Source organism: Streptomyces flavotricini (assembly GCF_020639365.1).
GTDB lineage: Bacteria > Actinomycetota > Actinomycetes > Streptomycetales > Streptomycetaceae > Streptomyces > Streptomyces flavotricini.
In genome coordinates, this window is sequence record NZ_JAINUL010000001.1 from 6,468,048 (window position 1) to 6,525,572 (window position 57,525).

A 57,525-nucleotide genomic window follows, 5' to 3' on the forward strand; every position below is an offset into this window, starting at 1 on the left:
GGCCGCGCGACACCCGGCCCGGGCCGCCTCCGCCGGGGCCGCGCCCGCGAGCCGCGCGGCCAGGAACCCACCGGTGAACGCGTCCCCGGCACCCGTCGAGTCCACCGCCTCGGCCGACTCCGCCGACACCTCGGCGGTCACCCGGCCCCCCTCCGCCACCAGCGCCCCGGCCACACCACGGGTGACGACCACGAGCGGTACCCGCCGGCTCAGCTCCGCCGCCGCCCGGGCCGCCCCGGCCGCCCCGGCCGGCTCCGGCAGCCCGGCCAGCAGCCGCGCCTCGTCCTCGTTGGGCAGCAGTACGCCGATGCCCGCCACGGCGTCGAGGAAGCGCTCGGGACCCAGCCCGGCCAGGAACCCGGCCGAGGCCGGGTCCACGCTCACCGGCACCCCCCGGGCCCGGGCCGCCCGCAGCGCGACCAGGGCCAGCTCGCGGCTGCTGTCGGCGAAGAAGAGGTAGCCGGACAGGTGCAGATGGGCGGCCCCGTCCAGCAGGGACGGAGCCCAGTCCGCCGGGCTCAGCCGCAGCGCGGCGCCGCTGTCGGTCAGGAAGGTGCGCTCCGCGTCCTTGCCGACCAGGGCGACCACCGTCCCGGTGGGCTCGGCCGGATCGATCACCAGCCGCGGCCGCACCCCCGAGTCCCGCAGCGACTGCTCGTGCCACCGGGCCGATTCGGTGCCCACCCGCGCGAGGAGGCGTACCTCCGACACCCCCGCGTAGGCCGCCCAGCAGGCCGCGTTGGCCCCGGCGCCGCCCGGCAGGGTCCGGATCCGCGCGGCCGTGTCGGTGGCCGGGGCCAGCGGCTCCGGATGCACCGCCACGACGTCCGTCACCACGTCCCCGACGACCAGCAGCGCCCCCGGCGCGCCCCCGGGCTCCGCCCCGGACCCGGCCCCGGACTCCGCCGCGGGCGCCGTCACGGACGCGCCGCCCAGGCCCCCGCGATCCTGGCCCCGAGCGTCACGTTGCCCCGTACCGCCGCCAGGTTGGCCTCCAGAGAGGCCCCGCCCGTCGCCCGTACCAGGAACCCCAGCAGGAACGGGGTCACCGCCTGCCCCGTGATCCCGCGCGCGCGGCACTCCTCCAGGGCCTCGGCCAGGACCCGGTCGTGCAGTTCCGGATCCAACTGCTCCGCCTCCGCGACCGGATTGGCCACGAGCAGCGCCGATCCCGGCCCGCCGAGCGCGTCCTGAGCGGCCATCACCGCGGCCACCTCCTCCGGACGGTGGACGGTCCAGTCCACCGGCTCGCCGGAACTGGCCAGGTAGAAGCCGGGGAAACGTTCCGTCCCGTACCCGACCACCCCCACCCCGAGCGTCTCCAGCCGCTGCAGCGTGGCCGGCACGTCCAGGATCGACTTCACCCCCGCGCACACCACCGTGATCCGCGTCCGCGCCAGCAGGGCCAGGTCCGCCGACTCGTCCTGCGTCTGCGCGTACTCCCGGTGTACGCCGCCCAGCCCGCCCGTGGCGAACACGCGCAGCCCCGCCCGCGCGGCCAGGAAGGCCGTCGCCGACACCGTCGTCGCTCCGGTCGCGCCCGTCGCGAGCGCGGGCGCCAGATCCCGGTGCCCGAGCTTGCGCACGCCTTCACCGCCCGCGATCCGCTCCAGCTGCGCCTTGTCGAGGCCGGCGTGCGCCACCCCGTCGACGACGGCGATCGTGGCCGGAACCGCGCCTTCGGCACGCACCAGCGCCTCGAGCTCCGCGCCCACGGCGAGATTGCGGGGACGGGGCAGCCCGTGCGCGATGATCGTCGACTCCAGGGCCACGACCGGACGGCGCCGCTCCAGCGCCTCGCGGACCTCTTCGGACAGGACGGGGACCTCGGGTGATGTGTGCATGTCCCATCCATGGCACGGGATCCCCGCCCCCAAACGCGCTCCCGCCCACCGCTGCCGAACCTGTCCGAGCAGCGCGCCCCCGTGAACTCCCCGGGCACCCCCGACGACTTGCGGCTTCCGGCCACCGGGTCACCGGGCCGACCTGAGCCCTCCCTCGGCCGCCCGGGCCCGCCGCGCGGCGGCCGCGCGCGGTCTCACCCCGTCCACCGCAGCTGCTGACATGCGGGCCCCGCCCTTCCGGAACGGCTCGTTCGACGCGGTCATCTGCGCGGACAACGGCCTGCCGCACCTCCTCACGGCCGGCGCGGTCCGCGCCGCCCCGGCCGAAACCCCGCGGGTGCTGCGACCGGGCCGATCCACAGGACACCCCGAGGGCCGGGCCCGGCTGGACAGGTTGACCTGTGCGGCGGGCGGAGCATGGACGTTGTGGTCACCGCGGAGTGCCGGACGGGCGGATTAGGGTGACTCGGCATGAGCACCAGTGAGCACGGTCCCGCCTCGTTCGCCGTATCCGTACCGGACGTCGAACTGGAGGTCGAGGACCTCGATCCCGGCCAGATCCTCTCCGGCGAGCCCGTCGTGACGGGCAAGGTGCTGTGGGAGTCACCCGACGGCACCCAGGTGCGCGGCATCTGGCAGATCACCCCGGGGGTGGTCACCGACACCGAGGCGAACGAGCTGTTCGTGGTGGTCAGCGGCCGCGCCACCATCGAGGTCGAGGGCGGCGGGACCCTGGAGGTGGGCCCCGGCTCCGCCTGCGTGCTCCGGGAGGGCGACAGGACCACCTGGACCGTCCACGAGACGCTGCGCAAGGCCTACCACATCAGCTACTAGCGGCCGGGGCGGCGGCGGGGTGACGGCGCGCGGTGAACAGGGCCAGCGCCGCCATCGGCAGCAGCAGGGCCGCGCCGATCGCGTTCAGCCAGCCGTAGCCCGCGTGTGACATGACCAGGCCGGCGGCCGCGCCGCCCACACCCGCGCACGTGTTCATCGTGAGGTCGCTCAGGCCCTGTACGGCGGCCCGCGCGGCCTGCGGCACCGAGTCGGTGAGCAGGGCCGAGCCGGAGACCATGCCGGCGGACCAGCCGAGGCCCAGCAGGAACAGGCCGATCGCGCTCTGTGCGTGGCTCGGTCCGGCGGTTCCGGCGAGCAGGGCGGCCACCGACAGCAGGCCGGCCGCCAGGCCGATCACCGCCAGACGGCCGACCCGGTCCGCGAGCCAGCCCATGACCGGCGAGAAGGCGAACATGCCCGCGATGTGACCGCTGATCACCAGGCCGACGAGCTCCAGCGTGGCGCCGTGGTGGCCCAGGTCCACCGGGGTCATCACCATGATCGAGACCATGGCGGTGTGGGACACCGCGACGGTGACCAGGGCCAGCCGCGCCCGCGGGGAGGCCTTGACCGCCGCGAACCCCGCGCGCAGCGAACGGCCGCCCGCGGCCTGCTCGGCGGGCGAGGCCAGCGCCCGGGCGGTCAGCAGCGGGTCCGGCCGCAGGAACAGGCCGATCATGGTGCCGGTGAGGACGAAGACGGCGCCGGCCCACACGAAGGGGCCTGCCGTCTCGGGTATGGAGGTGCCGGCGAAGCTGCGGCCGGCCGGGGCGGAGAGGTTCGGGCCGAGCACCGCGCCCAGGGTCGAGGCCCAGACGACGAGGGAGACGGCGCGGGCCCGGCGGTCCGGGGCCGCGAGGTCGGCGGCCGCGAACCGGGCCTGGAGGTTGGCCGAGGAGGCGGCGCCGAAGGCGGCCATGCCGAGCATCAGGAGCGGGAAGTTCCCGATCGCGGCGGCGAGGACCACCAGGCCCGCGCCGACGGCGCCGATCCCGTACCCGAGGACCAGCCCCGGCCGACGGCCGCGCGCGGTCATGAGGGCGGCGAGCGGGAGCGAGACCGCCGCGGTGCCGATCACGGCGGCGGTGGAGGCGAAGCCGGACAGCGCTTCGGTGCCGCTGACCTCCGTCGCGAGGACCGGGGCCAGGGCGATGCTGATCGGCACGCCGACGCCGCCCAGCATCTGGCTCGCGATCAGCACCCCCGAGACGCGGCGCTGGAGCCGGGGCAGGTCCGCCGTGCTCACGGGCGGGGCGGGCCGGTCGGTGCCGGGTATCGCGGTCATGCCGTCCACCCCCGGCGCGGCACGGGGCGGTGTACGGGCGCGGTGCGGCCGGATGCGGTGGCAGTAGTCACCGCGGCAGTTTCCCACCCCTTACGGCCGGACGGAACGGGGGATGCGCCCCCAGGGCCCGTCCGACCCTGATCCGCCGGACACGCCGTGCGTGTGCACCCCCGCGCGCCCCGGCCGGAGCCCCGCCGCTCCCCTCAGAACAGCGGCTGCGGCAGGACGCCCTCCAGGGCCAGCAGGCTGCGCTTGGTCTCCACCCCGCCGCCGAAGCCGCCGATCCCGCCGTCGTTCTCCACGACCCGGTGGCAGGCCACCACCAGCGGCAGCGGGTTCGACCCCATCGCGTTGCCGACGGCCTGGGCCGCGCCCGGCTGGCCGACGCGGGCCGCGAGCTCCCCGTACCCGACGACCGCCCCGTACGGCACGGAGCGGTCCAGCTCCTGGAGCACCTGCCGGTTGAAGCCGGAGCTGAGCCGCCAGTCCAGCGGCAGCTCGAAGCGCTTGAGCGCGCCCCCGAAGTACGCCTTCAGCTGGCGTATCGGCTCGGCCAGCAGCACCTCCTGCCCCCGTGCCGGACGCCAGGCGTCGGCGCCGAGCCGGGAGACGAGGGAGCCGATCATCGTGTCGACCCGGTCCGGCCCGGCGTGGAACTCGACCCGGACCAGACCCTCCGGGGTCGCGGCCAGGAGCAGGGGGCCGATGTCGCTGGGGACGACGGTCCATTCGAGGTGCGGCCCGCGGGGCCGCTCGGTGCTGTCCACCCCTCCACCGTACGGGCAGGGTCCGACAGCCCGGGGGAGCCTCCCCCGGAAGACGGACACCCCTAGAACGCGAAGGCCCCGAGCACCGCCCGGTACACGACGTCCGGGGCGTTGGTGATGATCCCGTCCACACCCATCCCCTGCACCTTGCGGGCCGTCGCCGCGTCGTCGACGATCCAGGTGTCCACCTCCATCGCCTTGCCGTGGGCGCCCCTCAGGTCGTGCACCGCCGCCACCCAGTCGGCCGAGATGGTGGTGTGCCACGGGTTGATCCGGTCCGTGAACTGGGCGTACTTCGGCAGCTCGGCGAGGGTCGGGGTGCCCAGGAAGGCCGTCACGAGGTCCGGGCGCAGGCCGTGCACGAGGCGTACGGAGTCGGCGCTGAAGCTCTGGACGACCAGGCGGCGCTGCGCGTGGTCCGCGTCGAGCCAGCCGGCCTCGCCCAGCACCTGGAGGGTCTGCTTCTCGATGCCGGGGTAGAGCTCGGGCTTCTTGACCTCCAGCAGCAGCCGCTGCCGGTTGCGCTCCACCCGGTCGAGGTACTCCCGCAGGGTCGGGACGCGCTCGCCCGCGAACTCCTCGCCGAACCAGCTGCCCGCGTCCAGCGTGGCGATCTCCGCCGCCGTGAAGTCCTTGACCCGCCAGGGCGCCCGGTCGGGGAACGCCTGCTCGGCGTCGGTGGTGCGGGCCAGGGTGTCGTCGTGGATCACGACGAGCTCGCCGTCCTTGGTGCGCTGGACGTCGTTCTCGACCCAGTCGAAGCCCAGCCGCATCGCCAGGTCGATCGCGGCGAGCGTGTTCTCGGGGGCGTACGCCGAAGCCCCCCGGTGGGCGTATACGACGGGGCCCAGCAGCCCCGGGGCGCCCGCGGGACCAGCGGGACCAGCGGGACCCGCGGGGCCCGCGGGGCCGGTGGAGCCGGTGGAGCCGGGTCGGGAGGAGGGGACGGTGGGGCCGGAGGCGGCGGATGCGGCCGTCCCGCCCAGCAGGGTCAGGGTGAAGCCCAGGAATGCGGCGGCGGCCGCGGCGGCGGGTCGGACGTACATGTGCGTTCTCCTCGTTTCGGGAGCCCTGTTCCTGCGTCAGACGCGTGCGGACTGGCAGACGTTGCGGCGTTGCACTACACGGGGGACCTCTACGGCGATCATGCGGTTGAAGATCACCGGGCCGCCACCGAACTACGACAAACGGACCAGAAAGGAGGACTTCCGTCCCGCCCGCCGGACGCGCCCGGCCGCTCGTGCCGACGCGCCGGGCCGCTCCGCCGCGGCGCCCCGGACCTGCGCGGCTGCGTGAGTGTCAGTGGGGGGTCGTACGGTGGACTCATGCGGCCCGTATCGAAGATCGAACGCACGGTGGCGCCTTTCGAGGTCGTCAGCCCCTACCAGCCCAGCGGCGACCAGCCGGCGGCCATCGCCGAGCTGGAGAAGCGCATCCGTGCAGGTGAGAAGGACGTCGTCCTGCTGGGCGCGACCGGCACCGGCAAGTCGGCCACCACGGCCTGGATGATCGAGAAGCTCCAGCGGCCGACCCTCGTGATGGCGCCGAACAAGACGCTCGCCGCCCAGCTGGCGAACGAGTTCCGCGAGCTCCTGCCGAACAACGCCGTCGAGTACTTCGTCTCGTACTACGACTACTACCAGCCCGAGGCGTACGTACCGCAGTCGGACACCTATATCGAGAAGGACTCCTCGATCAACGAGGAGGTGGAGCGGCTGCGCCACTCCGCGACGAACTCGCTCCTCACCCGGCGCGATGTGATCGTCGTCGCCTCCGTGTCCTGCATCTACGGCCTCGGCACCCCGCAGGAGTACGTCGACCGGATGGTCCCCCTCAAGGTCGGCGAGGAAATCGACCGGGACCAGCTGCTGCGCCGCTTCGTCGACATCCAGTACACGCGCAACGACGTGGCCTTCACCCGCGGCACCTTCCGCGTGCGCGGCGACACCATCGAGATCTTCCCGGTCTACGAGGAACTGGCCGTCCGCATCGAGATGTTCGGCGACGAGATCGAGGCCCTCTCCACCCTGCACCCGCTGACGGGCGAGGTCATTAGCGAGGACCGCGAGCTGTACGTCTTCCCCGCCAGCCACTACGTCGCCGGCCCCGAGCGCATGGAGAAGGCGGTCCGCGGCATCGAGGCGGAGCTGGCCGAGCGCCTCGCCGAGCTGGAGAAGCAGGGCAAGATGCTGGAGGCCCAGCGACTGCGCATGCGCACCACCTACGACCTGGAGATGATGCGCCAGATCGGGTCCTGCTCCGGCATCGAGAACTACTCGCTGCACATGGACGACCGCGTGCGCGGCTCCGCGCCCAACACCCTCATCGACTACTTCCCCGAGGACTTCCTCCTCGTCATCGACGAGTCGCACGTCACCGTGCCGCAGATCGGCGCCATGTACGAGGGCGACGCCTCCCGCAAGCGGACCCTCGTCGACCACGGCTTCCGGCTGCCCTCCGCCCTCGACAACCGGCCGCTGAAGTGGGAGGAGTTCCAGGAGCGCATCGGCCAGACGGTCTACCTGTCGGCGACCCCGGGCAAGTACGAGCTCTCCCGCGGCGACGGCTTCGTCGAGCAGATCATCCGCCCCACCGGGCTCATCGACCCCGAGGTCGTGGTCAAGCCCACCGAGGGACAGATCGACGACCTGGTCCACGAGATCCGGCAGCGGGTGGAGAAGGACGAGCGCGTCCTGGTCACCACCCTCACCAAGAAGATGGCCGAGGACCTCACGGACTATTTCCTGGAGCTCGGCATCCAGGTGCGCTACCTGCACAGCGACGTCGACACGCTGCGCCGCATCGAGCTGCTGCGCGAGCTGCGCGCCGGCGAGTACGACGTCCTGGTCGGCATCAACCTGCTGCGCGAGGGCCTCGACCTGCCCGAGGTCTCGCTGGTGGCGATCCTCGACGCGGACAAGGAGGGTTTCCTGCGCTCCGGTACGTCCCTGATCCAGACCATCGGCCGCGCGGCGCGCAACGTCTCCGGCCAGGTCCACATGTACGCGGACAAGATGACCCCGGCGATGGAGAAGGCCATCGAGGAGACCAACCGGCGCCGGGAGAAGCAGATCGCGTACAACACCGCGAACGGGATCGACCCGCAGCCGCTGCGCAAGAAGATCAACGACATCGTCGCCACCATCGCCCGCGAGGAGCTGGACACCGAACAGCTGCTCGGCACCGGATACCGCCAGGGCAAGGACGGCAAGGGCGCCAAGGCTCCCGTGCCCGCGCTCGGCGTGGTCAAGGCGGGCCAGGTCACCGTGGCCGGCAAGGCGGTCAAGGGCGCCAAGGCCGCGAAGGCGGCCAGGGACGCCGCCGTGCTGACGGACCGTCCGGCCGAGGAACTGGCCGCGCTCATCGAGCAGATGACCGAGCGGATGCGCGGAGCGGCGGCCGAGCTCCAGTTCGAGGTCGCGGCCCGGATCCGCGACGAGGTGGGCGAGCTGAAGAAGGAGCTGCGACAGATGAGGGAAGCGGGCCTCGCCTGACCCGGAGCCGGTCAGTAGGGTTGGCGGCAGCCGCAGGTACACATGCGCACCCACATCGGGGGCGGGCTAGGGAGAGGGGACAGCGCGTGACGGTCAACATGACCAAGGGTCAGGCCATCAGTCTGCAGAAGCAGGACGGGGGCACGCTGACCGCGGTCCGGATGGGCCTCGGCTGGCAGGCCGCCAAGCGCCGCGGCCTGTTCGGCTCGCGGACCCGCGAGATCGACCTGGACGCGTCGGCGGTGCTCTTCGCCGACAAGCAGCCGGTGGACGTGGTGTTCTTCCGCCACCTGCAGAGCGACGACGGCTCGGTCCGGCACACCGGTGACAACCTCGTCGGCGGCGCCGGCCAGGGCGGGGACGACGAGTCGATCCTCGTCGACCTCCAGCGCGTGCCGGTGCACATCGACCAGATCGTCTTCACGGTGAACTCGTTCACCGGCCAGACGTTCCAGGAGGTGCAGAACGCCTTCTGCCGCATCGTCGACGAGACCAACGGCCAGGAGCTGGCGCGCTACACGCTGGACGGCGGCGGCCAGTACACGGCGCAGATCATGGCGAAGGTGTCGCGCGTCGGCGGCGGCTGGCAGATGACGGCCCTCGGCAACCCGGCCAACGGCCGGACCTTCCAGGACCTGATGCCGTCGATCCTGCCGCACCTGTAAGCGGCGCCGGAACAGCGGCACAGAACAGAACAGAGCAGAAGAGCAAGGCACGGGGGAGGGCTGCAGGATGACGGCCGAACTGGTCCGGGGGCAGAACCACCCCCTGTCCCAGACGCGGGTGGAGATCAGGGTCTCGGCGGGCACGCCCGTGCTGGCCCTGGCCTCGGCCTGCGACGACGCCGGCCGGCTGGCCGGCCCCGAGTCGGTGGCCCACCCCGGCGCCCGCGGTCTGCCCGGACTGGAGGTGCCGGGGACGGTGGCGGGCGAGCACCGCTTCGCCGTCGACCTCGACGCCGTCGCCCCCGCCGTGCACCGGCTCGGGGTGGTCCTCGTCCTGCCGCCCGGCGGGCCGGTGCGCTTCGGTGCGGTCCCCGCGTCGTACGTGGCCGTGGCCGACCCGGAGGGCGCCGAGCTCGCCGGGTACACGCTGACCGGGCTGGACGCCGAGACCGCCGTCGTGGCCCTGGAGCTCTACCGGCGCCAGGGCGCCTGGAAGGTCCGCGCCGTGGGCCAGGGGTACGCCGGCGGGCTCGGCGCGCTCCTGGCGGACGCCGGGCTGGGCGGCCCGGCCGCCACCGCCCTGGCCGACGTGGCCACCGGACTGGTGCCGTCCGGCGACATCACCCTGGCCTCCCTGCCGACGGCGGCCCCGCCCACCATCGCGCACGGCGTGCGGGCCCCGCAGGACGCCGCCGCCGGGACGGCCCCGGCGCCGCCCCCGCCACCCCCGGAGCCGCTCCCCGGCGCCGACGTCCCGTACCCGGGCACCCCCGGAGCCGCGCCCGGTCCCGCGTCCGCCGACACCATCGGCGGGCCGCCCACCATCGACTACGCCCACCCGCGGCGCCGCCGCACGACATCGGAGCCCCCCGAGCCCGGCCCGCGCGCCGTCCCCTCCCCGGAGGCGGACCGCCCGCCCGCGCCGGTCGCGGGCGACGCGAGCGGCTGGTCCCTGGACGAGCGGCTCTACAACCAGGTCTGGGGCATGTTCGAGGACCTGGCCCGCTCCGTGGCCGCCTACCGCAGTGCCTGCGACTTCGCCGAGTCCCGGATGGACCGCGAGCTCGACGAGGCGCTGTCCGACCCCCGCCACCGCCTCGGGGGCTCCGGCAACGCCGCCCGCGACGCGGCCCGCGCCCGCCACGACGAGCTCGTCGCCCAGGCCAGGGCCGTGCTCGACCGGGACCTCGCCCAGCTGGTCGCCGAGTCCGAAGTGGTCGAGCCCGCGCTGCCGGCCTCGTACGCCCGCTGGGCCAACCCCGTCTGGCACGGCCACGCCGTTCCCGAGGAGGCCCCACTGGCCCTGCGCCTCGGTGACCTGCACCTGCCCGAGCGGCCCGACCTGCGCATCCCCATGCTGGTGCGGGCCCCGCTGGAGCGCGGGCTCTGGATCGACAACGGCCGCACCGGCTCCGAGGCCGCGATGACCATGGACACCGACCGGCTGCGCCGGGCTGCCATGGACATGGCCGTCGCGCACGCGGTCCGGCTGCTCGCGGTCCACCCCGGCGACCGGTTCTCCGTGCACGTCATCGACGCCGCCGGGGCGGGGGCCGCCTCCCTGGCGCCGCTCGTCGCGGCCGGGGTGCTGGCCGGGCCGCCCGCCGCCGGGGCCGCCGGGGTCACCCGGACCCTGGAGGCGCTGACCCGCCGGGTGGACCTCGTACAGATGGCGGTGCGGGCCGGGGCCCCCGAGGACCTGCCGCCCGATGTGGACCTCGCCGACCAGCTGCTGATCGTGCACGACTTCCCGCACGGGTTCGACGACCGGTCCGTCACCCGGCTGCGCTACCTCGCCGACGAGGGTCCGGCGGTCGGCGTCCACCTGCTGATGGTGGCGGACCGGGACGAGGCCTCGGCGTACGGACCGCTGCTGGATCCGCTGTGGCGCTCGCTGATGCGGCTGTCGCCGGTGCCCGACAACCACCTCGCCGATCCGTGGGTCGGCCACGCCTGGACCTTCGAGCCGGACCTGCCGCCGCCGGGCAGCCGGGTCCTGGAACAGACCCTGGAACGGATCGCCGCCCACCGCCGCGATGCCCGCCCATGACCGTTCCTTGGTATTCCCTTTACCTTTGGGCGCTCTGACGGGTACCCTGGGCACGCGGAGGGGAGTATTCCTGCTTTCCTGCTACGGCGTTCCCGTCAATACGGACCACTTCGGCTGTGAACGCAGCCGGTCCCGGGGCGCCGGCCCACGGCCTCCAGGCCGCCCGGGTGGAAGAGACCTCCGGCAGCGATGACGCTGACGTGTGTGCTGAGCCATCTGCCGGAGGCGAATTAGCAGTGGACGTTTCGTGGACCCTCTGGGTGCTGACCATTCTCGGTCTGTGCATCCTCATCGGCGCCGATTTCTTCATCGGCCGCAAACCGCACGACGTATCGATCAAGGAAGCGGGCACCTGGACGATCGTCTGGATCGTGCTCGCCGCGCTCTTCGGCCTCGGCCTGTGGTTCTTCGGGAACCCGCAGGCCTCGCAGGAGTTCTTCGCCGGCTTCATCACCGAGAAGTCCCTGAGCGTCGACAACCTCTTCGTCTTCGTCCTGATCATGGCGAAGTTCGCGGTGCCCTCCCACCTCCAGCAGCGCGTCCTGCTGGTGGGCGTGCTGATCGCCCTGGTGCTGCGCGCGATCTTCATCGCCGCCGGCGCGGCGATCATCGCAAGCTTCTCGTGGGTCTTCTACATCTTCGGCGCGTTCCTGATCTACACCGCCTGGAAGCTGATCCAGGAGGCGCGCAAGGACGAGGACGAGGACGAGTTCGAGGAGAACCGTCTCCTCAAGTCCGTCGAGAAGAAGTTCGGCGTCGCCGACAAGTACCACGGCACCAAGCTGTTCATCGAGAGCAACGGCAAGCGCGTCCTGACCCCGCTGATGGTCGTGATGCTCGCCATCGGCACCACCGACGTGCTGTTCGCCCTGGACTCGATCCCCGCGATCTTCGGCCTCACCCAGGACCCGTACATCGTCTTCACGGCCAACGCCTTCGCCCTGATGGGTCTGCGCCAGCTGTACTTCCTCATCGGCGGCCTGCTCAAGAAGCTGGTCCACCTCAGCTACGGCCTGTCGATCATCCTCGGCTTCATCGGCGTCAAGCTGGTGCTGCACGCCCTGCACGAGAGCGGGCTGCACGTCCCCGTCGTCTCGATCCCGGTCTCCCTCGGCGTGATCTGCGGCGTCCTGGTGATCACTACGATCACCAGCCTGATCGCCTCGAAGAGGCAGGCGGCGGCCGAGGCCGCCGCCCGCCCGGAGAGCGTCGACGCGTAGGGCCCTGTCGCCCTCGGGGCTACGCGGGGGCGGCCGCTTCGGCCGCCCCCTTTCCCGTTTCGGCGCCCGTCCGCGCCCGCACGAGCGCCGGATTCGTCTCCGGCAGCAGCGCGAAGCAGATCAGGCTGAGCAGGGCGATCCCGCTCAGGTACACGGCCACGCCCCACGGCGGACCGGAGCCCCCCGCCAGCGCCGTGGCCACGATGGGGGTCAGCGCCCCGCCCAGCACACCGCCCAGGTTGTAGCCCACGGCCGCGCCCGTGCAGCGGATCCGCGGGGCGTACAGCTCCGGCACGTACGCGCCCACCACGGCGAACATCGTCACCATGCCCAGCAGCCCGCCCAGGCAGCCCAGCGTCATCAGCACCGGTTCCGCCGTCCGCAGCAGCGCGACGAACGGGAACATCCACACCAGGCACATCGCGCTGCCGATCAGGCAGAGCGGCCGCCGGCCGTAGCGGTCGCCGAGCACCGCCACCAGCGGGGTCAGCAGGGCCTTCAGTGCGACCGCCGCCATGATGCAGCCCAGCATCACCGTGCGGTCGACCCTGAGGTGCTCCGTGGCGTACGCGAGGGACCAGGTGGTGACCGCGTAGAAGACCGCGTACCCGACGGACAGGGCCCCGCCGGTCAGCAGGACCAGCCGCCAGTGCCCGCGTACGACCTCCGACAGCGGGGCGTCGGACCGCCGGCCGGTCTCCGCGAGGGCGCGGAACTGCGGGGTCTCCTCCACCGAGCGGCGCAGCCACAGCCCGGCGAGGGCCAGTACGCCGGCCGCCCAGAACGGCACGCGCCAGCCCCAGGACGTGAACTGCGCGTCGGTCAGCGTCGCCGAGAGGGTGAGGATCATGCCGTTGGCCAGCAGGAACCCCACCGGCGGGCCGACCTGCGGAAAGCTCGCCCACAGTCCGCGCCGCTGCTCGGGGGCGTGCTCGGCGGTCAGCAGGACGGCGCCGCCCCACTCGCCGCCGAGGCCGAGGCCCTGGAGGAAGCGCAGCACGAGCAGCAGCAGGGGCGCCGCCATGCCGATCGTCGCGTACGTGGGCACGCAGCCGACGGCGACCGTGGCGAGGCCGGTGAGCAGCAGGGAGCCGAGCAGGACCGGTCGCCGGCCGTAGCGGTCGCCGATGTGGCCGAAGACCACGGAGCCCAGCGGACGGGCGAGGAAGCCGATGCCGAAGGTGCCGAAGGCGGCGAGGGTCCCGGCGAGCGGGGAGAAGGACGGGAAGAACAGCGGGCCGAGCACGAGGGCCGCGGCCGTGCCGTAGACGAAGAAGTCGTAGAACTCGATGGCGGTGCCGGCGAGCGAGGCCGTCGCCAGCCGCAGCATCGAGGGCGGGCGGGGCGCCGCTCGGAGAGGGAGGGAGGGGGAGGGGTCTTGTTGCATGGTGCAGCAACTACCCCGCCCCACACCCCCAGGACGTGCGTTCGGTCATCTTCGACCGGAAGGAGTGCTTCCTGTCGCGGTGTTGACCGGGACCGGTCCGGGTGACCCGGCCCGCCCGAGCGGGTGGGCCCGCCCGGCCGCGGGCCGTACGCCTGCTACCGGCCGCCTGCTACCAGCCGCGCTCGCGCCACTCGGCCAGGTGCGGCCGCTCGGCGCCGAGCGTGGTGTCGTTGCCGTGCCCCGGGTAGACCCAGGTCTCGTCCGACAGCTGCTCGAAGAGCTTGTGCTGGACGTCGTCGATCAGCCGCTCGAAGGCCTTCGGGTCGCCCCAGGTGTTGCCGACGCCGCCGGGGAAGAGGCAGTCGCCGGTGAAGACGTGCGCGTGCCCGTGCGGGTCGTCGTAGATCAGGGCGATCGAACCGGGGGTGTGGCCGACCAGGTGGCGGGCGGTCAGCGTGATCCGCCCGACCGTGACCGTGTCCCCGTCCGCGACCGGCACGTCGGTCGCCACCGGGATGCCCTCGGCGTCGTGGGCGCCCGCGTAGGTACGCGCGCCGGTCGCCTCGACGACCTCCGCGAGGGCGCCCCAGTGGTCGCCGTGCCGGTGGGTGGTGACGACGGAGGCGATGCCGTCGTCACCGATCAGGTTCAGCAGGGTCTCCGGCTCGGCGGCCGCGTCGATCAGCAGCTGCTCGTCGGTGGCCCGGCAGCGCAGCAGGTACGCGTTGTTGTTCATGGGGCCCACCGCGACCTTGGAAATCATCAGGTCCGGGAGTTCGTGCACGTCGGCCGGACCGCCGACCTTGACTGCTCCGCTGTACGTCATGTCCTGATCCTAGAGCGGGGGAAGGGTCGGGAGGGGCCCGCCGACGACAGTGAGGTGTGCGCCCCCGTCGCCGCGGCCCGCCAGCCAGGCGAGGAGCTCGGCACCGCTGCCGAGCACGGTGACAGGGCCGCCCTCGGTGCCGCCCGTGTGCCAGGTGGATCCGTCGCCGTCGCCTTCGATCTGCAGGGTCACCGGGGGCACCTCGGGGCGTCCGGACCAGCGGTCGGCGAGGAAGGCGATCTCGCGGGCGGTGAACTCCCGCGGGAGGTCGGAGAGCTCGTAGCCGATGTTCAGGTCGACGTGGTGCAGCTCGACCTCGACGAGGCGGCGGAAGGGCACGTTCGAGGCCAGGTCGGTGACGCCGTTGCGCAGCTCGACCGTGCGCGACCAGTCCTGGTCCTGCTCCGTCTGCGCCAGGAACGCGGCGTGGGTGGTGCGTACGTCGGCGAGCTGGACCTCCAGCGGGCGCGGGGCGTCGCGCGCGATGTCGCCGTCGCGCGCCTCGGCGCTCTCGTACATCGGGCGGCCGGCGAAGACGTTGACGAGGGCGTCCGCGTTGCGTGCCAGGTGGGCCACCACGTGGCCGCGGGTCCAGCCCGGCAGATGTGACTCTTCGGCCAGGGCCGCGTTGTCCAGTTTCGCGAGAGCGGTCAGCATTCGGTCCGTGGCTTCACGTACAGATTGCAGGTCGTGCACATGATCAGTCATGGGTCCGAGCCTAGTGCCGCCGGCCCCCGGCCACACGAACGGGTGAACCCGTCTGCCGAGTGCCGTAAATCGAATGCGCGTGCTATACGCTCGAAGTCCAAGCTCTTCTCCATCGCAGAGGCGCCCACCCAGCCAGCCGTACGCTGGACAGTCGGGGGCCCCGTGCCCCCGCTCTCTCAAGAAAGGTGCGGACCGGCGTGACCGACCGTCTCATCGTTCGTGGCGCTCGCGAGCACAACCTCAAGAACGTCTCGCTCGACCTGCCCCGCGACTCACTCATCGTCTTCACCGGACTCTCCGGTTCGGGTAAGTCCTCCCTGGCCTTCGACACGATCTTCGCCGAGGGCCAGCGCCGCTACGTCGAGTCGCTCTCGTCGTACGCCCGCCAGTTCCTGGGGCAGATGGACAAGCCCGACGTGGACTTCATCGAGGGGCTCTCGCCGGCCGTCTCGATCGACCAGAAGTCGACCTCGCGCAACCCGCGCTCGACGGTCGGCACCATCACCGAGGTCTACGACTACCTCCGCCTGCTCTTCGCGCGCATCGGCAAGCCCCACTGCCCCGAGTGCCGCCGCCCCATCTCCCGCCAGTCGCCGCAGGCGATCGTCGACAAGGTGCTCGCCCTCCCCGAGGGCAGCCGCTTCCAGGTGCTCTCGCCGCTGGTGCGCGAGCGCAAGGGCGAGTTCGTCGACCTCTTCTCCGACCTCCAGACCAAGGGCTACAGCCGGGCGCGGGTGGACGGGGAGACCATCCAGCTGTCCGAGCCGCCCACGCTGAAGAAGCAGGAGAAGCACACGATCGAGGTGGTCATCGACCGCCTCACCGTCAAGGAGAGCGCCAAGCGCCGGCTCACCGACTCGGTGGAGACCGCCCTCGGCCTCTCCGGCGGCATGGTGATCCTGGACTTCGTCGACCTCGCCGAGGACGACCCCGAGCGTGAGCGGATGTACTCCGAGCACCTCTACTGCCCGTACGACGACCTGTCGTTCGAGGAGCTGGAGCCGCGTTCCTTCTCCTTCAACTCCCCCTTCGGCGCCTGCCCCGAGTGCACCGGCATCGGCACGCGCATGGAGGTGGACCCGGAGCTGATCGTCCCCGACGAGGACAAATCCCTCGACGAGGGGGCGGTCTCGCCGTGGTCGCTGGGCCACACCAAGGACTACTTCCAGCGGCTGGTCGGCGCGCTCGCCGGCGAGCTGGGCTTCCGTACGGACATCCCGTGGGCCGGGCTGCCGCAGCGGGCGAAGAAGGCCCTGCTCTACGGGCACAAGACGCAGATCGAGGTCCGCTACCGCAACCGGTACGGGCGGGAGCGGGCGTACACGACGGCCTTCGAGGGCGCCGTGCCGTTCGTCAAGCGCCGGCACGCGGAGTCCGAGAGCGACGCAAGCCGCGAGCGCTTCGAGGGCTACATGCGCGAGGTGCCCTGCCCGACCTGTGAGGGCACCCGGCTCAAGCCGATCGTGCTCGCGGTGACGGTGATGGACAAGTCCATCGCCGAGGTCGCCGCGATGTCGATCAGCGAGTGCGCGGACTTCCTGGGGCGGATGCGGCTCGACGCCCGCGACAAGAAGATCGCCGAACGGGTCCTGAAGGAGGTCAACGAGCGGCTGCGCTTCCTCGTCGACGTCGGCCTGGACTACCTCTCGCTGAACCGGGCCGCCGGCACCCTGTCGGGCGGTGAGGCCCAGCGCATCCGGCTGGCCACGCAGATCGGCTCCGGTCTCGTGGGCGTGCTGTACGTACTGGACGAGCCGTCCATCGGCCTGCACCAGCGGGACAACCACCGGCTGATCGAGACGCTGGTGCGGCTGCGGGACATGGGCAACACGCTCATCGTCGTCGAGCACGACGAGGACACCATCAAGGTGGCCGACTGGGTCGTGGACATCGGTCCGGGCGCCGGCGAGCACGGCGGCAAGGTCGTGCACAGCGGCTCGCTGAAGGAGCTGCTGAAGAACTCCGAGTCGATGACCGGGCAGTACCTGTCCGGGAAGCGGTCCATCCCGGTGCCGGACATCCGCCGCCCCGTGAACGGGGAGCGGAAGCTGACCGTGCACGGCGCCAAGGAGAACAACCTGCGGGACATCGACGTGTCCTTCCCGCTGGGCGTGCTCACGGCGGTCACGGGCGTATCGGGATCGGGCAAGTCGACGCTGGTCAACGACATCCTGTACACGCACCTGGCGCGCGAGCTGAACGGCGCCCGGTCGGTGCCGGGGCGGCACACGCGGGTGGACGGGGACGACCTCGTCGACAAGGTCGTGCATGTCGACCAGTCGCCGATCGGCCGGACCCCGCGGTCCAACCCGGCGACGTACACGGGCGTCTTCGACCACGTGCGCAAGCTCTTCGCCGAGACGATGGAGGCGAAGGTGCGCGGCTACCTGCCGGGCCGTTTCTCCTTCAACGTGAAGGGCGGCCGGTGCGAGAACTGCTCCGGCGACGGCACGATCAAGATCGAGATGAACTTCCTGCCGGACGTGTACGTCCCGTGCGAGGTCTGCCACGGCGACCGGTACAACCGGGAGACGCTGGAGGTCCACTACAAGGGCAAGTCCATCGCGGAAGTCCTGAACATGCCGATCGAGGAGGCGCTGGGCTTCTTCGAGGCGGTGCCGACGATCGCGCGCCACCTGAAGACCCTGAACGAGGTGGGGCTCGGGTACGTCCGGCTCGGCCAGTCCGCGCCCACGCTGTCGGGCGGTGAGGCGCAGCGCGTGAAGCTGGCGTCGGAGCTGCAGAAGCGGTCGACGGGCCGGACGGTGTACGTGCTGGACGAGCCGACGACGGGTCTGCACTTCGAGGACATCTCGAAGCTGATCAAGGTGCTGTCGGGGCTGGTGGACAAGGGGAACTCGGTGATCGTCATCGAGCACAACCTGGACGTCGTCAAGACCGCGGACTGGGTCATCGACATGGGCCCCGAGGGTGGCTACGGGGGCGGCCTCGTGGTGGCCGAGGGCACGCCGGAGCAGGTCGCGTCGGTGGGCGCGAGCCACACCGGCAAGTTCCTGAGGGACATCCTGGGGGCGGAGCGGGTTTCGGACGCGGCCTCGCTCGTGGCCCCGCCGAAGAAGGCCCCTGCGAAGCGGGCGGCCGCCAAGAAGACGGCGGCCCCGGCCAAGAAGGCCGCCGCGAAGAAGGCGACGCCCCGGTCCCGCAAGGCCTGACCTCGTGCGGAGCGGGCCCCGGCCACCTCGGCCGGGGCCCGTCCCCCCGGGCCGCTATCCGCCGAGCTCCGCCGCGTACGGCGGCTCCGCGCCCGCCCTCGTACAGGTCAGCGCCGCCGCGTGGGCCGCGTAGGCGAGGACCCCCGGCCAGTCCACCGGATCACCGGCCGGCAGAGCCGACAGGCGGTGCAGCAGGGCCGCGTTGACCGTGTCGCCCGCCCCGATCGTGTCCGCCACCGCGACCCGGCGGGCCGGCACCTCGTACTCCGCACCCTCCCGGGTCCGGACCGACAGCCCCTGCGCACCCCGGGTGAGCACGACCGCCGAGGGCCCGGCCGCCAGCCAGTCCGAGACCCGCCCGCCCAGCCACCCGGCATCCTCCTCCGACAGCTTGAGGACGGAGACGTACGGCAGCCAGCCCAGGAACCGGGCCCGGTACGCCGTCGGATCCCCGATCAGCGCCGGGCGGATGTTGGGGTCCAGCAGGGTCAGGAGTCCGCGCCCGGACTCCCGGCGCAGCAGGGCCTCGTACGCGCTCGCGCCCGGCTCCAGCGCGAGGGAGCAGGTGCCGAGCGCCAGGGCCCGGGTACCCGCGGGCAGCGCCCGGGGCAGGGTGAACAGCCGGTCGGCCGTGCCCTCCACGTAGAAGCGGTACGCCGCCGAGCCGTCCGGGGCCAGCGAGGGCACGGCGAGGGTGGTGGGCTCCGGCCCGCGCTGCACCAGCGAGAGGTCCACCCCGGCCGCGCGCAGCCCGTCGAGCAGGCTCTCGCCGAAGCCGTCCGCCGAGACCCGGGAGCAGAAGGCGGTCTCCGCACCGAGCCGGCCCAGCGCCAGCGCGGTGTTGTACGGCCCCCCGCCCGGGCGCGGCACGAGCGCACCCGGCGGCTGCGCCACGGGCACGAGGTCGATCAGGGCTTCTCCACCGACGACGATCACGCGGGGGAAGGTATCCCATCGGGCGGCGGGAACGGGCAGCGGTATCGTCGGGGGGCCCACCAGAGGCACCGAAAACACCAGAAGCACCGGCACCAGAACCACCGGCACCAGCCCCCAGGCCAGGAGAACCGCATGTCCGCGTCGCAGCCCGCCGCCCGCCGTACCGTCCTCAAGGGCGCCGCCGCGATCGTCGGGGCCGTCGGCGGCGGGGCCGCGCTCGCGGCCTGCTCCACCGAGGGCAACAGCGGCTCCGGCTCCCCGGCGGTCCCGGCCGCCCCGGTGGAGCTCGGCGCCGTCTCCGAGGTCCCGGTCGGCGGGTCGAAGCTGTTCCGGGAGAAGAAGCTGGTCGTCAGCTGCCCGGCGGAGGGCCAGTACAAGGCGTTCAGCGCCCAGTGCACGCACGCCGGCTGCGTTCTGGACAAGATCGACGACGGCGAGGGCAACTGCCCCTGCCACGGCAGCCGCTTCGACGTGACGACCGGCAAGGTGCTGCGCGGTCCGGCAACCGACCCGCTGCCCGCCGTCCCGGTCAAGGCCGAGGGCGGCAAGCTCATCGCGGGCTGACGCGGCGCGCCGACGGGCGTCACGCCCAGTCCCAGGCGATGCCCAGCAGCCCGCGCCGCACCTCCGGCTCGACCAGGTGCACGGCGCGGTGGCGCCCGCTCGGCGTCAGGTCCGCCAGGGCGCCGCGCGGCGCCCCCGGCCCGGACCGGCTGAACCGCCGGCAGCGCACCGGCAGCGCCGCCTCGTCGAAGCGGACCTGGAGCACGTACTGTCCGCCGCTGTAGCTGAACCCGCGCACGTACTCGGTGCAGCGGCCGCCGGTCCCGTCCTCGAAGCCGTAGCCGAAGACGTACGTGTCCCCGGTGCGCAGCCGGGCGTCGAAGAGCAGCTCGGCGACCAGCACCTCGGCCTCGGGGTGCCAGCGGACGCGTCCGGTCCGGCAGTTCTCGTCCGCCCGTACGCGGACCCCGGCCGGGTCACAGCCGGGGTCGCCGTGGTGGACGGCGAGATAGCGGTCGACCCCGTCGCGGTGGGCCCGTACGACGTGCTGCGACTCGCGGCCGAGCAGTTCGCCGCCCGCCCCGATCCGTACCCGCTCGTGGTGGCCGACGGTGTGCAGGCCGCCGTCGGCGGGCAGTTCCATCCCGGCCAGCAGCTCTTCCACGGCCGCGCCGACGCTGACCAGGGCCCGGTACGAGCGGGCCTGCGGGCGGACGGCCCGCGACCCGGCGCCCTCCGGGGCGGCCAGCAGCCGCAGCAGGGCCCCCTCGGACAGTTCCAGGATCTGCTCCAGTGCCCGTACGGCCTTCAGGGACTCGGGGCGGCTCGGCCGGCGGGCGCCCTGCTGCCAGTAGCTGAGGCTGGTCACGCCGAGCTTGATGCCACGGGCCGCGAGCCGGTGCTGTACGCGGTGCAGGGGGAGGCCGCGGGCGGTGAGCGCGGCACGCAGGGCGAGGTGGAAGGGGCCGGCGCGCAGCAGCTGCCCCAGCTCCTGCGCGCCCGCTTGCGTGCTCGCCCGCGTGCTCTCCCCGGTCGACCGCATGACGGCACCTCCTGTGAACATTCACGCGCGGTGGGGCGGGAGGGCTCGCCGGTGGCGCCCGGGGTCCAGGTGAAAGGACGGCAGTCGTTCACACTGCGGTCCCGCCGTTCACACAGCAATGTCACGGCGTATTGAAGCCTGTTGACCTGATCGCGACAACACCCTGATGCTCCTCAGCAGCGTCCGGACGCGCTCCTCCAACCCCCACCCTCCCCGGCCCCACCGGGGAGATCCCCACACGGGAGGAACGCGATGCGCAACCGATTCCGGCGGCGGCTTTCCCTGGCCGCCGTCCTCACCGCCGTCCTCTTCACCCTGCCCACCGCCACCGCCACAGCCGCCACCGCCACGACCACCGCCACCGTCGCCGCAGGTTCCGCCACCGCCGCCCCCACGAGCGGTGCCGCCGCCGATTCCGCCCTCGCCGCCAAGCGCCTGAACATCACCATGCAGGCGCAGGCGAAGACCAACTGGTGCTGGGCCGCGAGCGGCAACACCATCGCGACCTGGTTCGGCCGGAACTACACGCAGAACCAGTTCTGCAACGCCGCCTTCAACCGTCAGCAGGGCTACGACTGCCCCAACAACCAGGCCACGCTCGGCAACGTCCAGACCGCCCTGAACTGGGCCGGCATCAACTCCGGTTCTTACGTCAACGGCTGGCTGCGCTACCCCACCGTGCAGAGCGAGATCGACGCCGGCCGGCCGGTCGAGACCCGGATCCAGTGGTCCAACGGCGGCGGCCACATGCACGTCGTCTACGGCTACGACACCGCCAACAGCTGGGTCTACTGGGGCGATCCGTGGCCTTCCAGCGACCGCTACAACTGGGCCTCGCACGCCTGGTACGTGGACAACAGCACCTTCTCCTGGACCCACTCGCTCTACCGGATCGGGGCGTGAGCGCCATGACCGCCGTGTCCACGCGCGTTTCCGTCGCGGTCCTCGCGGCCTGCGCCGTCTCCGTCGTCATCGCGGCGGGCCCGCAGGCTTCGGCGGCGCCCGTGCCGCAGCCCGCGTCCGTCACCGCCGAGACGAAGGCCGCGGCGGCGCGGGCGGCCGCCGCCCCCGACACCCTGGCCACGCTCTCCCGCTTCTTCGCCCGCGAGGGCAGAGTGGCGCCGGACGCGGCGCGGCCGCGGATCGAGGGCGAGACGATACCGGTCAGCTACCTGTCCCCGGACTTCGTGGCGGGCAAGGCGGGGGCGCCGGTGGCCCGGCTGGAGTTCCTCGCCAGCAAGGCGGTCTCCTCCGACGGACAGCAGGCCGCGCTGTGGACCGCCCGGACCGAGGCGGGGTGGCAGGTCGTGAACATCGCCACCGGCGACGACGAGTTCCGCTACGCACAGCTCGGCGCCGCCAAGCTGCCGGGCGGCACGGTGTTCCGGGAACCGCAGATCGACGCGTGGTACGTGGCCGCGGAAGGCCGGGTGCTGCCGTTGGACCAGGACGCGGAGCGGGCCGTGGGCGCGGGCGGCACCAGCCTCGCCGCGTACCGGGCGCGGGTGACCCGGGCCTACGGGGACAAGCTGCCGGGGTCGGAGTACGCGAAGCAGGGCAAGGCCGGAGGCTACTCGGTGACCGCCGACGCCGATGAGGGCGTGCCCGCGGCGGCCGGGGCCGTGGCCGGGGGGCTCGCGCTGGCCACGGCCGGCGCGCTCGCCGTGCGGCGGTCACGGCGGGGCCGCGCTCCGGCCTGACCTGCCCGCCCCGAGGGGCGCGACGGCCGGGGGTCCGGGCGGTCACCGCCGCCCGGGCCCTGCGCGGCCGCCCGGGCCCTGCGCGGGCCCTGCGCGGGCCCTGCGCGGGCCCTGCGCGGGCCCTGCGCGGGCCCGGTGTACCGGGGTTGTCGGTGGGCGGAAGTAGGGTGGTTGGCATGGCCGACCCTTCCAGCTACCGTCCCGCGCCGGGGCAGATTCCCGACTCCCCGGGGGTCTACCGATTCCGCGACGAGCACCGCCGGGTGATCTACGTCGGGAAGGCCAAGAGCCTGCGACAGCGGCTGGCCAGCTACTTCCAGGACCTCGCCGGGCTGCATCCGCGTACCGCCACGATGGTGACCACCGCCGCCTCCGTCGAATGGACCGTCGTCTCCACCGAGGTCGAGGCGCTCCAGCTCGAGTATTCCTGGATCAAGGAGTACGACCCCCGGTTCAACGTCAAGTACCGGGACGACAAGAGCTACCCCGCCCTCGCCGTGACGATGAACGAGGAGTATCCGAGGGTCCAGGTCATGCGGGGGCCCAAGAAGAAGGGCGTGCGGTACTTCGGGCCCTACGGGCACGCCTGGGCGATCCGCGAGACCGTCGACCTCATGCTGCGGGTGTTCCCGGTGCGGACCTGCTCCGCCGGGGTGTTCAAGCGGTCCGCCCAGATCGGACGGCCCTGCCTGCTCGGCTACATCGGCAAGTGCTCCGCGCCGTGCGTCGGCCGGGTCACCCCCGACGAACACCGCGAACTCGCCGAGGACTTCTGCGACTTCATGGCCGGGCGGACCGGTACGTACCTGTCCCGCCTGGAGCGACAGATGCACGAGGCCGCCGAGGAGATGGAGTACGAGAAGGCGGCCCGGCTGCGCGACGACATAGGGGCGCTGCGCCGGGCCATGGAGAAGAACGCCGTCGTCCTCGCCGACGCCACGGACGCCGATCTCGTCGCCGTCGCCGAGGACGAGCTCGAAGCGGCCGTGCAGATCTTCCACGTCCGCGGCGGGCGCGTGCGCGGGCAGCGCGGCTGGGTCACCGACAAGGTCGAGGCCGTGGACACCGCCGGCCTCGTCGAGCACGCGCTCCAGCAGCTCTACGGGGAGGAGAGCGGCGAAGCGGTCCCCAAGGAGGTGCTGGTTCCGGCCCTGCCCGAGGACGCGCACGCGCTGGGCGAGTGGCTCGCCGAGCGGCGCGGCTCCCTGGTCAGCCTGCGCATCCCGCAGCGCGGGGACAAGAAGGCCCTGATGGAGACCGTCCACCGCAACGCGCTGCAGTCCCTGGCCCTGCACAAGACCAAGCGCGCCAGCGACCTCACCACCCGTTCCCGGGCCCTGGAGGAGATCGCGGAGGCCCTCGACCTGGACAGTGCGCCGCTGCGCATCGAGTGCTTCGACATCTCGCACCTCCAGGGCGACGACGTGGTGGCCTCGATGGTCGTCTTCGAGGACGGACTGGCCAGGAAGAGCGAGTACAGGCGCTTCGCGATCAAATCGTTCGAGGGGCAGGACGACGTCCGGTCCATGCACGAGGTGGTCTCGCGGCGCTTCCGCCGCTACCTCCAGGAGAAGCTCAAGACCGGCGAGTGGTCCCCGGAGGACGGGGAGGAGGGGGAGAACCCCCTCGCCGAGGACGACGGGCGGCCGAAGCGTTTCGCCTACCCGCCGCAGCTCGTCGTGGTCGACGGCGGGCAGCCGCAGGTGGCCGCCGCCAAGCGCGCCCTGGAGGAGCTCGGCATCGACGACGTGGCCGTCTGCGGGCTGGCGAAGCGGCTGGAGGAGGTCTGGCTGCCCGGCGAGGACGACCCGGTCGTGCTGCCCCGTACCAGCGAGGGGCTCTACCTGCTCCAGCGGGTGCGTGACGAAGCCCACCGCTTCGCGATCCAGTACCAGCGGAACAAGCGCGGGAAGCGACTCAAGGCGGGCCCGCTCGACGAGGTGCCCGGACTCGGCGAAAGCCGCAGGCAGGCGCTGGTCAAGCACTTCGGTTCGGTGAAGAAGCTGAGACAGGCGACAATCGACCAGATCTGCGAGGTCCCTGGCATAGGCCGCAAGACGGCCGAGACCGTGGCCGCGGCGCTCGCCCGGTCGGTTCCCGCCGGTCCTGCCGTCAACACGGCGACAGGAGAGATCATTGAGGATGAGACCCCGCCCCCGCGGGTGGGGGCACCTCCCGGCGGCAGCCGGGGGACATCGTCCGAACGGGGGACCGAGCAATGACCGAGCGCGAGACCGACCAGACGAGCGGCGAGACGGCCGAGCAGATGACCGACCACACGACCGAGCACGACCGAGACGGAGCACAGGTGAGTACGGGCACGACAGTGGAGCCCGGAGATACCGCCGAGGCGGCCATCCCCGAGCTGGTGATCATCTCCGGCATGTCCGGGGCCGGGCGCAGTACGGCGGCCAAGTGTCTCGAAGACCTCGGCTGGTTCGTCGTCGACAACCTCCCGCCCGCGCTGATCCCCACCATGGTGGAGCTCGGCGCCCGCTCGCAGGGCAACGTGGCGCGCATCGCCGTCGTCGTCGACGTCCGCGGCCGCCAGTTCTTCGACGCCCTGCGCGAGTCCCTCTCCGACCTCGACAGCAAGGGCGTCACCCGGCGCATCGTCTTCCTGGAGTCCTCCGACGACGCCCTGGTCCGCCGCTTCGAGTCGGTCCGCCGCCCGCACCCCCTCCAGGGCGACGGCCGCATCACCGACGGCATCGCCGCCGAGCGCGACCTGCTGCGCGAGCTGCGCGGCGACGCCGACCTGGTCATCGACACCTCCAGCCTGAACGTGCACGAGCTGCGCGCGAAGATGGACGCCCAGTTCGCGGGCGACGAGGAGCCCGAGCTCCGGGCGACCGTCATGTCCTTCGGCTACAAGTACGGCCTGCCCGTCGACGCCGACCTCGTCGTCGACTGCCGCTTCATCCCGAACCCGCACTGGGTCCCCGAGCTGCGGCCCTTCACCGGCCTCAATCCGGAGGTGTCGGGCTACGTCTTCAGCCAGCCGGGCGCCAAGGAGTTCCTCGACCGCTACACCGAGCTGCTCCAGCTCATCGCCACCGGCTACCGCCGCGAGGGCAAGCGGTACGTGACCATCGCGGTCGGCTGCACCGGCGGCAAGCACCGCAGCGTGGCCATGTCCGAGAAGCTCGCTGCCCGCCTCGCCTCCGAGGGAGTCGAGACCGTCGTAGTCCACCGGGACATGGGGCGCGAGTGACCGGACGGACCCTGCGGCTGCGCCGCCTGCGCCGCCTCACCTCGGGGCGGGACGAGGACGGCGCGGGCCGCACCGGGCTGCGCCGCGGCGCGGCCCCCAAGGTGGTCGCACCCAAGGTCGTCGCCCTCGGCGGCGGCATGGGCCTGTCGGCCTCCCTGGCGGCCCTGCGCCGGATCACCGGCGAGCTCACCGCCGTCGTCACCGTCGCCGACGACGGCGGCTCCAGCGGCCGGCTCCGGGAGGAGCTCGGCGTGCTGCCCCCCGGCGACCTGCGCAAGGCGCTGGCCGCGCTGTGCGGCGACGACGACTGGGGCCAGACCTGGGCCCGGGTCATCCAGCACCGCTTCCAGTCCGAGGGCGACCTGCACGGGCACGCGGTCGGCAACCTGCTGATCGTCGCCCTGTGGGAACAGCTCGGCGACCCGGTCCAGGCGCTGGACCTGGTCGGGAAGCTGCTGGGCGCGCAGGGCCGGGTGCTGCCGATGTCGGCGGTGCCGCTGGAGCTGCAGGCCCTGGTCCGCGGCCACGACCCCGCCCGCCCGGGCGAGGTCGACACCGTCCGGGGGCAGGCCACGGTGGCCACCACCCCCGGCGAGGTGCTCTCCGTACAGGTCGTGCCCGGGGACCCGCCGGCCGTGCCGGAGGCCGTCGCGGCGGTCCTGGACGCGGACTGGGTGGTCCTCGGTCCCGGGTCGTGGTTCTCTTCCGTGATCCCGCACCTGCTGGTGCCGGAACTGCTCGACGCGCTGATCGAGACCAAGGCCCGCAGGGTCCTCTCGCTGAACCTCGCGCCGCAGCCCGGCGAAACAGAGGGCTTCTCTCCGCAGCGTCATTTGGAGGTTTTGGCCCGACACGCCCCTAAACTCGCCCTGGACGTGGTGCTGGCCGACGAGGCCGCCGTGCCCGACCGCGAGTCCCTCGCCGATGCCGCAAAACGGTTCGGTGCCGCGGTCGAGCTGGCGCCGGTGGCCAGGGAAGACGGCTCTCCGAAGCATGACCCGGAGCTGCTCGCCGCCGCGTACGACCGTATTTTTCGGATGCATGGAAGGATCGGCCCATGGCGATGACGCCAGCGGTGAAGGATGAGATCTCCCGGCTCCCCGTCACCCGGACCTGCTGCAGGAAGGCGGAGGTCTCGGCGATTCTTCGGTTCGCGGGCGGGCTGCACCTGGTGAGCGGGCGGATCGTCATCGAGGCGGAGCTGGACACCGGGATCGCTGCCCGGCGCCTGCGCAAGGACATCCTGGAGATCTTCGGCCATTCCTCGGACCTCGTCGTCATGGCTCCCGGCGGACTGCGCCGCGGCAGCCGGTACGTCGTCCGGGTCGTGGCCGGCGGTGACCAGCTGGCACGCCAGACGGGCCTCGTGGACGGCCGCGGCCGTCCCATCCGGGGTCTTCCCCCGCAGGTGGTCTCCGGGGCCACCTGTGACGCGGAGGCGGCCTGGCGCGGCGCCTTCCTGGCCCACGGCTCGCTCACCGAGCCGGGCCGGTCCTCCTCCCTGGAGGTGACCTGCCCCGGTCCGGAGGCCGCCCTGGCCCTGGTGGGCGCCGCCCGCCGGCTCTCCATCGCCGCCAAGGCGCGCGAGGTCCGCGGCGTGGACCGGGTCGTGGTCCGCGACGGCGACGCGATCGGCGCCCTGCTGACCCGGCTCGGCGCCCACGAGTCGGTGCTGGCCTGGGAGGAGCGGCGGATGCGGCGCGAGGTCCGCGCCACCGCCAACCGCCTCGCCAACTTCGACGACGCCAACCTGCGCCGCTCGGCGCGGGCCGCGGTGGCCGCCGGCGCCCGGGTCCAGCGCGCGCTGGAGATCCTCGGCGAGGAGGTCCCCGAGCACCTCGCGGCGGCCGGCCGGCTGCGCATGGAGCACAAGCAGGCCTCCCTGGAGGAGCTGGGCGCGCTCGCCGACCCGCCGCTGACGAAGGACGCGGTCGCGGGCCGGATCCGCCGCCTGCTGGCGATGGCCGACAAGCGGGCGCAGGACCTGGGCATCCCGGGCACCGAGTCCAACCTGAGCGAGGACCTGGCCGACAACATGGCGGGCTGAGGCCCCGGCCGCGCCGAGATCCCCCGTACGCCTCACGCCGTACGTCTCAAAGGGGCCCGCACGTCACACGTGCGGGCCCCTTTGAGACACGCCCCATTGACATGAGCATCCCTTGATCGTGAGCCTGTCGTCCGAAGGCTTTCGTGGCAGACGACGCCCAGGGGGGCACATGAGGCACCGCGCGAGATCGATCCTCGCCGCAAGCGCACTCGTCATCGGAACCACACTGGCCGCCCTCCCGGCGGCCCACGCCCAGCCCGCCGCAGACGCCTCACCCGGCGCCGACGAGGTCCGGGTCTACGACGCGGACGTCACGAAGGAGCAGGTACCGCTGCTCCTCGCCGCGGGCCAGGACGCCCACGAGCTCAGCGAGCGGGCCCCGGAGACCGGGACCGCCAAGGTCGAGCTGTTCCTCACCGGCGCCCAGGCCAAGGAGCTCGCCGGCCAGGGCGTCAAGCTCGCCGAGCACCGGGTCCCGGCGAACGCGGCCCGTTCCCAGGCCGTCGGCGACGGGGTCTTCCGCCCGTACAGCGGCAAGGGCGGGCTCCAGGAGGAGATCCTCAAGGCGGCCCAGGCCAACCCCGGCCTCGCCAAGGTGGTCTCCATCGGCAAGACCGTCCAGGGCAAGGACATCCTGGCCCTGAAGGTCACCAAGAACGCCCGCACCACCGGGGACGGCGCCAAGCCGTCCGTGCTCTACATGTCCAACCAGCACGCCCGTGAGTGGATCACCCCCGAGATGACCCGGCGGCTGATGCACCACACCCTCGACAGCTACGGCAAGGACCAGCGGATCACCAAACTGGTGGACTCCACCGAGCTGTGGTTCCTGCTGTCCGCCAACCCGGACGGGTACGACTACACGCACTCCCCGGACGGCGACCGGTTGTGGCGCAAGAACCTGCGCGACAACAACGGCGACGGCAAGATCACCACCGGTGACGGCGTGGACCTCAACCGGAACTTCGCCTACAAGTGGGGCTACGACAACGAGGGTTCCTCGCCGAACCAGTCGAGCGAGACCTACCGCGGCACCAAGCCCTCCTCCGAGCCGGAGACCGTCGCCCTCGACAGGTTCGAGAAGCGCATCGGCTTCAAGTACGCCATCAACTACCACTCCGCCTCCGAGCTGCTGCTCTACGGCGTGGGCTGGCAGGTGGCCACCCCCACCCCGGACGACGTCGCCTACAAGGCGCTCGCCGGCACTCCGGAGAACTCCGCGATCCCGGGTTACTACCCGCAGATCTCCTCCGAGCTCTACACCACCAACGGCGAGGCCGACGGCCACGCCGCGAACGTCAACGGCGTCATGATGTTCACGCCGGAGATGACCACCTGCCAGACGGCGTCGGCGAGCGACCCCAACGACCGGTGGAAGCCCGAGGACTGCCAGTCCGGCTTCAACTTCCCGGACGACGAGAAGCTCATCCAGGCGGAGTTCGCGAAGAACGTCCCCTTCGCCCTCGCGGTCGGCGAGAGCGCCGCCCACCCGGACCAGCCGAAGTCCTCCGTGGGCCTGAGCGCCGCCGACTTCACCCCGGACCCCTTCACCACCTCCTACGTGGCCAAGGGCGAGGACCAGACGGTCTCCGTCACCGCCCGCAAGGCGCTGAAGGACAAGCAGCTCAAGTTCCGGATCAACGGCGGCCGCACGCACGACGACGGGCTCAAGGCCTGGAAGGGCGGCGACGTCTACGGCGGCGAAGACAACAACTGGTTCGACGAGTACCGGGCCGAGGTTGACGGCGCCAAGCCCGGTGACAAGGTCGAGGTCTGGTTCACCGGCCGTGACGGCTCCGGCAGGCAGGTCTCCAGCGGGCACTTCACGTACACGGTGGCCGAGCGGCCGCGCGCCGACGTCCTGGTGATCGCGGAGGAGGGCGCCAGGGCCCAGCACGCACAGGAGTACGTCGACGCCCTGCGCGCCAACGGCAAGTCGGCGGCGGTGTGGGACGTGGCCACGCAGGGCGCCCCGCACCACCTCGGTGTGCTCTCCCACTTCCGCACGGCCGTCCACTACACCGGTGCCAAGACCCCCGGCGGCGACACCCAGCTCGCCGTGAGGGACTTCCTCAACGAGGGCGGCAAGCTGATCGAGGCGGGCGAGCTCGCGGGCGGCAACGCCCAGGTCGGCCGCGCCGTGACGAACGACTTCAGCCAGTACTACCTCGGCGCCTACAGCCGTACGAGTGCCGGCGGCGCGAAGGGCTTCACCGGTACGGGTGCCCTCACCGGCGCCAAGGGCGGCCTGGCCGACGCGGCGGGCAACCCGTTCAACGCCCCCGGCTCGTACGCGGTCACCTCCGACTCCCTGCCGGCGGCGCAGTTCCCGCAGTTCAAGAGCGCGCAGGCGGGCCAGTACGCCGGGGTCGTGAACCCGTACGCCCCCTACTCCGGCACGGGGATGGCCGCGGCCACCCACGAGGACGACGAGTGGAAGCGGCTGACCCGCACCATCGACCTGACCAAGGTCACCGCCGCCGACAACCCGCAGCTCAAGATGGCCCTCAACTGGAACACCGAGGAGGGCTACGACCACGCGATCCTGGAGGCCCACACCACCGGCGCCGAGGACTGGACCACGCTGCCCGAGGCGGGCGGTCTGAGCGGCAACGCCGTCCCGACCGAGTGCGAGGCCGGGTTCTACGTCAACGGCCACCCCTTCCTGAAGCACTACCTGACCCTCGACAGCGCCGGCTGCACGGCCAGTGGCACGAGCGGCCGGTGGAACAGCTTCACCGGGTCCTCCGACGGCTGGAAGCAGGTCGCCTTCGACCTGAGCGCGTACGCGGGCAAGACCGTCGAGGTCTCCCTCTCCTACGTCTCGGACGGCGGCTCCGGCGGCCGCGGCCTCTTCGCGGACGACGCGCGCGTCTCCGTCGGGGGAGCCGACCAGGCCGTGGAGGGGTTCGAGACCTCCCTGGGTGCCTGGACCGCCCAGGGCGCACCTGCCGGAAGTCCCGCGGTTCCGGGCGATTGGGCCCGGTCCGGCGAGCTGTTCAAGTCGTACGCCTCGGTGACTACGCGTAACACGGTGCTCCTCGGCTTCGGCCTCGAACACCTGCCGGCGGCGGCCGACCGAGCCGTACTCGTCGGTAAGGCGCTCAGGTCGCTGCACCGCTGATCATACGAGCCCCTTTCGCTCACTCTGAGTGATGGGGGCGGAAGTCCCCGGGTCCCGTTCCGAGCGCAGCGTACGGGCCCCGGGGGCGGTCTCCCGTGTGGCGAGGGGAGTGTCAGGTCCCGGCCGATGTCACTCAAAAGCTCACGGAGAGGTAGGGTCGTAAGCGGTCGGGGACATCCCATACAGCTCGCCGGCGGGACAGGCCGGCGCACCAACGAGGAGATCGGTTCGTGACGATCCGCGTAGGCATCAACGGTTTTGGCCGCATTGGCCGCAACTACTTCCGGGCGCTCCTTGAGCAGGGAGCGGACATCGAGATCGTCGGTGTCAACGACCTGACTGACAACGCGACCCTGGTGCACCTGCTCAAGTACGACACCATCCTGGGCCGCCTCAAGGCCGAGGTCTCCCACACCGACGACACCATCACCGTCGGCGGCAACACCTTCAAGACGTTCGCCGAGCGTGACCCCGCGAACCTGCCCTGGGGCGAGCTCGGCGCGGACATCGTCATCGAGTCGACCGGCATCTTCACGAAGAAGGCCGACGCCGCCAAGCACATCGCCGCGGGCGCGAAGAAGGTCCTCATCTCGGCTCCGGCCAAGGACGAGGACATCACGATCGTGATGGGCGTCAACCAGGACAAGTACGACGCGGCCAACCACCACGTCATCTCCAACGCCTCCTGCACCACCAACTGCGTGGCGCCGATGGCCAAGGTTCTCGACGAGAACTTCGGCATCGTCAAGGGCATGATGACCACGGTCCACGCGTACACGAACGACCAGCGCATCCTGGACTTCCCGCACTCGGACCTGCGCCGCGCCCGCGCCGCCGCCGAGAACATCATCCCGACCTCGACGGGTGCCGCCAAGGCCACCGCTCTGGTCCTCCCGCAGCTCAAGGGCAAGCTGGACGGCATCGCCATGCGCGTCCCGGTCCCGACCGGCTCGGTCACCGACCTCGTCCTGGAGCTCTCTCGCGAGACCACCAAGGAAGAGATCAACGCCGCCTTCCAGAAGGCCGCCGAGGGCCAGCTCAAGGGCATCCTCGACTACACCGAGGACGCGATCGTCTCCTCCGACATCGTGAACTGGCCGGCTTCCTGCACCTTCGACTCCTCCCTGACCATGGTTCAGGACGGTACGCAGGTCAAGGTCGTCGGCTGGTACGACAACGAGTGGGGCTACTCCAACCGCCTCGTCGACCTGACCGTCTTCGTCGGCGGTCAGCTCTAAGTCTCAGGTAGCAGGGCCAGGCACCAAGATGTGAGGACAGGGTCCGGTCAGCGCGATGGAGCGCTGCACGGGCCCTGTCGTCTGCCTCCACCGATCGGCCCCGCACCGGCAGAACCCGTGTATGGGGATAAGGAGTAGAAACACATGAAGACGATCGACGAACTGCTCGCCGACGGCGTGACCGGCAAGCGGGTCTTCGTCCGCGCCGACCTCAACGTGCCGCTCGCGGGCGACACGATCACCGACGACGGCCGCATCCGTGCCGTGCAGCCGACCATCGCGAAGCTCGCCGAAGCCGGCGCCCGCGTGATCGTCGCCTCGCACCTGGGTCGCCCCAAGGGCGCCCCGGACCCGGCCTTCTCACTCGCTCCGGCCGCCAAGCGACTCGGTGAACTGCTCGGTGCGGACGTCGCGTTCGCCACCGACACCGTCGGTTCCTCCGCCAAGGAGACCGTGGCCGCCCTCGCCGACGGCCAGGTCGCCGTCATCGAGAACCTGCGTTTCAACGCCGGTGAGACCTCGAAGGACGACGCCGAGCGCGGCGCCTTCGCGGACCAGCTCGCCGAGCTCGCCGACGTCTACGTCGGCGACGGCTTCGGCGCCGTCCACCGCAAGCACGCCTCGGTCTTCGACCTGCCCGCGCGCCTCCCGCACGTGGCCGGCTACCTGATCGCCACCGAGGTCGGCGTCCTGAAGAAGCTGACCGCCGAGGTCAAGCGCCCCTACGTGGTCGTCCTCGGCGGCGCCAAGGTCTCCGACAAGCTGGCCGTCATCGACCAGCTGCTCGGCAAGGCCGATCGCATCCTCATCGGCGGCGGCATGGCGTACACCTTCCTCTACGCCAAGGGCCACGAGGTCGGCATCTCCCTGCTCCAGAAGGACCAGGTGGACGTCGTCAAGGAGTACATGGCGCGCGCCGAGAAGCTGGGCGTCGAGCTGGTCCTCCCGGTCGACATCCTGGCCTCGGCGGACTTCCCCGACCTCAAGGGCAAGACCCCGGCCGAGTTCGTCACCGTCGACGCGGACAAGATCCCCGCCGACAAGGAGGGTCTGGACATCGGTCCGAAGACCCGTGAGCTGTACGCGTCGAAGATCGCCGACGCGGAGACCGTCTTCTGGAACGGTCCCCTGGGCGTCTTCGAGCACCCCGACTACGCCGGAGGCACCCGCGCCATCGCGCAGGCCCTCGTCGACAGCAGCGCGTTCACCGTGGTCGGCGGCGGCGACTCCGCCGCGGCCGTGCGCACGCTCGGCTTCGACGAGAACGCTTTCGGTCACATCTCGACCGGTGGCGGCGCCTCCCTCGAATACCTCGAGGGCAAGACGCTCCCCGGCCTCGCCGCACTGGAGGTCTGAACCCGTATGACCACGCGTACCCCGCTGATGGCGGGCAACTGGAAGATGAACCTCAACCACCTCGAGGCCATCGCACACGTCCAGAAGCTCTCTTTCGCGCTCGCCGACAAGGACTACGACGCCGTCGAGGTCGCGGTCCTGCCGCCCTTCGTCGACCTGCGCTCGGTCCAGACCCTGGTCGACGGCGACAAGCTGAAGATCAAGTACGGCGCCCAGGACATCTCGGCGCACGACTCCGGCGCCTACACCGGCGAGATCTCCGGCTCCATGCTCGCGAAGCTGAAGTGCACGTACGTGGCCGTCGGCCACAGCGAGCGCCGCCAGTACCACGGCGAGAGCGACGAGCTCTGCAACGCCAAGGTCAAGGCCGCCTACCGGCACGGGATCACCCCGATCCTCTGCGTCGGCGAGGGCCTGGACGTCCGCAAGGCCGGACAGCAGGTCCCCCACACCCTGGCCCAGGTCGACGGCGGCCTCAAGGACCTCCCGGCCGAGCAGGCCGAGTCCATCGTGATCGCCTACGAGCCCGTCTGGGCGATCGGTACCGGCGAGGTCGCCACCCCCGAAGACGCGCAGGAGGTCTGCGGGGCGATCCGCACCCGCCTCGCCGAGCTCTACTCCCAGGAGCTGGCCGACAAGGTCCGCATCCAGTACGGCGGCTCGGTCAAGTCCGGCAACATCGCGGCGATCATGGCGCAGCCCGATGTCGACGGCGCCCTGATCGGCGGCGCGGCACTGGACGCGGACGAATTCGTGAAGATCGTCCGCTTCCGCGACCAGTGACCTGCGTGATCGTCGCAGCGAGTATGCGGTAGGGCGGATCCGTCGTACCCTTGCGGGGGCCAGGAGGCTGAACCGACAGCCACTGGCCCCCGCGCACGTCAAGCGGAGCCGGACAGCCAGTGAAGCCAGAAAGTAGGAATCAGCCGTGATTATGGGGTTCTCGATCGCCCTGATCGTCTTCAGCGCCCTGCTGATGCTGCTCGTGCTGATGCACAAGGGCAAGGGCGGCGGCCTTTCCGACATGTTCGGCGGCGGCATGCAGTCCTCCGTCGGCGGCTCCTCGGTCGCGGAGCGCAACCTGGACCGCATCACCGTCGTGATCGGCCTGCTCTGGTTCGCCTGCATCATGGCGCTCGGGATTCTGCTGAAGTAGCGGAGCCGACGGTTCTGGCCATTGTGCCGGTCCGGTCGGCTCCACCCCGCCTATCATGAGGACTGCGTCCGTGCCCTGGAGTGAGTAACTCCATGTGATGGACGTGCGTTGGGCCTTACGTAGACTGGGGCGCCCGCAGCGGAATCCACTCACGCTTCGCGGCACCATCACGCAGGGAGTTACGACCGTGGCAAGTGGCAACGCGATCCGTGGCAGTCGGGTCGGAGCGGGGCCGATGGGTGAGGCCGAGCGCGGCGAGTCCGCGCCCCGCCTGCGCATCTCCTTCTGGTGCTCGAACGGGCACGAGACGCAGCCGAGCTTCGCCAGCGACGCGCAGGTGCCGGACACCTGGGACTGCCCGCGCTGCGGGTTCCCGGCCGGCCAGGACCGGGACAACCCCCCGGCGCCGCCGCGCACCGAGCCGTACAAGACGCACCTGGCGTACGTGCGGGAGCGCCGGTCGGACGCCGACGGCGAGGCGATCCTCGCCGAGGCGCTCGCCAAGCTCCGCGGTGAGATCTGACGAACGCAGGAGTGACGGTGTGACATGGGGCCCGGCCCGCAGGAGTCTTCTCCAGCGGGCCGGGCCCCTTTGCGTACCCCGCGCCGAAGGCGCTGTCCGGCACACCCCCCTTTGATCCCTTAGGTTGGTGATCGGCGGGGCACGACAGGACGGAAGAAACGGGTTGATGTCCGAGATGAACGCAGACAGCCGTACGAGGCTCAACCGGACGCCCGAGTGGCTGGCACTCGGCAAGCACCGCGAAGAGCTGGGGCAGACGCACCTGCGCGAGCTGTTCGCGGCGGATCCGAGCCGGGGAACCGGCTACACGCTGCGGGTCGGGGACCTGTACATCGACTACTCGAAGCACCTGGTGACGGACGAGACGCTGGAGCTGCTGCGCGAGCTGGCGGCTGCGACGGGCGTGGCCGAGCTGCGCGAGGCGATGTTCCGCGGCGAGAAGATCAATACGACGGAGGACCGGGCGGTCCTGCACACCGCGCTGCGCGCGCCGCAGGACGCGGTGATCGAGGTGGACGGCGAGAACGTCGTCCCCGCGGTGCACGCCGTGCTCGACAAGATGGCGGCCTTCTCCGACCAGGTCCGGTCGGGGGAGTGGACCGGCTTCACCGGCGAGCGCATCAAGAACGTGGTCAACATCGGCATCGGCGGCTCCGATCTGGGCCCGGCGATGGCGTACGAGGCGCTGCGCGCGTTCACCGACCGCGGTCTGACCGTGCGGTTCGTGTCCAACGTGGACGGCGCGGACCTGCACGAGGCCGTACGGGACCTGGACCCGGCGCAGACGCTGTTCATCATCGCCTCCAAGACCTTCACCACCATCGAGACCATCACCAACGCCGAGTCGGCGCGGGAGTGGCTGCTGGCGGGTCTGGGCGGTGACGCGGCCGCCGTGGCACGGCACTTCGTGGCGCTGTCGACCAACGAGGAGAAGGTCACCGCGTTCGGCATCGATCCGGCCAACATGTTCGGGTTCTGGGACTGGGTCGGCGGGCGCTACTCCTTCGACTCCGCGATCGGGCTCTCGCTGATGATCGCGATCGGGCCGGACGCCTTCCGCGAGATGCTGGGTGGCTTCCGGACGGTGGACGAGCACTTCCGCACAGCCCCGCCGGAGCAGAACGTGCCGCTCCTGATGGGCATGTTGGGGGTCTGGTACGGGGCGTTCTTCGACGCGCAGTCGCACGCGGTCCTCCCGTACAGCCACTACCTCTCCCGTTTCACCGCGTACCTCCAGCAGCTGGACATGGAGTCCAACGGCAAGTCCGTGGACCGGGACGGCAATCCGGTGGACTGGCAGACCGGTCCAGTGGTGTGGGGAACGCCCGGCACCAACGGGCAGCACGCGTACTACCAGTTGATCCACCAGGGCACGAAGGTGATCCCGGCGGACTTCATCGGCTTCGCCCGGCCGCTCGGTGAACTGGAGCCGAAGCTGGCGGACCAGCACGACCTGCTGATGGCGAACTTCTTCGCGCAGACGCAGGCGCTGGCCTTCGGCAAGACGGCGGACGAGGTCCGCGCGGAGGGCGTGGCGGAGCCGCTGGTCCCGCACAAGACGTTCAAGGGCAACCACCCGACGACGACGATCCTGGCGCAGGACCTCACCCCGGCGGTGCTGGGCCAGCTGATCGCGCTGTACGAGCACAAGGTGTTCGTACAGGGCGCGGTGTGGAACATCGACTCCTTCGACCAGTGGGGAGTGGAGCTCGGCAAGGTGCTGGCGAAGCGGGTCGAGCCGGCTCTGACGGACGGCGCGGAGGTGCCGGGGCTGGACGCCTCCTCCAAGGCCCTGGTGGCCGCATACCGTCAGCTGCGCGGCCGCAGCTGACGGACGGCCGTCGGACACGCAAAGGGCCCGCTCCCCGTTCGGGGGGCGGGCCCTTCGGCCGTACGGGGCCGTCGGATCAGGAGGCGGCCGGCGGGTACAGACCCACCGGGAGCTTCGCCGCGGCCGTGCGGTCCAGCAGCCACAGGGTGCGGGAGCGGCCGTACGCCTGTGCGGCGGGTGCCTGGACGGCGCCGGCGCCGCCGAGGGCGATGGCCACCGCCCCGGCCTTGTCCTCGCCCGCCGCCAGCAGCCAGACCTCGCGGGCCGCCCTGATGGCCGGGAGGGTCAGGGAGATCCGGGTGGGCGGCGGCTTGGGTGCGCCGTGCACGCCGACGACCGTGCGCTCGCTCTCGCGGGAGGCCGGGTGCTCGGGGAAGAGCGAGGCGATGTGGGTGTCCGGGCCGACGCCCAGCATCAGGACGTCGAAGGTGGGGACCGGCCCGTGGTCCTCGGGCCCGGCGGCCTTGGCCAGCTCGGCCGCGTAGGCGGCGGCCGCGGCGTCCACGTCCGCCCCGTACGGGCCGTCGGAGGCGGGCATGGCGTGCACGCGGGCCGGGTCGACGGGTACGGAGTCCAGGAGGGCCTCACGGGCCTGGGTGTGGTTGCGCTCGGGGTCGTCGGCGGGGACGTAGCGCTCGTCGCCCCACCAGAGGTCGATCCGCGACCAGTCGACGGCGTCGCGGGCCGGGGCCGCGGCGAGCGCGGCGAGGAGGCCGTTGCCGTTGCGGCCGCCGGTGAGGACGACGGAGGCGCTGCCGCGGGCGGCCTGCGCGTCGACGATCTTGGTGATGAGCCGGGCCGCTGCGGCCTGGGCCATCAGCTCCTTGTCCCGGTGGACGACGACCTGGGGAGTCGTCATGCCCATGGCTGCCGCCTTGTCGTAGTGCGGGTGTGCGGGTGTGCGGGTGTACGGACGCCGCTGCGCGGGGGAAGGCCCCGCGCAGCGGCTACCGCCTACTTGGCCGAGGCCTTCTTCGCGGGCTTGGCCGCGGGCTTCGCGGCCGGGGCCTCGGCCGCGGCCGGAGCGGCCTCGGTCTCGGCCGGAGCCGGGGCCGCCGAGCCCTCGGCGGCGAGCTTGGCCACGCCGAACTTCAGCGCGGCCTCGAACGTGTTGTCCGGGTCCAGCCGGCGCAGCTCCTCCGCCAGGAGCTCGGCCGTGTCACGGCGCTTGAGCGCCACGGCACGGTCGGGCTGCCCCGGCATGCACAGCGTCGCCAGGGCGCCGTCCGCCCGGTCCAGGACGATGTCCCCGTCCTTGGTCTCCAGCCGGACCGAGGTCAGACCGGGACCGGCGGAGATCGTACGCCGGACGGGGACCTGGAGGCGGTCCGCCAGCCACATGGCCAGCAGCTCGCAGCTCGGGTTCTCGTCCTCGCCCTCGACGACCACCGAGGCGACCTTGACGGACTGCTGGTCCAGCGCGGCCGCCAGCATCGAACGCCACGGCGTGATCCGGGTCCAGGACAGGTCCGTGTCACCCGGGGCGTAGGCCGCGGCCCGCTGCCCGAGCGCCTGCTGCGGGTTCTCGCAGGCGTACGTGTCCGAGATCCGGCGCTGCCCGAGCGCACCCAGCGGGTCGCCCGCCAGGTCCGACGGGGCACCGTCCGGCCACCAGACGACGACGGGCGCGTCCGGCAGGAGGAGCGGGAGAACCACCGACTGGGCGTGGTCGACCAGTTCACCGTGGAGGCGGAGCACCACCGTCTCGCCGGTGCCGGCGTCCGCCCCGACGCGGACTTCCGCGTCGAGACGGGCGTCGCGGCGGCTGCGAGCCGAGCGGCTGACCCGCTTGATGACGACGACGATCCGCGAAGGGTGTTCGTGGGACGCGTCGTTCGCCGACTTGAGCGCGTCGTACGCGTTCTCTTCGTCGGTCACGATCACCAGCGTGAGGACCATGCCGATGGCCGGCGTGCCGATGTCCCGGCGCGCCTGCACCAACGCGGCGTTGATCTTGCTGGAGGTGGTCTCCGTGAGGTCGATCTTCATGGCCGGCGCCAGCTCCGTCCGTCTCGTGCGAGCATCTCGTCCGCCTCGATCGGCCCCCAGGTACCCGCCGGGTACTGCGCGGGCTTGCCGTGCTTGTCCCAGTACTCCTCGATCGGGTCGAGGATGTTCCACGACAGCTCGACCTCCTGGTGGCGCGGGAAGAGGTTCGCGTCACCCAGCAGGACATCGAGGATCAGCCGCTCGTACGCCTCGGGGCTCGACTCCGTGAAGGACTCGCCGTACGCGAAGTCCATCGTGACGTCCCGGACCTCCATGGAGGTGCCCGGGACCTTGGAGCCGAAGCGCACCGTGATGCCCTCGTCCGGCTGGACCCGGATGACCAGGGCGTTCTGCCCCAGCTCCTCGGTCGCGCCCGACTCGAAGGGCAGGTACGGGGCCCGCTTGAAGACGACCGCGATCTCGGTCACCCGGCGGCCCAGGCGCTTGCCCGTCCGCAGGTAGAACGGGACCCCCGCCCAGCGGCGGTTGTTGATCTCCAGGCGGATGGCCGCGTAGGTGTCGGTCTTCGACTTGGGGTCGATGCCGTCCTCTTCGAGGTACCCGACGACCTTCTCGCCGCCCTGCCACGCCGCCGAGTACTGGCCGCGCACGGTGTGCTTGCCCAGGTCCTCGGGGAGCTCGACGGCCGTGAGGACCTTGAGCTTCTCCGCCACCAGCGCCTTGGGGTGGAAGGAGCCGGGCTCCTCCATCGCGGTCAGCGCGAGCAGCTGCAGCAGGTGGTTCTGGATGACGTCGCGGGCCGCGCCGATGCCGTCGTAGTACCCGGCCCGGCCGCCGATGCCGATGTCCTCGGCCATGGTGATCTGCACGTGGTCGACGTACGACCGGTTCCAGATCGGCTCGAACATCGTGTTGGCGAAGCGGAGCGCCAGGATGTTCTGGACGGTCTCCTTGCCGAGGTAGTGGTCGATCCGGAAGACCTCGTCCCGCGGGAAGACCTCGTGGACGACCTTGTTGAGCTCCTCGGCGCTCTTCAGGTCGTGCCCGAAGGGCTTCTCGATGACGGCACGCCGCCAGGAGCCCTCCTTCTGCGCCAGCCCGTGGTTCTTGAGCTGCTGGACCACCTTGGGGAAGAACTTCGGGGGCACCGACAGGTAGAAGGCGAAGTTGCCGCCCGTGCCCTGCGCCTTGTCCAGGTCGTCGATCGTGGACTTCAGGGTCTCGAACGCCGCGTCGTCGTCGAAATCGCCCTGTACGAAGCGGCAGCCCTGCACCAGCTGCTGCCAGACCTCCTCCCGGAAGGGGGTGCGCGAGTGCTGCTTGACGGCCTCGTACACCTCCTGGGCGAAGTCCTCGTGCTCCCACTCACGGCGGGCGAAGCCGATCAGCGAGAAGCCCGGCGGCAGCAGCCCCCGGTTCGCCAGGTCGTAGATGGCGGGCATCAGCTTCTTGCGCGACAGGTCACCCGTAACGCCGAAAATGACCAGGCCGGACGGCCCCGCGATGCGCGGGAGCCGCCGGTCCTGTGCGTCACGAAGCGGGTTCGCTCCGTTCACAGACAAGGTGTTCAGGCCTCCGTGGGGGCAAGGCGCGCGAGCTCCGCCTCGGTGGACTTCAGCAGATCGTTCCAGGACGCCTCGAACTTCTCGACGCCCTCGTCCTCGAGCAGCTGCACCACATCGTCGTACGAGACGCCCAGCTTTGCGACCGCGTCGAGCTCGGCGCGGGACTGGTCGTACGTGGCGCGCACGGTGTCACCCGTGACCTCACCGTGGTCGGCGGTGGCCTCCAGGGTGGCCTCCGGCATGGTGTTCACCGTGTTCGGGGCGACCAGGTCGACCACGTACAGGGTGTCCTTGTACGCCGGGTCCTTGACGCCCGTCGAGGCCCACAGCGCACGCTGCTTGTTGGCCCCGACGCGCTCCAGGGCGTTCCACCGGTCGGAGGAGAACACCTCTTCGTAGGCCTCGTAGGCCAGACGGGCGTTGGCGAGGGCCGCCTTGCCCTTGAGGGCCTTCGCCTCGTCGGTGCCGATGGCGTCCAGGCGCTTGTCGATCTCCGAGTCCACGCGGGACACGAAGAAGGAGGCGACCGAGTGGATCAGGGAGAGGTCCAGGCCCGCGGCCTTGGCCTTCTCCAGACCCGCCAGGTACGCGTCCATGACCTCGCGGTAGCGCTCCAGCGAGAAGATCAGCGTGACGTTGACGCTGATGCCCTTGCCGATGACCTCGGTGATCGCCGGCAGGCCGGCCTTGGTCGCCGGGATCTTGATGAGCGTGTTCGGGCGGTCCACCAGCCAGGCGAGCTGCTTGGCCTCGGCGATCGTCGCCGTGGTGTTGTGGGCCAGGCGCGGGTCGACCTCGATGGAGACCCGGCCGTCCTGGCCGTCGGTGCGGTCGTAGACCGGGCGCAGGATGTCGGCGGCGTCGCGGACGTCCGCCGTCGTGATCATGCGGATGGCCTCGTCGACGGTGACCTTGCGGGCGGCGAGGTCCGCGAGCTGCTGCTCGTAGCCGTCACCGCTGCTGATCGCCTTCTGGAAGATCGACGGGTTGGTGGTGACACCGACCACGTGCGACTGGTCGATGAGCTCGGCCAGGTTGCCGGACGTGATGCGCTTGCGGGACAGGTCGTCCAGCCAGATCGCCACGCCCTCGTCGGAGAGGCGCTTGAGTGCGTCTGTCATGGGAATTGCATCTCCTACTGGTTCGGTACGGGCGTCAGCGCGCGACGGCGGCGATGGAGTCCTTGGCGGCGGCGGTCACGGCCTCGGAGGTGAAGCCGAACTCGCGGAACAGCACCTTGGCGTCGGCCGAGGCGCCGAAGTGCTCCAGCGAGACGATCCGGCCGGCGTCGCCGACGTAGCGGTGCCAGGTCAGGCCGATACCGGCCTCGACCGCGACGCGCGCCTTGACGGACGGGGGCAGGACGCTGTCCTTGTACGCCTGGTCCTGCTCCTCGAACCACTCGACGGACGGCATCGAGACCACGCGGGCCGGGATGCCCTCGGCCTGCAGGGCCTCGCGCGCGGCGACGGCGAGCTGGACCTCGGAGCCGGTGCCGATGAGGACGACCTGGGCCGTCGCGCTCTGGCCTTCGGGGCCCGTCGCCTCGAAGAGCACGTACCCGCCCTTGGCGGCGTCCTCGTTGCGCTCGTACGTCGGCACGCCCTGACGGGTCAGCGCCAGACCGTGCGGGGCACCCTTGCCGAACACCTTGGTGTGGCGGCGCAGGATCTCGCGCCAGGCGATGACGGTCTCGTTCGCGTCGGCCGGACGGACCACGTTCAGGCCCGGGATGGCGCGCAGCGAGGCGAGGTGCTCGACCGGCTGGTGCGTCGGGCCGTCCTCGCCGAGGCCGATGGAGTCGTGCGTCCACACGTACGTCACCGGCACGTGCATCAGCGCGGACAGGCGGACGGCGTTGCGCATGTAGTCGGAGAACACCAGGAAGGTGCCGCCGTAGATGCGGGTGTGGCCGTGCAGCGCGATGCCGTTCATGGTCGCGGCCATGGCGTGCTCGCGGATGCCGTAGTGGACGGTGCGCCCGTACGGGTCGGCCTCCGGCAGCGGGTTGCCCTTCGGGAGGAAGGACGAGTGCTTGTCGATCGTGGTGTTGTTGGAGCCGGCCAGGTCGGCCGAGCCGCCCCACAGCTCCGGGATGACCGCACCGAGGGCCTCGAGGACCTTGCCGGAGGCCGCGCGGGTGGCGATGCCCTTGCCGGTCTCGAAGGCGGGGAGCTTGTCCTCCCAGCCGGCGGGCAGCTCGTTGGCGTTGATGCGGTCGAACTCGGCGGCGCGCTCCGGGTTGGCGGTGCGCCAGGCGGAGAAGTCCTTCTCCCAGGCGGCCTTGGCCTCGCGGCCCCGGTCCAGCGCCTTGCGGGTGTGCGCGAGGACCTCGGCGGAGACGTCGAAGCTCTTCTCCGGGTCGAAGCCGAGGACGCGCTTGGTGGCGGCGACCTCGTCGTCACCGAGGGCCGAGCCGTGCGAGGCCTCGGTGCCCTGGGCGTGCGGGGCCGGCCAGGCGATGATCGAGCGCATCGCGATGAAGGAGGGGCGGCCGGTCTCGGCCTTGGCCGCGGCCAGGGCCTCGAAGAGCGCCTTCGGGTCGAGGTCGCCGTTCGGCTGCTGCGCGACGCGCTGGACGTGCCAGCCGTACGCCTCGTAGCGCTTGAGGGTGTCCTCGGAGACGGCCGTCTCGGTGTCGCCCTCGATGGAGATGTGGTTGTCGTCCCACAGCAGCACCAGGTTGCCGAGCTTCTGGTGGCCCGCCAGGGCGGACGCCTCGTGGGAGATGCCCTCCTGGAGGCAGCCGTCGCCGGCGATCGCGTAGACCATGTGGTCGAACGGGGAGGCGCCCTGGGCGGCCTCCGGGTCGAACAGGCCGCGCTCGTAGCGGGCGGCCATGGCCATGCCCACCGCGTTCGCGATGCCCTGGCCCAGCGGGCCGGTGGTGGTCTCGACGCCGGCCGTGTGGCCGTACTCCGGGTGGCCGGGGGTCTTGGAGCCCCAGGTGCGGAAGGCCTCGAGGTCGGCGAGCTCCAGGCCGAAGCCGCCGAGGTAGAGCTGGGTGTAAAGAGTGAGGGACGAGTGCCCCGCGGAAAGCACGAAACGGTCGCGGCCGACCCACTCGGGGTCCGCCGGGTCGTGCCGCATCACCTTCTGGAAGAGGGTGTACGCGGCGGGGGCCAGGCTCATCGCCGTACCGGGGTGGCCGTTACCCACCTTCTGGACGGCGTCGGCGGCCAGGATGCGGGCGGTGTCGACGGCCCGCTGGTCGAGATCGGTCCAGTCGAGCTCTGTGGTCGTCGGCTTGGTGCTCACCGTGGGTCAGGGCTCCTCTCCACATGTCTGTTACCCGGTGACGAACGGTGCACCGGCGCGATTCCGAGCCTACCCCCGTGACGGCGTGCAGCTATTCGAGTGCCCGCAGTCCGTCATGACGTCGGCGGCTCCGATCGGACCAACACGAGGCGACCCCCGCGCAGGGCGACGTAAGTGCAACGTCTACAGTGGCGTGGTACGTGCGAGCCTTCAGCGGACCTTTATGTCCGGAGCTTGCTGGTTTCTCTGTCAGGGGTGTGCGTGACGGCCGTCGAATCCCGTCCAGCGGGGGTGCTCGGGACGAGCCCCGTCCACCGGCCGTTCGGGGCCCGGGTCATGGCTTTCGTGGCTTTGACCAAGCCGCGAATCATCGAACTTCTGCTGATCACCACAGTGCCGGTGATGTTCCTCGCCGAACAGGGCGTGCCGTCGCTGTGGCTGGTCCTCGCCACCTGCTTCGGCGGGTACTTGTCCGCGGGCGGCGCCAACGCGCTGAACATGTACATCGACCGCGACATCGACGCGCTGATGGACCGCACCGCGCAGCGGCCGCTGGTGACCGGCATGGTGAGCCCGCGCGAGTGCCTGGCCTTCGGCATCACGCTCGCGGTGGTCTCCACCCTGTTCTTCGGGCTGCTCGTCAACTGGCTGTCGGCCGCGCTCGCCCTCGGGGCGCTCCTCTTCTACGTCGTCGTCTACACGATGCTGCTGAAGCGGCGCACCGCGCAGAACATCGTCTGGGGCGGCATCGCCGGCTGCATGCCGGTGCTCATCGGCTGGTCCGCCGTCAAGAACGAGGTCTCCTGGGCCGCCGTCATCCTCTTCCTCGTCATCTTCTTCTGGACGCCGCCGCACTACTGGCCGCTGTCCATGAAGGTGAAGGAGGACTACGCGCGCGTCGGCGTGCCGATGCTGCCGGTCGTGGCGGGCAACCAGGCCGTGGCGCGCCAGATCGTCCTCTACAGCTGGGTGATGGTGGCCGTCTCGCTGCTCCTCACCCCGCTGGGGTACACCGGCTGGTTCTACACGGCGGTCGCGCTGGCGGCCGGCGGCTGGTGGCTGTGGGAGGCGCACGCGCTGCACGCGCGGGCCAAGGCGGGCGTGACGGGCGGCAAGCTCAAGGAGATGCGCCTGTTCCACTGGTCCATCACCTACGTGTCGCTGCTGTTCGTGGCGGTGGCCGTGGACCCCTTCCTCCGCTGACGCTTCCTCCGATCATTACCCGCCGGTAGCATGCTGTCCATGGCAGACACCACGGCGGACACCGCAGACAAGAAGCAGGACCGGAAGGCCGCGAAGCTGGCCCGTCAGATCGGCGCGTTCGCCAAGCACCACGGCGGCGCCGAGGGCCAGATCGCGCACATCGGCCAGGCCGGCACCCGGATCGTCCTCGTCGGCACGGACGGCGGCTGGGGCGACCTGGTGGCCCCGACGTACTCGGTGGCCCAGCTGGCCGCCGAGAAGGCCGGCCTGACCCTCCACGAGGAGTTCGACGGCGAGTTCGCCGCGCGTGTCAAGACCGGTCCGTACGAGTGGTCCCGGATGGCCGGCATCCAGATCGGCGGGGCGGCGAACCCGGCCGCCTGACCGTGACGGTGGCCGCTCGGTCAACAGCGCGAGCAACACCTCACACCCCGCTCACCCGTTAGGACGTGTGGAAGCCCCTTCCTCACGTCCGCAACGGGATGCCCGGATGATCGAAACGCCGCCCCTGGTGGACCAGTACTGCCACGGAGTGCTCCGTACGGAGCTGGGCCTCGGCACCTTCGAGGCCCAGCTGATCCGCTCCGCCGGCCCGCCCGCCGCCGGGACCACCTTCTTCGACACCCAGACCGGTTTCGCGGTGCGCCGCTGGTGTCCGCCGCTGCTCGGGCTGGAGCCGCACTGCACCCCCGCCCGGTACCTGGCCCGGCGGCGCGAGCTGGGCGTGGTCGAGTCCGGGCGCAGGCTGCTGCGGGGCTCCGGAGTCGCCGCCTATCTGGTCGACACGGGAGTGCCCGGCGACCTCACCGTCCCCAAGGAGCTGGCGCTCGCGGGGGACGCCGACGCCTTCGAGGTCGTACGGCTGGAGCTGCTGGCCGAGCAGGTCGCCGACACCTCCGGCACCGTCCCGGCCTTCCTCGCGAACCTCGCCGAGGCCGTCCACCACGCCGCCGCCGCAGCCGTGGCCTTCACCTGCGGTGCGGACGCGGGGTACCCGGCGGTGCTGGGGCGGGCCCCCGAGCCGCCCGGTCCGGGCGAGGTGCGGGGGGCGGCCGGCCGGTGGCTGGCCCGGCGCGTCAAGGGCGGGGCCGTACGGGACCCCGTACTCCTGCGGCACCTGCTGTGGAGCGCGGTGGCGACCGGGCTGCCGCTCCAGCTGCACACCGGGGCGGGCGCGGGGGAGCCGGGGCAGCGGCCGGAGCAGGCCGATCCGGCGCTGCTGACGGAGTTCGTACGGGCCACGGCGGGGCTCGGGACCCGCCTGGTGCTGCTCGGCGGATACCCCTACCACCGGCACGCCGCCCAGCTGGCGGCGGCCTTCCCGCACGTCCACGCCGATCTGGGCGCGGCGCTCGGACAGAGCGGCGCACGGGCGGCGGGGGTGCTGGCCGAGGTGCTGGAGCTGGCTCCGTTCGGCAAGCTGCTGTTCTCCAGCGGCGGGCGCCGGCTGCCCGAACTGCACGCGGTGGGCGCCCTGGTCTTCCGGGAGGCGCTGGGCCGGGTGCTGGGCGGCTGGGTCGGCGAGGGCGCCTGGTCCTGGCGGGACGCCGAACGGGTGGCGGCGATGGTCGCGGCGGGCAATGCCCGCCGCGTCTACCGGCTGGACGAGCGCGGGTGAGCGGCGCGGGGCCGGGGCCCCGGCCCCGGCGGCTCAGACCGCGGAGAGCTGCGGGTCGCTCTGCGCCGGGATCTCCGCCTGCGTCGCGGGCCGCTCCCGCAGGCTGAGCGCCATGCGGAGCACGGCGATCCAGACGAGGCAGGAGCCGAGCATGTGCGCGGCGACCAGGGCCTCGGGCACGTGGGTGAAGTACTGGACGTAGCCGATGGCGCCCTGCGCGAGCAGCACGACCAGCAGGTCACGGGCGCGGGCCCGGGTGTCGGTCGGCGCGTCGACCACGCGCAGCACCAGCCACATGGCCACGGCGAGCGCGCACACCACCCAGGCGGAGATCGCGTGGACGTGGGCGGTGGCCGCCCAGTCGAACGGCATCCGCTTGATCTCGCTGCGGTCGCCCGCGTGCGGACCGGAACCGGTGACCACCGTGCCCGCCGCGATCAGTACCAGGGTGGTCGCGATGAGGGCCCAGGAGAGCTTGCGCACGGGGCCGGGGACGCGCGGCTTCGCATCCGTGTCACCCTCGCGGGTGCGCTGCCAGGTGATCGTCGTGACGGTGATCAGCGAGGTGGCGAGGAGGAAGTGCCCGGCCACGCTGTACGGGTTGAGCCCCGTCAGGACGGTGATGCCGCCGAGGACCGCGTTGCCCATCACGATGAGGAACTGGAGCCAGCCGAGCTTCGTCAGCGAACGGCGCCACGGCTTGGCCGAGCGGGCCGCGACGATGCTCCAGCCAACGGCCGCGCAGAGCACGTACGTCAGCATGCGGTTGCCGAACTCGATCGCCCCGTGGAAGCCCTGCTCCTGGGTCACGATCAGGCTGTCGTCGGTGCACTTGGGCCAGGTGTCGCAGCCGAGACCGGAGCCGGTCAGCCGTACCGCGCCACCGGTGACGACGATGAGCACGCTCATGACGAGCGCGGCGAGCGCGGCCCGCCGGACGGTCCGGGGTGACGGGGTCCAGCGGTTGGCGATGAAGGCGAGAGGGGTCAACACGGCGCTTATCGTACGCGGAGCCTTGTGCAAACTTTCACGAGGGGGTGTCGGCAGGTCGGCGCTAAGCGGTGTCGGGTCCCGCTGCCGCGCGGAACCGGGCTCCCGCCGGGTCGCCTTCGTCGTGCCACCAGACACGGACGCGCCAAGGGACGCCGTCCCCGGGGTAGTCGGCGGACGTCATGAACCCGCGTATCAATTCGGCTCCTATGTCCTCCGCTGTCCTGTTTCTCACTTCTGTTACGCCATGCCACGGATGTTCCTGTACGTTCCACAGCCCGTCAGGACCGCGCACCTCGAAGCGCCACACCGCGAGCCAGGGCGTGACCTCCAGCATCGTGCCCACCTGTTCGGCGCCGAGGCTCAGCCGGGCGGCGATCTCGGGCTCGGCCACGCCCTGGATCCGGGCCGCCACCACGGCCTGGGGCAGCAGGGGTTCGGGCAGCAGGCCCTGCGCGCGCAGGTTGACCAGGGAGTCGAAGGACAGGAAGCGCAGCCGCAGTTCGAGCTGGCGGCCGATGTGGTCGAGGGCCTCCTCCGCCTCCTGGGCCTCCTCCGGGCCGGGGGCCGCGCGCAGCAGCCGGCGGAAACCGCCCTCCGCGTCCACCGCCCACGCCACCGCCTCCTCGGCGGAGCCCAGCTCCGCGAGGCGGTCCCCGAGGAACACCTTGGCCTGCGCGAGACCGCGCCGGTTGACCGGATCCCGCTGGTCCAGGCCCGCCCACACCTCGACCGCGGCCCGGGTCACGTCCAGGGCGCGTTCGCCCGCCGCCCGCTCCATCGCGCTCGGGCCGGAACCGGTCTCCGCGCCGAGCGGATAGCGGGGCAGCCGTGCCTCGTCGCTCAGCGGCCAGGACAGCCAGACCCCCTGGTTGATCAGGCCCCGGGCGTACCAGCGGGCGTACTCGGGGGCGTGTCCGGCCGCCTGCTGGGCGTGCCGCAGCCCCTCCTCGACGGCCGAGAGGGCGCCGGCCCGGTCACCGCCGGCGAAGCGGCGGGCCGCCAGGTCGCCCAGGCGCAGGCCGAGCCGCGCCGCGCACTCCGGATCGGTGCGCGCCGGCTCGCGCAGCGCGCCGATCAGCTCCGTCAGCAGCGCCTCGGCCTCGGCCGGCGCCGCCCGCGCGGCACCCGAGCGGACCTGTGCCCATTGCGCGTCCAGCCGTAGAACGTCTTCCCGTTGCGCCATGCCCGCCCCCCGGCGTCCTGGTGTGCACCGCCCCCGCGGGGCGGCGCACATCCTCCTGCCGGGTCAACGAACGGGGGTGGGGATTCACTCCCAGCGGAACAGCTTCGCGGCGGCGCCGAGTCCGAGGACGGCCCACGCGGCCAGGACGGCCACGTCCCCCCACGGCAGCCCGGAACCGTGCCGGAGCACCTCGCGCAGCCCGTCGGACAGCGCCGAGATCGGCAGCAGCCCCAGCACGGACTGCACGGCTGCGGGGAACTTCTCCATCGGCACGATCACGCCGCCGCCGACCAGCAGCAGCAGGAACACCAGGTTGGCGGCGGCCAGCGTGGCCTCGGCCTTGAGGGTGCCCGCCATCAGCAGCCCGAGCCCGGAGAAGGCGGCGGTGCCCAGCAGGATCAGCGCGGCGACCGCGAGCGGATCGCCGTGCGGGGACCAGCCCAGCGCGAGGGCGATCACCGTCAGCAGCGCGATCTGGAGCACCTCGGTGACCAGCACGGACAGCGTCTTGGCGGACATCAGCGCCCAGCGCGGCAGCGGCGAGGCGCCGAGCCGCTTGAGCACCCCGTAGCGGCGGTCGAAGCCGGTGGCGATGGCCTGGCCGGTGAAGGCGGTGGACATCACGGCCAGCGCCAGGATGCCCGGCGCGAGGAAGTCCACGGACTTCTCGGCTCCCCCCTCCTGAAGGGGCACGGTGACGATGTCGACGGCGGAGAACAGCACCAGCAGCAGCGCCGGGATGATCACGGTCAGCAGCAGCTGCTCCCCGTTGCGCAGCAGCATCCGGGTCTCCAGCGCCGTCTGCGCCAGGATCATCCGGGACACGGGTGCGGCCCCCGCGGCGGGGGTGAACGTACCGGCGCTCATGCGCGCAGCTCCTTGCCCGTGAGTTCCAGAAAGACGTCTTCGAGGCTGTGCCGCTCCACCGAGAGGCTGCTCGGCATCACCCCGTGCTGGGCGCACCAGGAGGCGACCGTGGCCAGCAGCTGCGGGTCCACGGCGCCGGTGACCCGGTAGACGCCCGCGGTGAGCTCGGCGGCCTCGGTGCCGTCGGGCAGCGCCTTCAGCAGCGAGCCGAGGTCGAGGGCGGGCCGCCCGGTGAAGCGCAGGGTGTTCTCGGCGCCGCCGCGGCACAGCTGCTCGGGACTGCCGTGGGCGATGACGCGGCCGGCGTCGACGATGGCGACCTCGTCCGCGAGCTGCTCGGCCTCGTCCATGTGGTGGGTGGTGAGGACGACGGTGACCCCGTCGGCGCGCAGTTCCCGTACGAGGTCCCAGGTCGCCCGGCGGGCCTGCGGGTCGAGCCCCGCGGTCGGCTCGTCCAGGAAGACCAGCTCGGGGCGGCCGACCACGGCCATGGCCAGGGCCAGGCGCTGCTGCTGGCCGCCGGAGAGGCGGCGGTAGGCGGTGCGGCCGCAGCCGCCCAGCCCGAGCCGCTCGACCAGCACGTCCACGTCGAGCGGGTGGGCGTACAGCCTGGCCATGTGGCGCAGCATCTCCACGGCGCGGGCGCCGGAGTAGACCCCGCCGGACTGGAGCATCACGCCGATGCGCGGGCGCAGCGCCTCGGCCTGGGCGACGGGGTCGAGGCCGAGGACGCGGACGGTGCCGGCGTCGGGGCGCAGGTAGCCCTCGCAGGTCTCCACGGTGGTGGTCTTGCCCGCGCCGTTGGGGCCGAGGACGGCGGTGACCGAGGCCTTGCGGACGGTGAGGTCGAGACCGTCCACCGCCGTCTTGGGCCCGTACCGCTTCACCAGTCCGCGGATCTCCACGGCGGGGTCGTTGCTCATGCGGGTGAGTCTACGGAGCCGGGGAGGGGGTCCTTGGCCCCGGGGGCGGAGGAGTACCGACCTCCGTATCCGTGACTTTTTCAGTCGTGCGGCCCCGTACGGGTCAGCCGGTTTCAGTGACTTTTCGCCGACGTGATGTGCACCGTTCCCCGGAACCGCCGTATGCGGGGGATTGCTGGTGGGAGCCGTGTACCGGGGTACCGGAGGGCCCGGCGGGATAGCGGATCATTCCCTTCCGTTTAACTCTGCGTAGACAAATTAGGTAACCCTTAGTGATAGAGGCCACCAGGAGTGGCCCCGGTCACGGCTTGTCGGGGCTCGACTAATTACGCAACAATGGCGTTGTGAAATACGGCGAACGGATGATCGAGACCCCCCAGGGGGAGCTCGCTACCGGGGAGCGGTCAACCCGCAACCGGGTCGCGCGCTCCATCCTGGACCACGGTCCCTCGACCGTCGCCGACCTCGCAGCGCGTCTCGGCCTCACCCAGGCCGCCGTCCGCCGCCACCTCGACACGCTCGTCGCCGACGACGTGGTCGAGCCCCGTGAGCAGCGCGTCTACGGTGCGCGCACCCGGGGCCGGCCCGCCAAGGTCTTCGCGCTGACCGACTGCGGCCGCGACGCGTTCGACCAGTCCTACGACTCGCTCGCCGCGGACGCACTGCGCTGGATCGCGCAGGCCGCCGGCGGAGGTGAGCAGGGGGAGGCGGCCGTCGCCGCCTTCGCCAGGGCGCGGATGGACGCACAGGCCGAGACCTACCGGGAAAGCCTGGACGCCGCCGCCCCCGCGGAACGCACCGAGGCCCTTGCCAAGGCGTTGACCGCGGACGGGTACGCTGCTACGGCGAAGAGCGCTCCCGGTCCGCACAGCGGTGAACAGCTCTGCCAGCACCACTGCCCGGTCGCCCATGTCGCCGAGCAGTTCCCGCAGCTCTGCGAGGCGGAGACCGAGGTCTTCTCCCGCCTGCTCGGGACGCACGTGCAGCGCCTCGCCACGATCGCCCACGGCGACGGGGTGTGCACCACCTTCATCCCGCGAGGCGCGGGCACCACACAGAACGACACATCAGCATCTGCCAGCACGGCCGGGAGGAACCCCGCATGACCACGGAGACTGCTCACCCTGAGCTTGAGGGTCTGGGCAACTACGAGTACGGCTGGGCCGACTCCGACGCGGCCGGCTCGGCTGCCAAGCGAGGCCTGTCGGAGGACGTCGTCCGCGACATCTCGGCGAAGAAGAACGAGCCCGAGTGGATGCTGAAGCTCCGCCTCAAGGGCCTGAAGCTCTTCGGCAAGAAGCCCATGCCGACCTGGGGCTCCGACCTCTCCGGCATCGACTTCGACAACATCAAGTACTTCGTGCGTTCCACCGAGAAGCAGGCCGCTTCGTGGGAGGACCTGCCCGAGGACATCAAGAACACGTACGACAAGCTCGGCATCCCGGAGGCGGAGAAGCAGCGCCTCGTCGCCGGTGTCGCGGCCCAGTACGAGTCCGAGGTCGTCTACCACCAGATCCGCGAGGACCTGGAGGAGCAGGGCGTCATCTTCCTCGACACGGACACCGCGCTCAAGGAGCACCCGGAGCTCTTCCAGGAGTACTTCGGCACGGTCATCCCGGTCGGCGACAACAAGTTCGCGTCGCTGAACACCGCCGTGTGGTCGGGCGGCTCGTTCATCTACGTGCCCAAGGGCGTCAAGGTCGACATCCCGCTCCAGGCCTACTTCCGCATCAACACGGAGAACATGGGCCAGTTCGAGCGGACGCTGATCATCGTCGACGAGGACGCCTACGTCCACTACGTCGAGGGCTGCACCGCCCCGATCTACTCCTCGGACTCGCTGCACAGCGCCGTGGTCGAGATCATCGTGAAGAAGGGCGGCCGCTGCCGCTACACGACGATCCAGAACTGGTCGAACAACGTCTACAACCTGGTCACCAAGCGCGCCGTGGCGTACGAGGGCGCGACCATGGAGTGGATCGACGGCAACATCGGCTCCAAGGTCACCATGAAGTACCCGGCCGTCTACCTGATGGGCGAGCACGCCAAGGGCGAGACCCTCTCCATCGCCTTCGCGGGCGAGGGCCAGCACCAGGACGCCGGCTCCAAGATGGTCCACATGGCGCCGAACACCTCCTCGAACATCGTCTCCAAGTCGGTGGCGCGGGGCGGCGGCCGCACCTCGTACCGCGGTCTGGTCGAGATCGGCGAGGGTGCCCACGGCTCCAAGTCGAACGTGCTCTGCGACGCGCTCCTGGTCGACACGATCTCCCGCTCGGACACGTACCCGTACGTCGACGTCCGCGAGGACGACGTCTCCATGGGTCACGAGGCGACCGTCTCCAAGGTCTCGGACGACCAGCTCTTCTACCTGATGAGCCGCGGCATGACCGAGTTCGAGGCCATGGCCATGATCGTGCGCGGGTTCGTCGAGCCGATCGCGCGCGAGCTGCCCATGGAGTACGCACTGGAGCTCAACCGGCTGATCGAGCTGCAGATGGAGGGCTCGGTCGGTTAATCCCCGACCGTCCCGGATCCGCAGCAATTCTTTGACGTAGACCGTGTTCTTTTAAGAGAGCGAGCAAGACGACAGCCATGGCTGAGGCTCAGAACATTCCGGCCGGTTCGACCACGGCCGGCGCGATCGCGGTGGCCGCCGAGTCCACCGTCGCCACCCGGATGAGCGCACCCCCGTCCTTCGACGTGGCGGACTTCCCCGTCCCCCACGGCCGCGAGGAGGAGTGGCGGTTCACCCCGCTGGCGCGCCTGCGGGGTCTGCACGACGGCACCGCGGTCGCGGACGGCACCATGAAGGCCCAGATCGACGCGCCCGAGGGCGTCACCGTCGAGTCGGTGGAGCGCGGCGACGCGCGCATCGGCAAGGCAGGCACCCCCGTGGACCGGATCGCCGCCCAGGCGTTCTCGTCCTTCGCCAAGGCCACGGTCGTCACCGTGCCCAAGGAGGCCGTCCTGACCGAGCCGGTGCGCGTCTCGCTGCACGGCGAGGGCGGTACGACCTTCGGCCACACCGTCTTCGACGTGCAGGCCTTCGCCGAGGCCGTCATCGTCATCGACCACACCGGTGACGGCGTGCGCGCCGCCAACGTCGACTTCCTCGTCGGCGACGGTGCGAAGCTCACCGTCGTCTCCGTGCAGGACTGGGACGACACCGCCGTCCACTGCTCCCAGCACAACGCGCTGATCGGCCGCGACGCGACCTTCAAGTCGATCGTGGTCACCTTCGGCGGCGACCTCGTACGCCTGCACCCGCGGGTCAGCTACGCGGGCCCCGGCGGCGAGGCCGAGCTCCTCGGCCTGTACTTCACGGACGCCGACCAGCACCAGGAGCACCGCCTCCTGGTCACGCACGACGCCCCGCACTGCAAGTCGCACGTGGTCTACAAGGGCGCCCTGCAGGGCGAGGGTGCGCACGCCGTCTGGATCGGCGACGTCCTCATCGAGAAGAGCGCCGAGGGCACCGACACCTACGAGATGAACCGCAACCTCGTCCTGACGGACGGCGCGCGGGTCGACTCGGTGCCGAACCTGGAGATCGAGACCGGCGAGATCGTCGGCGCCGGCCACGCCTCCGCGACCGGCCGCTTCGACGACGAGCAGCTCTTCTACCTCCAGGCCCGCGGCATCCCGGCCGACGAGGCCCGGCGCCTGGTCGTGCGCGGCTTCTTCGCCGAGCTCGTCCAGCAGATCGGTGTCGACGACATCGAGGAGCGCCTGCTCGCCAAGATCGAGACCGAGCTCGAGGCGTCCGTCTGATGACCTACGTCAAGGCCTGCGCGCTGAGCGAGCTGGAGGAGAACACCCCGAAGCGGGTGGAACTCGACGGCACGCCGGTGTCCATCGTCTCCACCGAGGGGGAGGTGTTCGCGATCAACGACATCTGCTCGCACGCGAACGTCTCGCTCTCGGAGGGCGAGGTCGAGGACTGCATGATCGAGTGCTGGCTGCACGGGTCCTCCTTCGACCTGCGCACCGGCAAGCCGTCCGGTCTGCCCGCGACCCGCCCGGTTCCCGTATACCCCGTAAAGATCGAAGGGGGCGACGTGCTCGTCTCCCTCACCCAGGAGTCCTGAGGTATCCATGGCAACGCTTGAAATCCACGACCTGCACGTCTCCGTCGAGGCCGAGAACGGCGCCCGCGAGATCCTCAAGGGTGTCGACCTCACCGTCAAGGCCGGCGAGACGCACGCCATCATGGGTCCGAACGGCTCCGGCAAGTCCACGCTGGCGTACTCGCTCGCCGGTCACCCGAAGTACACCATCACCGGTGGCACCGTGACCCTCGACGGCGAAGACGTCCTGGAGATGTCCGTCGACGAGCGCGCCCGCGCCGGCGTCTTCCTCGCCATGCAGTACCCGGTCGAGGTCCCCGGCGTCTCGGTCTCCAACTTCCTGCGCACCTCGGCCACCGCCATCCGCGGCGAGGCCCCGAAGCTGCGCACCTGGGTGAAGGAGGTCAAGTCCGCGATGGAGCAGCTCCAGATGGACCCGGCCTTCGCCGAGCGCAACGTCAACGAGGGCTTCTCCGGCGGTGAGAAGAAGCGCCACGAGATCCTGCAGCTGGAGCTCCTCAAGCCGAAGATCGCGATCCTCGACGAGACCGACTCCGGCCTCGACGTCGACGCCCTGCGCATCGTCTCCGAGGGCGTCAACCGCGTCCGCGAGAGCGGCGAGGTCGGCACCCTGCTGATCACCCACTACACGCGCATCCTGCGCTACATCAAGCCCGACTTCGTGCACGTGTTCGCGAACGGCCGCATCGCCGAGTCCGGTGGCGCCGAGCTGGCGGACCAGCTGGAGGCCGAGGGCTACGACAAGTACGTGAAGGGTGGCGCAACCGCGTGACACAGCTGCCTGGCCTCCTCGACATCGAGGCGATCCGCAAGGACTTCCCCCTTCTGGATCGTGTGGTCCACGACGGGAAGAAGATCGTTTACCTGGACAACGCGGCGACCTCGCAGAAGCCGCGCCAGGTGCTCGACGCGCTGAACGAGTACTACGAGCAGCACAACGCCAACGTCCACCGCGGCGTGCACGTGCTCGCCGAGGAGGCCACGGCGCTGTACGAGGGCGCCCGCGACAAGGTCGCCGCCTTCATCAACGCGCCGAGCCGCGACGAGGTGATCTTCACCAAGAACGCCTCGGAGTCGCTCAACCTGGTCGCGAACATGCTCGGCTGGGCGGACGAGCCCTACCGGGTCGACCGCGAGACCGAGATCGCCATCACGGAGATGGAGCACCACTCCAACATCGTCCCGTGGCAGCTGCTCTCGCAGCGCACCGGCGCGAAGCTGAAGTGGTTCGGCCTCACCGACGACGGCCGGCTCGACCTGTCCAACATCGAAGAGGTCATCACGGAGAAGACGAAGATCGTCTCCTTCACGCTGGTCTCCAACATCATGGGCACGATCAACCCGGTCGAGGCGATCGTCCGGCGCGCGCAGGAGGTCGGCGCGCTGGTGCTGATCGACGCCTCGCAGGCCGCTCCGCACATGCCGCTCGACGTGCAGGCGCTCGGCGCCGACTTCGTGGCCTTCACCGGCCACAAGATGTGCGGTCCGACCGGCATCGGCGTGCTCTGGGGCCGCCAGGAGCTCCTGGAGGACCTGCCCCCGTTCCTCGGCGGCGGCGAGATGATCGAGACCGTGTCGATGCACGCCTCGACGTACGCCCCGGCGCCCCACAAGTTCGAGGCGGGTACGCCCCCGATCGCCCAGGCCGTCGGCCTCGGCGCGGCCGTGGACTACCTCACCGCGATCGGCATGGACAAGATCGCCGCGCACGAGCACGCGATCACCGAGTACGCGGTGAAGCGCCTCCTGGAGGTCCCCGACCTGCGGATCATCGGCCCCACCACGGCCGAGGACCGCGGCGCCGCGATCTCCTTCACGCTCGGTGACATCCACCCGCACGACGTGGGCCAGGTCCTGGACGAGCAGGGCATCGCGGTCCGCGTGGGACACCACTGCGCGCGCCCGGTCTGCCTGCGCTACGGAATTCCCGCGACCACGCGAGCGTCTTTCTACCTGTACTCCTCTCCGGCCGATGTCGACGCGCTGATCGACGGGCTGGAGCACGTACGGAACTTCTTCGGCTGACGAGGGCGACGAGGACGACGCAGTGAAGCTGGATTCGATGTACCAGGAACTGATCCTGGACCACTACAAGCACCCGCACGGGCGTGGCCTGCGCGACGGCGACGCCGAGGTGCACCACGTCAACCCGACGTGCGGCGACGAGATCACGCTGCGGGTGAAGTACGACGGCGAGACGCTCACCGACGTCTCGTACGAGGGCCAGGGCTGCTCCATCAGCCAGGCCAGCGCGTCCGTGCTGAACGAGCTGCTCGTCGGCAAGGAGCTGGCCGAGGCGCAGAAGATCCAGGGCGTGTTCCTGGAGATGATGCAGTCGAAGGGCAAGATCGAGCCCGACGAGGCCATGGAGGAGGTGCTGGAGGACGCGGTCGCGTTCGTCGGCGTCTCCAAGTACCCGGCTCGCGTGAAGTGTGCTCTGCTGAGCTGGATGGCCTGGAAGGACGCGACCGCCCAGGCACTGGGCGACGCCGCGGAGAGGAAGACGGCATGACCGAGAACGCGACGCCCGCCGAGGCGTCGATCAAGCCGGCCACCGAGGAAGAGGTCCGCGAGGCCCTCTACGACGTGGTCGACCCCGAGCTGGGCATCGACGTCGTCAACCTGGGCCTGATCTACGGCATCCACATCGACGACGCGAACATCGCCACCCTCGACATGACGCTGACCTCGGCGGCCTGCCCGCTGACGGACGTCATCGAGGACCAGGCGAAGTCGGCGACGGACGGCATCGTGAGCGAGCTGCGGATCAACTGGGTCTGGATGCCGCCGTGGGGCCCGGACAAGATCACGGACGACGGTCGCGAGCAGCTGCGCGCGCTCGGCTTCAACGTCTGAGCCACCGCTTCACGAAGGGTCCCCGGCACCGCGCCGGGGGCCCTTCGCGTGCTCCGGGGGCGCTGCGCGTGCCCGGGCGGCCGTTCGCGTGCCC

Annotated in this window: 50 protein-coding genes and 1 pseudogene; 32 read left to right on the plus strand and 19 right to left on the minus strand. The window is 71.4% G+C overall.

The window, feature by feature from the left end:
• On the minus strand, nt 1–921 hold a 921-nt coding region (locus tag K7B10_RS29510; protein WP_229340680.1), incomplete at its 3' end, for a carbohydrate kinase family protein.
• Nucleotides 918–1,844, minus strand: a complete 927-nt coding sequence (locus tag K7B10_RS29515; protein WP_229340681.1) for a pseudouridine-5'-phosphate glycosidase — start codon at nt 1,842–1,844, stop codon at nt 918–920. The genes K7B10_RS29510 and K7B10_RS29515, both read right to left, overlap by 4 nt.
• Nucleotides 1,845–1,951: 107 nt before the next feature.
• Here K7B10_RS29515 and K7B10_RS29520 point away from each other — a divergent pair.
• Together K7B10_RS29520 and K7B10_RS29525 are read left to right on the plus strand one after the other, a co-directional pair.
• Nucleotides 1,952–2,196 (plus strand): annotated as a pseudogene (locus tag K7B10_RS29520) (class I SAM-dependent methyltransferase); the annotation flags it as partial.
• 119 nt (nt 2,197–2,315) lie between these two features.
• The gene (locus K7B10_RS29525; protein WP_229340684.1) at nt 2,316–2,678 is read left to right on the plus strand and encodes a cupin domain-containing protein; all 363 of its coding nucleotides are present in this window, start codon (nt 2,316–2,318) and stop codon (nt 2,676–2,678) included.
• On the opposite strand, the gene K7B10_RS29530 is transcribed toward K7B10_RS29525, so the two are convergent.
• From K7B10_RS29530 to K7B10_RS29540, 3 genes are all read right to left on the minus strand, one after another.
• Complete coding sequence (locus tag K7B10_RS29530; protein WP_229340686.1) at nt 2,668–3,963, minus strand: MFS transporter; 1,296 nt, start codon at nt 3,961–3,963, stop codon at nt 2,668–2,670. The genes K7B10_RS29525 and K7B10_RS29530 overlap by 11 nt on opposite strands.
• 203 nt (nt 3,964–4,166) lie before the next feature.
• Entirely contained in the window at nt 4,167–4,730 is a 564-nt protein-coding gene (locus K7B10_RS29535; protein ID WP_229340687.1) for a methylated-DNA--[protein]-cysteine S-methyltransferase, read from the minus strand.
• A gap of 62 nt (nt 4,731–4,792) precedes the next feature.
• Complete coding sequence (locus tag K7B10_RS29540) at nt 4,793–5,776, minus strand: glycerophosphodiester phosphodiesterase (RefSeq protein ID WP_229340689.1); 984 nt, start codon at nt 5,774–5,776, stop codon at nt 4,793–4,795.
• Between the two features lie 279 nt (nt 5,777–6,055).
• Here K7B10_RS29540 and uvrB point away from each other — a divergent pair, with 279 nt between their 5' ends.
• The 4 genes from uvrB (at nt 6,056) to K7B10_RS29560 (ending at nt 12,159) form a co-directional block, all read left to right on the plus strand.
• Entirely contained in the window at nt 6,056–8,224 is a 2,169-nt protein-coding gene (uvrB, locus tag K7B10_RS29545) for an excinuclease ABC subunit UvrB (RefSeq protein ID WP_229340691.1), read from the plus strand.
• A gap of 86 nt (nt 8,225–8,310) precedes the next feature.
• A complete protein-coding gene (locus tag K7B10_RS29550) occupies nt 8,311–8,889 on the plus strand; it encodes a TerD family protein (RefSeq protein ID WP_030858917.1) in 579 nt (192 codons plus the stop codon).
• Nucleotides 8,890–8,956: 67 nt separating this feature from the next.
• A complete protein-coding gene (locus K7B10_RS29555) occupies nt 8,957–10,939 on the plus strand; it encodes a TerD family protein (protein WP_229340694.1) in 1,983 nt (660 codons plus the stop codon).
• A 236-nt stretch (nt 10,940–11,175) separates the two neighbouring features.
• Entirely contained in the window at nt 11,176–12,159 is a 984-nt protein-coding gene (locus tag K7B10_RS29560) for a TerC family protein (protein WP_229340696.1), read from the plus strand.
• A 19-nt stretch (nt 12,160–12,178) separates the two neighbouring features.
• Here the strand turns inward: K7B10_RS29560 and K7B10_RS29565 are convergent, their stop codons facing one another.
• The 3 genes from K7B10_RS29565 to K7B10_RS29575 form a co-directional block, all read right to left on the minus strand.
• The gene (locus tag K7B10_RS29565; RefSeq protein WP_229345500.1) at nt 12,179–13,489 is read right to left on the minus strand and encodes an MFS transporter; all 1,311 of its coding nucleotides are present in this window, start codon (nt 13,487–13,489) and stop codon (nt 12,179–12,181) included.
• 226 nt (nt 13,490–13,715) lie between these two features.
• Nucleotides 13,716–14,372, minus strand: coding sequence for an MBL fold metallo-hydrolase (locus K7B10_RS29570; protein ID WP_229340698.1), 657 nt, complete (start codon nt 14,370–14,372; stop codon nt 13,716–13,718).
• 9 nt (nt 14,373–14,381) lie between these two features.
• Complete coding sequence (locus K7B10_RS29575) at nt 14,382–15,080, minus strand: maleylpyruvate isomerase family mycothiol-dependent enzyme (protein ID WP_229340700.1); 699 nt, start codon at nt 15,078–15,080, stop codon at nt 14,382–14,384.
• A 197-nt stretch (nt 15,081–15,277) separates the two neighbouring features.
• Between K7B10_RS29575 and uvrA the strand changes: the two genes are divergently transcribed.
• On the plus strand, nt 15,278–18,253 hold the full coding sequence (gene uvrA, locus K7B10_RS29580; protein WP_229340702.1) for an excinuclease ABC subunit UvrA: 2,976 nt from the start codon (nt 15,278–15,280) through the stop codon (nt 18,251–18,253).
• A gap of 54 nt (nt 18,254–18,307) precedes the next feature.
• Here the strand turns inward: uvrA and K7B10_RS29585 are convergent, their stop codons facing one another.
• The gene (locus K7B10_RS29585) at nt 18,308–19,189 is read right to left on the minus strand and encodes a carbohydrate kinase family protein (RefSeq protein WP_229340704.1); all 882 of its coding nucleotides are present in this window, start codon (nt 19,187–19,189) and stop codon (nt 18,308–18,310) included.
• A 132-nt stretch (nt 19,190–19,321) separates the two neighbouring features.
• Here K7B10_RS29585 and K7B10_RS29590 point away from each other — a divergent pair, with 132 nt between their 5' ends.
• Nucleotides 19,322–19,753 carry a Rieske (2Fe-2S) protein gene (locus tag K7B10_RS29590; RefSeq protein WP_030858934.1) on the plus strand — a complete coding sequence of 144 codons (432 nt, stop codon included), beginning with the start codon at nt 19,322–19,324 and terminating at the stop codon, nt 19,751–19,753.
• A 19-nt stretch (nt 19,754–19,772) separates the two neighbouring features.
• Here the strand turns inward: K7B10_RS29590 and K7B10_RS29595 are convergent, their stop codons facing one another.
• Nucleotides 19,773–20,735, minus strand: a complete 963-nt coding sequence (locus K7B10_RS29595) for a hypothetical protein (protein ID WP_229340707.1) — start codon at nt 20,733–20,735, stop codon at nt 19,773–19,775.
• A gap of 252 nt (nt 20,736–20,987) precedes the next feature.
• Between K7B10_RS29595 and K7B10_RS29600 the strand changes: the two genes are divergently transcribed.
• The 13 genes from K7B10_RS29600 (at nt 20,988) to pgi (ending at nt 36,924) form a co-directional block, all read left to right on the plus strand.
• Nucleotides 20,988–21,638 carry a papain-like cysteine protease family protein gene (locus K7B10_RS29600; protein WP_229340709.1) on the plus strand — a complete coding sequence of 217 codons (651 nt, stop codon included), beginning with the start codon at nt 20,988–20,990 and terminating at the stop codon, nt 21,636–21,638.
• A gap of 5 nt (nt 21,639–21,643) precedes the next feature.
• A complete protein-coding gene (locus tag K7B10_RS29605; protein WP_229345502.1) occupies nt 21,644–22,435 on the plus strand; it encodes a hypothetical protein in 792 nt (263 codons plus the stop codon).
• 176 nt (nt 22,436–22,611) lie between these two features.
• Nucleotides 22,612–24,657, plus strand: coding sequence for an excinuclease ABC subunit UvrC (uvrC, locus tag K7B10_RS29610; protein WP_229340711.1), 2,046 nt, complete (start codon nt 22,612–22,614; stop codon nt 24,655–24,657).
• 44 nt (nt 24,658–24,701) lie between these two features.
• On the plus strand, nt 24,702–25,649 hold the full coding sequence (rapZ, locus tag K7B10_RS29615) for an RNase adapter RapZ (protein WP_030858943.1): 948 nt from the start codon (nt 24,702–24,704) through the stop codon (nt 25,647–25,649).
• A complete protein-coding gene (locus K7B10_RS29620; protein WP_053688632.1) occupies nt 25,646–26,716 on the plus strand; it encodes a gluconeogenesis factor YvcK family protein in 1,071 nt (356 codons plus the stop codon). Before rapZ ends, K7B10_RS29620 begins: the two co-directional genes overlap by 4 nt.
• Nucleotides 26,707–27,696 (plus strand): DNA-binding protein WhiA, encoded by a 990-nt coding sequence (whiA, locus tag K7B10_RS29625; protein ID WP_030160342.1) that lies wholly within the window; start codon nt 26,707–26,709, stop codon nt 27,694–27,696. The genes K7B10_RS29620 and whiA overlap by 10 nt, the downstream gene beginning before the upstream one ends.
• A 169-nt stretch (nt 27,697–27,865) precedes the next feature.
• The gene (locus K7B10_RS29630) at nt 27,866–30,820 is read left to right on the plus strand and encodes a M14 family metallopeptidase (RefSeq protein ID WP_229340713.1); all 2,955 of its coding nucleotides are present in this window, start codon (nt 27,866–27,868) and stop codon (nt 30,818–30,820) included.
• Between the two features lie 230 nt (nt 30,821–31,050).
• Nucleotides 31,051–32,058 carry a type I glyceraldehyde-3-phosphate dehydrogenase gene (gene gap, locus K7B10_RS29635; protein WP_030160344.1) on the plus strand — a complete coding sequence of 336 codons (1,008 nt, stop codon included), beginning with the start codon at nt 31,051–31,053 and terminating at the stop codon, nt 32,056–32,058.
• Between the two features lie 144 nt (nt 32,059–32,202).
• Entirely contained in the window at nt 32,203–33,414 is a 1,212-nt protein-coding gene (locus K7B10_RS29640; RefSeq protein WP_229340715.1) for a phosphoglycerate kinase, read from the plus strand.
• Between the two features lie 6 nt (nt 33,415–33,420).
• Nucleotides 33,421–34,197, plus strand: a complete 777-nt coding sequence (gene tpiA, locus K7B10_RS29645) for a triose-phosphate isomerase (protein ID WP_229340717.1) — start codon at nt 33,421–33,423, stop codon at nt 34,195–34,197.
• A 151-nt stretch (nt 34,198–34,348) separates the two neighbouring features.
• Nucleotides 34,349–34,570, plus strand: a complete 222-nt coding sequence (secG, locus tag K7B10_RS29650; RefSeq protein ID WP_030858951.1) for a preprotein translocase subunit SecG — start codon at nt 34,349–34,351, stop codon at nt 34,568–34,570.
• A gap of 187 nt (nt 34,571–34,757) precedes the next feature.
• Nucleotides 34,758–35,093 (plus strand): RNA polymerase-binding protein RbpA, encoded by a 336-nt coding sequence (locus tag K7B10_RS29655; RefSeq protein WP_010352468.1) that lies wholly within the window; start codon nt 34,758–34,760, stop codon nt 35,091–35,093.
• A 175-nt stretch (nt 35,094–35,268) separates the two neighbouring features.
• Complete coding sequence (gene pgi, locus K7B10_RS29660) at nt 35,269–36,924, plus strand: glucose-6-phosphate isomerase (protein WP_229345504.1); 1,656 nt, start codon at nt 35,269–35,271, stop codon at nt 36,922–36,924.
• Nucleotides 36,925–37,000: 76 nt separating this feature from the next.
• On the opposite strand, the gene pgl is transcribed toward pgi, so the two are convergent.
• The 5 genes from pgl to tkt form a co-directional block, all read right to left on the minus strand.
• Nucleotides 37,001–37,783: a 6-phosphogluconolactonase gene (gene pgl, locus K7B10_RS29665; protein ID WP_229340719.1), complete on the minus strand. Its 783-nt coding sequence runs from the start codon at nt 37,781–37,783 to the stop codon at nt 37,001–37,003.
• Between the two features lie 95 nt (nt 37,784–37,878).
• Nucleotides 37,879–38,913 (minus strand): glucose-6-phosphate dehydrogenase assembly protein OpcA, encoded by a 1,035-nt coding sequence (gene opcA, locus K7B10_RS29670; protein ID WP_229340721.1) that lies wholly within the window; start codon nt 38,911–38,913, stop codon nt 37,879–37,881.
• Nucleotides 38,910–40,436 (minus strand): glucose-6-phosphate dehydrogenase, encoded by a 1,527-nt coding sequence (gene zwf, locus K7B10_RS29675; RefSeq protein ID WP_267501497.1) that lies wholly within the window; start codon nt 40,434–40,436, stop codon nt 38,910–38,912. Before zwf ends, opcA begins: the two co-directional genes overlap by 4 nt.
• A gap of 5 nt (nt 40,437–40,441) precedes the next feature.
• A complete protein-coding gene (gene tal, locus K7B10_RS29680; protein WP_229340723.1) occupies nt 40,442–41,560 on the minus strand; it encodes a transaldolase in 1,119 nt (372 codons plus the stop codon).
• A 34-nt stretch (nt 41,561–41,594) separates the two neighbouring features.
• Nucleotides 41,595–43,697 carry a transketolase gene (gene tkt / locus K7B10_RS29685; RefSeq protein ID WP_229340725.1) on the minus strand — a complete coding sequence of 701 codons (2,103 nt, stop codon included), beginning with the start codon at nt 43,695–43,697 and terminating at the stop codon, nt 41,595–41,597.
• A 255-nt stretch (nt 43,698–43,952) separates the two neighbouring features.
• On the opposite strand from tkt, the gene K7B10_RS29690 reads away from it, so the two are divergent.
• The 3 genes from K7B10_RS29690 (at nt 43,953) to K7B10_RS29700 (ending at nt 46,518) form a co-directional block, all read left to right on the plus strand.
• Complete coding sequence (locus tag K7B10_RS29690; RefSeq protein WP_229345508.1) at nt 43,953–44,900, plus strand: heme o synthase; 948 nt, start codon at nt 43,953–43,955, stop codon at nt 44,898–44,900.
• A 39-nt stretch (nt 44,901–44,939) separates the two neighbouring features.
• Entirely contained in the window at nt 44,940–45,284 is a 345-nt protein-coding gene (locus K7B10_RS29695) for a hypothetical protein (RefSeq protein WP_229340727.1), read from the plus strand.
• Nucleotides 45,285–45,390: 106 nt separating this feature from the next.
• Nucleotides 45,391–46,518, plus strand: coding sequence for an amidohydrolase family protein (locus tag K7B10_RS29700; protein WP_229340729.1), 1,128 nt, complete (start codon nt 45,391–45,393; stop codon nt 46,516–46,518).
• Nucleotides 46,519–46,551: 33 nt separating this feature from the next.
• Here the strand turns inward: K7B10_RS29700 and K7B10_RS29705 are convergent, their stop codons facing one another.
• The 4 genes from K7B10_RS29705 to K7B10_RS29720 all read right to left on the minus strand — a co-directional run bounded on the left by K7B10_RS29705 (nt 46,552) and on the right by K7B10_RS29720 (nt 50,484).
• Nucleotides 46,552–47,541, minus strand: coding sequence for a COX15/CtaA family protein (locus tag K7B10_RS29705; RefSeq protein WP_229340731.1), 990 nt, complete (start codon nt 47,539–47,541; stop codon nt 46,552–46,554).
• Between the two features lie 31 nt (nt 47,542–47,572).
• A complete protein-coding gene (locus K7B10_RS29710; protein WP_229340733.1) occupies nt 47,573–48,694 on the minus strand; it encodes a hypothetical protein in 1,122 nt (373 codons plus the stop codon).
• Nucleotides 48,695–48,778: 84 nt separating this feature from the next.
• Nucleotides 48,779–49,561, minus strand: coding sequence for an ABC transporter permease (locus tag K7B10_RS29715; protein ID WP_229340735.1), 783 nt, complete (start codon nt 49,559–49,561; stop codon nt 48,779–48,781).
• The gene (locus K7B10_RS29720; RefSeq protein WP_229340737.1) at nt 49,558–50,484 is read right to left on the minus strand and encodes an ABC transporter ATP-binding protein; all 927 of its coding nucleotides are present in this window, start codon (nt 50,482–50,484) and stop codon (nt 49,558–49,560) included. Before K7B10_RS29720 ends, K7B10_RS29715 begins: the two co-directional genes overlap by 4 nt.
• A 362-nt stretch (nt 50,485–50,846) precedes the next feature.
• Between K7B10_RS29720 and K7B10_RS29725 the strand changes: the two genes are divergently transcribed.
• The 8 genes from K7B10_RS29725 to K7B10_RS29760 all read left to right on the plus strand — a co-directional run bounded on the left by K7B10_RS29725 (nt 50,847) and on the right by K7B10_RS29760 (nt 57,431).
• Entirely contained in the window at nt 50,847–51,590 is a 744-nt protein-coding gene (locus K7B10_RS29725; protein WP_030160379.1) for a helix-turn-helix transcriptional regulator, read from the plus strand.
• Nucleotides 51,587–53,002: a Fe-S cluster assembly protein SufB gene (gene sufB, locus K7B10_RS29730; protein WP_030858986.1), complete on the plus strand. Its 1,416-nt coding sequence runs from the start codon at nt 51,587–51,589 to the stop codon at nt 53,000–53,002. Before K7B10_RS29725 ends, sufB begins: the two co-directional genes overlap by 4 nt.
• Before the next feature lie 77 nt (nt 53,003–53,079).
• A complete protein-coding gene (gene sufD / locus K7B10_RS29735; RefSeq protein ID WP_030858988.1) occupies nt 53,080–54,258 on the plus strand; it encodes a Fe-S cluster assembly protein SufD in 1,179 nt (392 codons plus the stop codon).
• Nucleotides 54,258–54,575: a bifunctional 3-phenylpropionate/cinnamic acid dioxygenase ferredoxin subunit gene (locus tag K7B10_RS29740; RefSeq protein WP_030858990.1), complete on the plus strand. Its 318-nt coding sequence runs from the start codon at nt 54,258–54,260 to the stop codon at nt 54,573–54,575. The genes sufD and K7B10_RS29740 overlap by 1 nt, the downstream gene beginning before the upstream one ends.
• 7 nt (nt 54,576–54,582) lie before the next feature.
• Complete coding sequence (gene sufC / locus K7B10_RS29745) at nt 54,583–55,347, plus strand: Fe-S cluster assembly ATPase SufC (protein ID WP_030858992.1); 765 nt, start codon at nt 54,583–54,585, stop codon at nt 55,345–55,347.
• Nucleotides 55,344–56,600, plus strand: a complete 1,257-nt coding sequence (locus K7B10_RS29750) for a cysteine desulfurase (RefSeq protein WP_030858993.1) — start codon at nt 55,344–55,346, stop codon at nt 56,598–56,600. The genes sufC and K7B10_RS29750 overlap by 4 nt, the downstream gene beginning before the upstream one ends.
• 22 nt (nt 56,601–56,622) lie before the next feature.
• Nucleotides 56,623–57,087 (plus strand): Fe-S cluster assembly sulfur transfer protein SufU, encoded by a 465-nt coding sequence (gene sufU, locus K7B10_RS29755; protein ID WP_030160391.1) that lies wholly within the window; start codon nt 56,623–56,625, stop codon nt 57,085–57,087.
• Nucleotides 57,084–57,431 carry a metal-sulfur cluster assembly factor gene (locus K7B10_RS29760; RefSeq protein WP_030160393.1) on the plus strand — a complete coding sequence of 116 codons (348 nt, stop codon included), beginning with the start codon at nt 57,084–57,086 and terminating at the stop codon, nt 57,429–57,431. The genes sufU and K7B10_RS29760 overlap by 4 nt, the downstream gene beginning before the upstream one ends.
• Nucleotides 57,432–57,525 lie beyond the last annotated feature (94 nt).

Excerpts from the sequence above, each read along its gene's own strand:
- K7B10_RS29515 (WP_229340681.1), bottom strand. The coding sequence starts at position 1,844 with ATGCACACATCACCCGAGGTCCCCGTCCTGTCCGAAGAGGTCCGCGAG.
- K7B10_RS29525 (WP_229340684.1), top strand. The coding sequence starts at position 2,316 with ATGAGCACCAGTGAGCACGGTCCCGCCTCGTTCGCCGTATCCGTACCG.
- K7B10_RS29530 (WP_229340686.1), bottom strand. The coding sequence starts at position 3,963 with ATGACCGCGATACCCGGCACCGACCGGCCCGCCCCGCCCGTGAGCACG.
- K7B10_RS29540 (WP_229340689.1), bottom strand. The coding sequence starts at position 5,776 with ATGTACGTCCGACCCGCCGCCGCGGCCGCCGCCGCATTCCTGGGCTTC.
- uvrB (WP_229340691.1), top strand. The coding sequence starts at position 6,056 with ATGCGGCCCGTATCGAAGATCGAACGCACGGTGGCGCCTTTCGAGGTC.
- K7B10_RS29555 (WP_229340694.1), top strand. The coding sequence starts at position 8,957 with ATGACGGCCGAACTGGTCCGGGGGCAGAACCACCCCCTGTCCCAGACG.
- K7B10_RS29565 (WP_229345500.1), bottom strand. The coding sequence starts at position 13,489 with ATGCTGCGGCTGGCGACGGCCTCGCTCGCCGGCACCGCCATCGAGTTC.
- K7B10_RS29570 (WP_229340698.1), bottom strand. The coding sequence starts at position 14,372 with ATGACGTACAGCGGAGCAGTCAAGGTCGGCGGTCCGGCCGACGTGCAC.
- K7B10_RS29575 (WP_229340700.1), bottom strand. The coding sequence starts at position 15,080 with ATGACTGATCATGTGCACGACCTGCAATCTGTACGTGAAGCCACGGAC.
- K7B10_RS29590 (WP_030858934.1), top strand. The coding sequence starts at position 19,322 with ATGTCCGCGTCGCAGCCCGCCGCCCGCCGTACCGTCCTCAAGGGCGCC.
- K7B10_RS29595 (WP_229340707.1), bottom strand. The coding sequence starts at position 20,735 with ATGCGGTCGACCGGGGAGAGCACGCGGGCGAGCACGCAAGCGGGCGCG.
- K7B10_RS29600 (WP_229340709.1), top strand. The coding sequence starts at position 20,988 with ATGCGCAACCGATTCCGGCGGCGGCTTTCCCTGGCCGCCGTCCTCACC.
- K7B10_RS29605 (WP_229345502.1), top strand. The coding sequence starts at position 21,644 with ATGACCGCCGTGTCCACGCGCGTTTCCGTCGCGGTCCTCGCGGCCTGC.
- uvrC (WP_229340711.1), top strand. The coding sequence starts at position 22,612 with ATGGCCGACCCTTCCAGCTACCGTCCCGCGCCGGGGCAGATTCCCGAC.
- rapZ (WP_030858943.1), top strand. The coding sequence starts at position 24,702 with ATGACCGACCACACGACCGAGCACGACCGAGACGGAGCACAGGTGAGT.
- whiA (WP_030160342.1), top strand. The coding sequence starts at position 26,707 with ATGGCGATGACGCCAGCGGTGAAGGATGAGATCTCCCGGCTCCCCGTC.
- K7B10_RS29630 (WP_229340713.1), top strand. The coding sequence starts at position 27,866 with ATGAGGCACCGCGCGAGATCGATCCTCGCCGCAAGCGCACTCGTCATC.
- K7B10_RS29640 (WP_229340715.1), top strand. The coding sequence starts at position 32,203 with ATGAAGACGATCGACGAACTGCTCGCCGACGGCGTGACCGGCAAGCGG.
- tpiA (WP_229340717.1), top strand. The coding sequence starts at position 33,421 with ATGACCACGCGTACCCCGCTGATGGCGGGCAACTGGAAGATGAACCTC.
- secG (WP_030858951.1), top strand. The coding sequence starts at position 34,349 with ATGGGGTTCTCGATCGCCCTGATCGTCTTCAGCGCCCTGCTGATGCTG.
- pgi (WP_229345504.1), top strand. The coding sequence starts at position 35,269 with ATGAACGCAGACAGCCGTACGAGGCTCAACCGGACGCCCGAGTGGCTG.
- pgl (WP_229340719.1), bottom strand. The coding sequence starts at position 37,783 with ATGACGACTCCCCAGGTCGTCGTCCACCGGGACAAGGAGCTGATGGCC.
- opcA (WP_229340721.1), bottom strand. The coding sequence starts at position 38,913 with ATGAAGATCGACCTCACGGAGACCACCTCCAGCAAGATCAACGCCGCG.
- tal (WP_229340723.1), bottom strand. The coding sequence starts at position 41,560 with ATGACAGACGCACTCAAGCGCCTCTCCGACGAGGGCGTGGCGATCTGG.
- K7B10_RS29695 (WP_229340727.1), top strand. The coding sequence starts at position 44,940 with ATGGCAGACACCACGGCGGACACCGCAGACAAGAAGCAGGACCGGAAG.
- K7B10_RS29700 (WP_229340729.1), top strand. The coding sequence starts at position 45,391 with ATGATCGAAACGCCGCCCCTGGTGGACCAGTACTGCCACGGAGTGCTC.
- K7B10_RS29710 (WP_229340733.1), bottom strand. The coding sequence starts at position 48,694 with ATGGCGCAACGGGAAGACGTTCTACGGCTGGACGCGCAATGGGCACAG.
- K7B10_RS29715 (WP_229340735.1), bottom strand. The coding sequence starts at position 49,561 with ATGAGCGCCGGTACGTTCACCCCCGCCGCGGGGGCCGCACCCGTGTCC.
- K7B10_RS29720 (WP_229340737.1), bottom strand. The coding sequence starts at position 50,484 with ATGAGCAACGACCCCGCCGTGGAGATCCGCGGACTGGTGAAGCGGTAC.
- K7B10_RS29725 (WP_030160379.1), top strand. The coding sequence starts at position 50,847 with ATGATCGAGACCCCCCAGGGGGAGCTCGCTACCGGGGAGCGGTCAACC.
- sufB (WP_030858986.1), top strand. The coding sequence starts at position 51,587 with ATGACCACGGAGACTGCTCACCCTGAGCTTGAGGGTCTGGGCAACTAC.
- sufD (WP_030858988.1), top strand. The coding sequence starts at position 53,080 with ATGGCTGAGGCTCAGAACATTCCGGCCGGTTCGACCACGGCCGGCGCG.
- K7B10_RS29740 (WP_030858990.1), top strand. The coding sequence starts at position 54,258 with ATGACCTACGTCAAGGCCTGCGCGCTGAGCGAGCTGGAGGAGAACACC.
- sufC (WP_030858992.1), top strand. The coding sequence starts at position 54,583 with ATGGCAACGCTTGAAATCCACGACCTGCACGTCTCCGTCGAGGCCGAG.
- K7B10_RS29760 (WP_030160393.1), top strand. The coding sequence starts at position 57,084 with ATGACCGAGAACGCGACGCCCGCCGAGGCGTCGATCAAGCCGGCCACC.